This is a genomic window from Actinosynnema sp. NPDC023794, assembly GCF_040639675.1.
Taxonomy (GTDB): Bacteria; Actinomycetota; Actinomycetes; order Mycobacteriales; family Pseudonocardiaceae; genus Actinosynnema; species Actinosynnema luteola.
The window spans coordinates 623,314-678,049 of record NZ_JBFAFR010000002.1; the positions used below are offsets into that span (position 1 = coordinate 623,314).

Here is a 54,736-nt window from a genome sequence, read left to right on the forward strand (position 1 = left end):
GACTCCAGGCCCGACGCGCAGAACCGGTTGAGCTGCACGCCGGCGGGCCGCAGGTCCCACCCGGCCGCCAGCACCGCCGTGCGGGCGATGTCCGCGCCCTGCTCGCCGACCGGCGACACGACGCCGAACACCACGTCGTCCACGGCGGAGGTGTCCAGGTCGTTGCGCCGCGCCAGCGCCGCGAGCACCCCGGAAGCGAGGGTGATCGGCTTGACGCTGTGCAGCGAACCGCGCTTCCCCCTGCCACGCGGTGTGCGCACCGCGTCGAAGATCAAGGCTTCGCTCATGCGAGCCACGGTAGGGAGCACGGCGGCGGTTGCCCATGACCTCCCGAGGTGACTTATTAGCTCACCGGAGTGAGCGGGTAGTCCATGATCTCGCCCTCGCCGGCGAACCCCAGCCGCGCGTACAGCCGCCGGGCCGCCGCGTTGTCCTGGAACACGCGCAACTGCACCCGCGCCCACCCGTGCTCACGCGCCCACGCCAGCACGTCGGCGACCAGCGCCTCGCCGACGCCGCGCCGTCGGAACTCCGGCATGACCCACATGGAGTACAGGTACAACACGTCCGGGTTGACTTCGTGCGGCACACCGGCGACGAGCCCGACCGGCTCCGGGTCCTCGGCGACGACCTTCACCCCGCGCTCCGGCGTCAACAGCTCACGCCACCGCGCCTCGTCGAACGTCCGCTCCAGCGCCAACGTCGAGCCGAACGCCTCGGGATCGCTGCTCAGCGCGGTCAACCGGATGTCGCGCCAGGTCACCCAGTCGTCGGGCCCGAGCCGCCGGAGTCGCATGCCCCCAGTGTCCCGCAAACCCTGACCGATCCGCTCACGATCACCACCCACCGTGGGCGCTGCGGTCATGGCGGCGCGGGCCGGCCGGTGGGACCGTCGAAGGCATGCCAACTCGCCGTTCCGCATGGATGACCGAGGACCTGGACCAGTTGCGCAAGCTGGCCCGCACGTTCTTCGAGAGGGAGGCGGTCCCGAACCAGGAGCGCTGGGCCGCGCAGAAGCAGGTGGACCGGGACTTCTGGACCAAGGCCGGTGAGGTCGGGCTGCTCTGCCTGTCCATCCCGGAGGAGTACGGCGGTGGCGGCGGCACGTTCGCGCACGAGGCCGTGCTGCTGGAGGAGCAGGCCCGGTGCGGCGACACCGCGTGGGGCAACAGCGTGCACAGCGGGATCGTGGCCCACTACATCAACGCCTACGGCACCGAGGAGCAGAAGCTGCGCTGGCTGCCGAAGATGGCCTCCGGCGAGTACGTCGGCGCGATCGCCATGTCCGAGCCCGGCGGCGGCTCCGACCTGCAGAACATCAAGACGCGGGCGCTGCGGCGCGGTGACGAGTACGTGCTGTCGGGCTCGAAGACGTTCATCACCAACGGCGCGCAGGCCGACCTGGTGGTCGTGGTCGCCAAGACCGACCCGAGCCAGGGCGCGACGGGCATCTCGCTGCTGGTCGTGGAGACCGCGCAGGCGCGGGGCTTCCGCCGCGGCCGGGTGCTGGACAAGATCGGGATGCACGGCCAGGACACCGCCGAGCTGTTCTTCGACGACGTCCGAGTGCCCGCGGCGAACCTGCTCGGCACCGGCGAGGGCCAGGGGTTCATCCAGCTGATGCAGCAGCTGCCCCAGGAGCGGCTGATCATCGCGGTGGCGTCGGTCGCGGGCATCGAGGCGGCGGTCGACCTCACGCTGGCCTACGTCAAGGACCGCACGGCGTTCGGCCGGGAGCTGATCAAGTTCCAGAACACCCGGTTCAAGCTCGCCGAGTGCGCCACCGAGGCCCGCGTGACCAGGTCTTTCGTGGACGAGTGCGTGCAGGACCACCTGGCGGGCCGCCTCGACGTGCCCACCGCGGCGATGGCCAAGTGGTGGGCCACCGAACGGCTGTGCCAGGTCGTGGACGAGTGCGTGCAGCTGTTCGGCGGCTACGGCTACATGGCCGAGTACCCGATCGCGCGCGCGTGGGCGGACGCGCGCGTGCAGAAGATCTACGGCGGGACGAACGAGATCATGAAGGAAATCATCGCGAGGTCGCTCTAGTGCCGGGGCCGCTGGAGGGGTTGAAGGTCGTCGAGCTGGCCGGCCTCGCGCCCGCGCCGTTCGGCTGCATGGTGCTGGCCGACCTCGGCGCGTCCGTGGTCCGGGTGGACCGCGTCGGCGGCGCCGCGGAGGTGCCCCTGCTCGGCCGCGGCCGGCGCTCGATCGGCGTGGACGTCCGCCGGCCCGAGGGCGCCGAGCTGGTGCTGCGGCTGGTCGCGGAGTCGGACGTGCTGGTCGAGGGCTTCCGGCCGGGCGTGACCGAACGGCTGGGCATCGGCCCGGCGCAGTGCCTGGCCCGCAACCCGCGGCTGGTCTACGGGCGGGTGACCGGCTGGGGCCAGGACGGGCCGCTGGCCGACCGCGCCGGGCACGACATCAACTACATCGCGGTGGCGGGCGCGCTGGAGCCCATCGGGCGGGCGGGCGCGCCGCCGACCGTGCCGCTCAACGTCGTCGGCGACTTCGGCGGCGGCGGGCTGCTGCTGGCGCTGGGCGTGCTGGCCGCGCTGTACGAGCGGGAGCGGTCCGGGCGCGGGCAGGTGGTGGACGCGGCCATGGTCGACGGCGCGGCGCTGCTGACCACGTTCCTGCACGGCATGTCGTCGGTGGGCGCCTGGCCGGGCGCGCGCGGGACGAACCTGCTGGACGGCGGCGCGCCGTTCTACGACGTGTACGAGGCGGCCGACGGCGGGTTCGTCAGCATCGGGGCGCTGGAGGAGAAGTTCTACGCCGAGCTGCTGGTCGTGCTCGGGCTCGCCGACGCCGGGCTGCCCGGGCGGCACGACCCGGCGAACTGGCCGGAGCTGCGGTCCCGCATCGCCGCGGCGGTGGCGACCCGGACCAGGGACGAGTGGGCCGCGCTCGCGGAGGGCACCGACGCGTGCCTCGCGCCCGTGCTGGCGCCCGGTGAGGCCCCGAAGCACGGGCACAACGCCGAGCGGGGGACGTTCGTCGAGGTGGACGGGGTGGTGCAGCCCGCGCCGGCGCCGCGGTTCGGCCGGACGCCCGCCGCCGCGCCGGGTCCGCCGCCCGCGGTCGGCGAGCACACGGTCGAGGTGCTGGCCGGGCTGGGGCTGGGCGAGGACGAGATCGCCGGGCTGCGGCGGTCCGGCGTGATCGGCTGACGGACCCGGTCGAGCGGGACCCGATCGGGCAAGAAAAAGGCAAGGGAAATCACCTGAAGGGGTACCGGAAATGAGTGGCAGCCGCCAGCGGCCTTTGTCACGCTCGGTGCGTGCGTCGGCGCAATCAGGTGATGGGCTGTGCGGAGGTGGCAGTGTCTGAAGAACCTCGGTGTCCGTGCCAGGGGGTGGGCGAGTGGCCCGTACCTTGGTGATCGGCGGGGCCACCGGTCCCCTTGATCGTCCGTTCGGGTGACACTCGGGTCTCCCCAGGCGTGGTTGCGTGGTGTTCGTGCGACCGGTCGGGGGACGGCGGCGGGTTCGATCGTCATCATCCGGGTGAATGAGGGACCATGGCCGTTGACACGACCGGAGCGGCGCTCGGCCGCACTGCACTGTGAGACGGACGGAGACCGATCAGTGAACGTCAAGAAGGTGGTGACGCTGGCGGCGGTCGCGCTGGTGCTGTTCCTCCTGATCACCCAGCCGAACGAGTCCGCCGAGGCGGTGAGGACCGCGCTCGGGTGGCTCCAGTCCGGCGCCGAGTCGATCATCACCTTCGTCCGCAGCCTGTTCGCCTAGAGGACTCGCGGTAACCCCTCGCACCCCCGCTCAATGCGGTCACGATCGGTGACTATGCGCCCCGACCGTTGCACCGTACGGGTGGAATGAGGGCTATAACGCCCTGGTAACAGGGTTTTAGACAAACCAGGGTCTAGCGGTTGTCGGTACCCGCTAATACGGTGCGTCGCATTGGCTGATCTTCGACCGATGAGGAGGCAGAATGGTCGAGGACTCCGGAGTCGACGAGCTGTTGCGGCAGTGGGCGGCTGAGCGCTCGGACGACGCCGAGCTGCAGGAGGTGAACCGGATCAAGGACGCGTGGCTCGCGGAAGCCCCGCCGTCCGCGCCGGGGATCCCGGTGCAGCGGGCGAATGGCGGTCCCCGCGGCCTGATGAAGGTCGAGTCCGCGGATCCGGCGTACGTGACGGCGATGCGGAAGCGGGCGCCCGAGGTGCCCGAGCCCCTGCTCGCCGCGGCCGCCAGCTACTGGCAGCTGGTGGGCGACCTGTCCGAGGCGGAGCAGTGGTGGGACGCGGGCATCAGCCCGTTGGACCAGCGCGCTCTGGACTACCGGGCGGCCGGGCTCTCGCCCGCCGACCTCGGTCGTCGCCTCGGCCCGATGACGGTGCTCCAGCACCTGCGTCGGGGTAGCGCGGCGGCCTGGTGCGTGGCCAGGTTGCAGAGGCAACGCCGGGACGGCGTGGCCTAGGTCCGACGAGTCGGGGCGGGCTCCTGCGGTCGAGGAGCCCTTGCCTTCGAGGTGCGGGCTCCCGTGCGGGGAGCCCCAGCCTCGTGCGACGCACGAAGTACTCTTGAGGCGTGCGAGGCCTCATCACCCCCCAGCGCCTGGCCATCGCGGCCGTCTGCCTGGCGTCGCTGGTCGTGTGCTGCGGCCTGGCCTACTGGCAGTGGGAGCGGTTCTCCGAGGCCGGCGGCACGTTCCAGAACCTCGGTTACGTGTTCCAGTGGCCGCTGTTCGGCCTCTTCCCCGCGTTCATGGTGTGGCGCATCCGCAGGCTGGACGCCCGCCGCAAGGCCGAGGACGCCGCCGCGGCGACCGGGGCCGCCGACGAGGCCGCGCCGGAGCCGGTGGCCGTGCCGCCGCGGCCGGTCGTTACCGTTGAACCCGTCAGAGCGCCCGTGCGGGACGACGAGGACGAAGAGCTCGCGGCCTACAACCGCATGCTCGCCGAACTCAACGCGCGGGACCAGCGGTGAGCGAAGGTAGGGCGATGAGCGGCGCGTTGACCAGGTTCCGGTTCATGGCTTACGTGGTCGGTGTCGGGCTGCTGCTGCTCGTGGTCGCGATGATCGTCAAGTACGCGGGCGGCGACACGGGCATGATGCAGGTCGTCGGCCCGGTCCACGGCTTCCTGTACGCGGTGTACCTGGTGCTCACCGTCGACCTCGCGCTCAAGTCCCGCTGGTCGATCAAGGGCACGGTGCTGGTGCTGCTCGCGGGCACGATCCCGTTCGTGTCGTTCTACGCCGAGCGCAAGGTGGTCGAGAGCGTCCGGGCCGAGAAGAGCCTGTGACCGGGGTTGACCCCGCCCGCCGTGCGCCCCTAGCGTCTGGCGGTACCAACTGAACACGGCCGTCGATGTCGCGCGGGAGAGTCCCCGAGCGGGGCGCCGAAGGAGCAACTCCTCCCCGGAATCTCTCAGGCACAGGTACCGCGCGACGAAGGCAACTCTGGAAAGCAGGCGCGCCGCGGCGCGCCTCACCCACGGTGCAAGCCACCCCCACCGGGTGGTGAAGCTCTCAGGCTCATGGCAGAGGGGGAGGCTCACTCGACGAGGAGTCTCCGGTGGACCGTGTCATCCTTTCGCTCGTGAATCGCTCGGACGTGCCCGCCCGTCGACCCGACCGGTCGGCCCGTCGGCATGTCCGCACCCAGGGAGGGCCCGCCTGATGGAAAGCCGCCGCACACCCCTGCACGCCGAACACGAGGCGCTGGGCGCCATGTTCACCGACTTCGCGGGCTGGCGGATGCCGCTGCGCTACGACAGCGAGCTGGCCGAGCACCACGCGGTGCGCACGTCGGCGGGCCTGTTCGACCTGACCCACATGGGTGAGATCCTGCTCACCGGCCCGGAGGCGGGCGCCGCGCTCGACCACGCCCTGGTCGGCCACGCGTCCGCGATCGGCGTCGGCCGCGCCCGGTACACGATGATCTGCCAGGCCGACGGCGGCGTCATCGACGACCTGATCGTGTACCGCACGGGTGACACCGAGTACCTCGTCGTCGCCAACGCCTCGAACGCCGCCGTCGTGCACGAGGCCCTGGTCGAGCGGGCCGAGGGCTTCGACGCGGTGGTCGCGGACAAGTCGACCGACTACGCGCTGCTCGCCGTGCAGGGCCCGAAGGCCACCGCCATCCTCGCCGGCCTCACGCCGACCGACCTGGCCGCGGTGAAGTACTACGCGTCGTACCCGACCGAGGTCGCGGGCAAGCCCGTGCTGCTGGCCCGCACCGGCTACACCGGCGAGGACGGCTTCGAGCTGTTCGTCGCGCCGGACGACGCCGCGCACGTGTGGCAGGCCCTGCTGGAGGCGGGCGCGCCGCACGACCTCAAGCCCGCCGGCCTCGGCTGCCGCGACACGCTGCGGCTGGAGGCGGGCATGCCGCTGTACGGCAACGAGCTCGGCCGCGATCGCACGCCGTTCCAGGCGAACCTCGGCCGCGTGGTGAAGCTGGACAAGCCGGGCGACTTCGTCGGCCGCGACGCGCTGGCCGCCGCCGCCGAGCGGGGCGTGGACCAGGTCCTGGTCGGCTTGAAGACCACCTCCCGCCGCGCGCCGCGGCACGGCTACCCCGTGCTGGACGCCTCCGGCGCCCGGATCGGCGAGGTGACCAGCGGCGCGTTGTCGCCGACCCTGGGCTACTCGGTGGCGATGGCCTACGTGGCGGTCGGCAGCACCGAGCCCGGCACCCGGCTGTCGGTGGACGTCCGCGGCAAGCACGAGCCGGTCGAAGTCGTCGCACTGCCCTTCTACAAGCGCACCTCGTAAGGGAGACCCCACACATGTCCGAGCACTTCAACACCTCCCTCGCGGAGTTCGACCCGGAGGTCGCGAACGCCGTCGCCGCCGAGCTGCACCGGCAGCAGAGCACGCTGGAGATGATCGCCTCGGAGAACTTCACGCCGGTGTCGGTGCTGCAGGCGCAGGGGTCGGTGCTGACGAACAAGTACGCCGAGGGCTACCCCGGCCGGCGCTACTACGGCGGTTGCGAGAACGTCGACGTGATCGAGCGGCTGGCGATCGAGCGGGTCAAGGCGCTGTTCGGCGCCGGTTTCGCGAACGTGCAGCCGCACTCGGGCGCGCAGGCCAACGCGTGCGCGATGTTCGCCCTGCTCCAGCCGGGCGACACGATCCTGGGCCTCGACCTCGCGCACGGCGGCCACCTCACCCACGGCATGCGGATCAACTTCTCCGGCAAGCTCTACAACGTGGTGCCCTACCACGTGTCGGAGACCGACGGCCGCGTCGACATGGCCGAGGTGGAGCGGCTGGCGACCGAGCACCGGCCGAAGCTGATCGTGGCCGGCTGGTCGGCGTACCCGCGTCAGCTGGACTTCGCGGAGTTCCGCCGGATCGCCGACTCGGTGGGCGCGTACCTGATGGTGGACATGGCGCACTTCGCCGGCCTGGTGGCGGCGGGCCTGCACCCGAGCCCCGTGCCGCACGCGCACGTCGTGACCACGACCACGCACAAGACGCTCGGCGGCCCGCGCGGCGGCGTGATCCTGACCAACGAGGCCGACCTGGCGAAGAAGATCAACTCGGCGGTGTTCCCCGGTCAGCAGGGCGGCCCGCTGGAGCACGTGATCGCGGGCAAGGCGGTGGCGTTCAAGCACGCCGCGTCGCCCGAGTTCGCCGACCGCCAGCGCCGCACGGTCGAGGGCGCGAAGATCCTCGCCGAGCGGCTGTCGCAGCCCGACGCGGCGGCGGTGGGTGTGAAGGTGCTCACCGGCGGCACGGACGTGCACCTCGTGCTGGTGGACCTGGTGGCGTCCGAGCTGGACGGCAAGCAGGCCGAGGACCGGCTGCACGAGGTGGGCATCACGGTCAACCGCAACGCGGTGCCGAACGACCCGCGCCCGCCGATGGTGACCTCCGGCCTGCGCATCGGCACGCCGGCGCTGGCCACGCGCGGGTTCGGCGCGGCCGACTTCGCCGAGGTGTCGGACGTCATCGCGGCGGCGTTGCAGCCCTCGCCGGACCTGGCGGAGCTGCGGGCGCGCGTCGAGGTGCTGGCGGCCAAGCACCCGCTGTACCCGACCGTGTGAACCACGACACGAAATAGTTCGCGCTTACTGGAGGTTGTCCCGTGCGCAACCCGCGTACGGGACAACCGAAAGAGGCACCATGACCGCGACCCTCGACTCCTTGGCCCTGCCGCGCGACGCGCAGGACCTGCTGTTCCGCGAGGCCCGCACGGCGAACGCGTTCACCGACGAGCCGGTGACCGATGAGCAGCTCCGCGACGTCTACGACCTCGTGAAGTGGGGCCCGACCGCGATGAACAGCCAGCCGCTGCGCGTGCTGCTCGTCCGGGGCGAGGACGCCAAGGCCCGCCTCGCGCCGCACATGGCGGAGGGCAACCGGGCCAAGACCCTGGCCGCGCCGGTGACCGCGGTCCTGGCGGCCGACACCGACTTCCACGAGCACCTGGCCACGACGTTCCCGCACTACCCGGGCGCGAAGGCGGCGTTCGCGGACGACGCGACGCGCACCGAGGCGGCGAAGACGAGCGCGCTGCTCCAGGTCGGCTACTTCATCGTCGGCGTCCGCGCGGCCGGCCTCGCCGCTGGACCGATGAGCGGCTTCGACGCCGAGGGCGTGCGCCGCGAGTTCTTCGCCGGCACGAACCAGCTGCCCCTGGTGATCGTCAACATCGGACACCCGGACCACTCCGGCACGCACCCGCGCAACCCGCGCCTGGACCTCGCCGACGCCGTCCGCACCGTCTGACGCCTCGGCGCACGCCGTGCCGCCGTTCCCGGGGCGTCGTCGAGTCCGCGATGCGACGCCCTGATCCCCCGGCCAACCCCGGGCCGGGGGATCAGGGCGAGACACAGTGGACTAGGCGGCGGGCGGCGTCACCCCCGGCGGCAGGCACTCGACGTTGCGCTTGCCGTTCGGCTGCACGACGAACCACGTGCCGCCCACGCCCTGGCCCTTCCACTGACCGGGCGCCTCGTCCTTCGCGTAGGTGTAGAGCGGCCAGCCGTCGAGCGTCACCTGGTCGGTGCCGTCGGCCCGCTTCACCGTCGACACGAGCGCGGGGTCGACGCCCTGCAGCTGCGGCGTGCCGTTGGACAGCACGGGGGGCCACGTCACGGCGCACTGACCCTCGCAGTTGGACTTGGCCGGGTCCGGCGTGTCCTTGTCGAACCGGTACAGCGTGCGGCCGTCGCCGTCCTGCACGACCTCGCCCATCTTGGGCACGCTCTTGCCGACCAACGTGACCTGCGGGCCGGACGGCGCGGGCGCGGCCTGGCCTTCCGGCGCGTCGGCGGCGGGTTCACCCTCTTCGACAGGCGCCGCCTCTTCGCTGGTCGGAGGGGCCAAGGGCTCCTGAACGTCGCCGTAGTCGCCCTGGGCCGCGGCGCCGACCTGCTCGGTCTGCGCGACCGTCCTGCCCTGCAGGCCGGTGGCGTTGGAAGTCCACATGACCAGCGCGAGCACGGCGGCCATGCCACCCGCGACGGCGATGGCGATGCGGTTTCGTCGGATCACACTCACTCCTCCTTGGTCCGTCAATCGCTCCACCCACGACTACGGCCCGTCCGCCGACGCGGTTCAGCCCGCCTCGACGACGCGGACCAAGACAGGGGTCGCGCACCTCCGCCGCGACCGGTCACCGCCGCATCGCCCCACCGCCGACCGACCGGGGACATAAGGTGTCCGGGTGGGCAACGAGATCTCCTTCCCGCGCCAGCACGCGCGCACCCAGCGGTTCACCCTCGGCGCACCCCGGACGTTCACCGCGTCGCCGGACGGCGCGAAGGTGTACTTCCTCCGCACCGCCACGGCCACGAGCCGGGCGAACGGCCTGTGGGCGTTCGACACCGCGACCCGGTCCGAGACGCTGCTGGCCGACCCCGGCGTCCTGCTGACCGACCCCGAGGACCTGTCCCCGGAGGAACGGGCACGCCGCGAGCGCACCCGCGAGTCGGCCGCCGGGATGGTCGGCTACGCCACCGACAGCGACGCGCGGCAGGCGGTGTTCGCGTTGTCCGGCAGGCTCTTCGTGGTCGAGCTCGCCACCGCCGCCGTCCGCGAGCTGCCGGTCGCCGGCCCGGCGGTCGACCCCCGGCTGGACCCGACCGGCCGCAAGGTCGGTTACGTGGCCGAAGGCGCGCTGCACGTGGTGGACCTGGAGTCCGGCGCGGACCGCGTGGTCGCGTCGCCGGACGGCCCGGACGTCACGTGGGGCCTGGCGGAGTTCATCGCGGCCGAGGAGATGGGCCGTTACCGGGGCTACTGGTTCTCCCCGGACGGCGAGCGCGTGCTGGCGGCCAGGGTGGACAACGCGCCCGTGCCGCGCTGGCACATCGCCGACCCGGCGAACCCGGGCACGCCTGCCGCCGAGATCGCCTACCCGGCCGCCGGCGAGGCCAACGCCGTGGTGGAGCTGGCCGTCCTCGGCGCCGGCCGGACCGACGTGACGTGGGACCGCGACGCGTTCCCGTACGTCAACACGGTGTCGTGGACCCCGCACGGCAAGCCGCTGGTGCAGGTCCAGTCACGCGACCAGCGCCGCGTCCAGGTGCTCGCGGTCGACGTGGAGACCGGCGCCACCGACGTGGTCGCCGACGACACCGACCCGCACTGGCTGGAGATCGTGCCGGGCGCCCCGCGCTGGACCCCGGACGGCGAACTGCTGCGCGTGCTGCCGATCGGCGACGCGAACCGGCTCGTCGTGGGCGACCGGCCGTGGACGCCGGACGGCTTCCAGGTCCGCGCGGTGCTCGACGTGGCCGAGGACGGCGTGCTGGTCACCGCGTCCACCGACGACCCGACCCAGACGCACGTCTTCCTGGTCGCCGCCGACCAGGTCACCCGACTGTCCACCGAGGACGGCGTGCACGGCGCGACGCGCGCGGGCGGCGTGCTGGTGCTGTCCCGTTCGTCGATGGACCACTTCGGGCCCGAGGTCACGGTGTCGACCGGGGGCGGGATCGGCACGTTCGCCGAAACCCCCGTGCTGACACCGGAAGTGCGGCTGCTGACCGTCGGCGAGCGCGACCTGAGGGCGGCGCTGCTGTTCCCGCGCGGCCACGTGCCGGGCACGAAGCTGCCGGTCCTGCTCGACCCGTACGGCGGTCCGCACGCGCAGCGCGTGGTGTCGGCGCGCAACGCCTACCTGGCCTCGCAGTGGCTGGCCGACCAGGGTTTCGCGGTCCTCGTCGTGGACGGTCGCGGCACGCCCGGTCGTGGCCCCGCGTGGGAGCGGGAGATCGCGTTCGACTTCGCCGGCGCCACCCTGGAGGACCAGGTGGACGCGCTGCACGCGGTCGCGAAGGGCGAACCCGACCTCGACCTGACCAGGGTCGGCATCCGGGGCTGGTCCTACGGCGGCTACCTGGCGGCGCTGGCCGTGCTGCGCCGGCCGGACGTGTTCCACGCGGGCATCGCGGGCGCGCCGGTCACCGACTGGCGGCTCTACGACACCCACTACACCGAGCGCTACCTCGGCCACCCGGCCGAGAAGCCGGAGGTGTACGACGCCAACTCGCTCATCGCCGACGCGCCGCAGCTGGCGCGCCCGCTGATGATCGTGCACGGCCTGGCGGACGACAACGTGGTGGCCGCGCACACCCTGCGCCTGTCCTCGGCGCTGCTGGCCGCCGGCCGCCCGCACACCGTGCTGCCGCTGTCCGGCGTGACCCACATGACCCCGCAGGAACAGGTGGCCGAGAACCTGCTCCTGCTCCAGGTCGACTTCCTCCACCGCTCACTGACCCACTAGCGCGAGAGTCCTACGCCCAGCGCGCGAGAGTCCTACGTTCAGCGCACCTGAGTTCGACATTCGGCATACCGGTTGGTCGGTCGAGTGTTGAACTCAGGGCTCGTGAACGTAGGACTCTCGCGGCGTGAACGTAGGACTCTCGGGTCAGGCCAGGGAGTGGCGGACCTGGTAGGGCGGGATCGAGTTGCCCACCAGCGCCAGGTCGTCGATCGACTCCGGCCGGTAGCCGCACTCGGGCAGCCGCTCGACCATCAGCGCGGTCGGGTCGGCCACCTCGTCGGCGCGCCCGAACAGGTACGCCCACTCGTGCTCGTCCGAGCCGTAGTACGCGACCGTGCCGAACACCTCGTTGAACCGCTCCCACATGCGGATCAACGTGGTGTTGCGCCACATCGTCTGGCAGCCCGCCTGCGACACCACGACACCGCCGGGCGTGAGCAGCGCCTTGCACATGGCCAGGAACTCGGCGCCGTACAAGCGGTTGTGCTGCGCCTCCTCCTCGCGCTCGTCCGGCAGGTCCACCAGGACGATGTCGTAGCGCTCCGACGTCGTCCGGATGTACTCGTAGCCGTCGATGTACCTGACGTGGACCGGGCCTTCGCCCTTCTCCGCCAACGCGAGCTCGTCGAGCGTGTACCCGTAGGGCAGGTGCTCGGCGCACAGCCGCACGGCCTGCGCGTCGATGTCGATGTGGTCGACCACCGAAGCGCCGGCGGCCACCGCCATCTGGCACACCACGCCCTCCGACGACCCGATGACCAGCACCCGGTCGACGCGGTCGGCGAGCAGCAGCGCCGGGACCATCAGCGCCTCGTGGTAGGTCAGCTGGCTGAACTCGGTGCTCTGCCGGTCGTCGTCGCAGAACAGCGACAGCCCCTGGGACGTGCGGGCGATCACCAGGTGCTGGAACTCGGTGCGGGTGTCGACCACCACCTCGTCGACGTCCCAGTGCCTGGTCATACCGGCCGCGAGCGGTTCGCGGATCAAGACGCCTTCTCCTCACCGACGAGCGCGGGGACGCGGTGGCCCCGGCTGATCATGTCCGTCCGTGCCGACGCAGCTCCCAGCGCTTCGGCCAGCAACTGCACCGCGAGCGCGGGTTTGGCGCGCGTGCCGCAGGTGAACACGTCCACGAACACGGCCCCGACCTCGGGGTACGTGTGGATGGACGCGTGCGACTCCGACAACAGGGCCAGCACGGTGACCCCTTGCGGCTCGAACTGCTTGGAGACCACCTCCAACACCGTGGCATCAGCCTGGGTGAGCGCTTCACCGAGCGCGTGTCGCAGGAACCGCTCGTCGTCGAGCAGTTCCGGGCTCACGCCTTCGAGCTCGGCGAGCACGTGCTGTCCTGCGAACAAGCCAACCGGCTCGGATTCGCACGGGAGTTCGGACATCAATCACTCCAAACATCTTCAGGAGGGGCGGTGCAGCGGACAGTCGGGGGCGCGCTCATCGCACGCAGTGGGTGGCCAACGGCGGGAAGCCGTTGAACGCCACCGACGAGTAGCTGGCCGTGTAGGCGCCCGCGCCGAGCAGGTCGACGTGGTCGCCCGCGCGCAGTTCCAGCGGCAGCTCGTAGCACGTGTTCTGGTACAGCACGTCGTCCGCGTCGCACGTGGGACCGGCCAGCACGACCGGACCGACGGGCGCCCCGGTCTGCGGCACGCCGTCACGGCTGGTGGCCAACGGGTACGCGATGGCCTCGCCCTCGGTCTCGGCGAGGCCGCCGTAGCGGCCGATGTCGAGGAAGACCCAGCGCCGTTCGTCCGAATAGGACTTCCGGGACACCAGCACCACTTCGGAGCGGATCACACCGGACTCCGCCACGATAGCGCGTCCCGGCTCGATCATCACCTCGGGAGCGAAGGCGCCGAAGTGACGGGCGATCGACGCGGTGATGGCCGCGGCGTACTCGGCCAGCGGCGGCGGCTGCGCCAGGTAGCCCGCGGGCAGGCCGCCGCCCAGGTTGACCGTGGTCGGCGAGAGCCCCTCGGCGCGCAGCTTCCCGATGATGAGGGCGGCGTCGGCGATCGCGCCGTCCCAGCCGTTCGGGTCGAGCTGCTGCGACCCGGCGTGGAAGGCCACGCCGAGCGGAACGAGTCCGAGCTCGGCGGCCAACCGCAGGAGATCCGTCGCCATCTCGGGCGAACAGCCGAACTTCTTGCCGAACGGGTAGGTGGAACCGTTGCTGTCGACCAAGATCCGCAGCAGCACGGACGCGCCCGGCGCGTGCTCGGCCAGCGCGCGCACGTCCTGTTCGCTGTCGGACACGAAGAGTCGCACACCGCGCCCGTAGGCGTAGGCGATGTCGCGCGCCTTCTTGATCGGGTTGCTGTAGGAGACGGCCTCCGGCGCCGCGCCCCGCGCCAGGCACAGGTCGATCTCGGCGGGGCTGGCGACGTCGAAGCTCGAACCCTCGGCGGCCAGCAGCTCGACCACGTCGGGCGTCGGGTTCGCCTTGACCGCGTAGAAGATCCCCACCCGCGGCAGCGCCGCCCGGATCGCCGCGAACCGGTCGCGCACCGTCGGCAGGTCGATGACGAGGCAGGGGGTGTCGGGGCGGTCGTGGTCCAGGAAACGACGAATACGAGCCATTGCCTCGTGAAGCCGTTCGTCGGCAAAGCTCGTCGTCATCTCGCTAGGGGTCCCCCTTCGCGACCGTGATCAGGCACGGTCCGACCGTGTTCGGGCACGGCGGTCCACTCTAGGTGGTGAAGGCGAAAAAAGCGCTATCAGCCGGCGAACTTGTGACGCAGCTCCACGACGGAGATGTCCGGCGCCGCGCCGACGCGCACCGGAGGACCCCAGAACCCGACCCCGTTGCTGGTGTAGACCTGCGTGCCGTCGACGGTCTCCAGCCCGCTGCGCACCGGCTGCTGCAAGCCCACCGCGAGGTGGAACGGGAACATCTGCCCGCCGTGCGTGTGCCCGGACAGCTGCAGGTCCACCCCGTGCTTGGCGGCTTCGCGGACCTGCACGGGCTGGTGCGCCATCAGCACGACCGGCGTGGACGTGTCGCGGCCGTCCAGCGCGCGGGCGTAGTCGGGGCCGTCCTGGACGTTCGCGCCGGTGACGTCGTTGACGCCCGCGAGGTCGAACGACGCGCCGGCCCGCTCGATCCGGAGCCGCTCGTTGCGCAGCGGGTTCACCCCGAGCCGCTCCAGCTCCGCCACCCACGGCTCCACGCCCGAGTAGTACTCGTGGTTGCCGGTGACGAAGAAGCTGCCGTGCGTGCTCACGAGGTCGCGCAGCGGAGCCGCCGCCTCGCCCAGCTCGGCCACCGTGCCGTCGACCAGGTCGCCGACGATGGCGACCAGGTCCACCCGCTGCTCGTTGATCATGCGCACGATCCGCTCGCTGTGCTCGCGGCCGAGCAGCGGCCCGAGGTGGATGTCGCTCACGACCGCGATCCGGTAGCCGGACAGCCGCTGGTCGAGCTTGCCCAGCGTCACCGGCACGCGCTTGACCACGGGGTCGCCCAGCGCCTGCGTGGTCCCGAAGGCGACGACGCCCGCCGTGGCCACGCCGCTCGCGACGGCGAGCGACCGGGCGATGAACAGCCGTCGGCCCGGGTCGGCCGGCTGCCCCCCGAGCGTGGCCTCGGGCGCCTCCACCTCCGCGGTGGGCGCGCCGACCGCGGCCGGCACCTCGTGCTCGCGCATCGCGCGGTTCAGCACCAGCCGGGGGATCTCGAGCACACCCAGGACCAACGCGAAGTAGAACGCGCCCGCCAGCCAGATGAATCCCGGCCACGCCAGGACCACGGCGAACCCCGACCCGCCGCTCCTGGACACCGACAACGCCGTCATCAGCAGCACGTAGAGGAAGAGCACGACCCAGGTGCCGATCCGACGGCCCCGCCCGGGTCGGGTGGTGGCCCGCACGGCACGCGCCCAGATGTAGTAGTGGGCCACGCCCATCACGACCGCGAACAGCACGAAGAACAACAAGGCGGGGCCTCCCAGTGGTGGTGGGTCCAGTTTCCACGAATCTCGGGGCGGGCATGCAACCCCGCTGCCACCCGCGAGCGTGATTACCTCGTACCGCAGCACGGGGGAGGACAGATGAGTGATCGGGACACCGCGTTCGCCGAGTACTTCGCGGCGCGGTCCGAGGCCATGCGCGGCACGGCGTACCTGCTGTGCGGCGATTGGCACCGTGCGGAGGACCTGGTCCAAGCCACGTTCGCCAAGCTCTACGTGGCGTGGCGGCGGATCAACCGGCACGAGGCACTCGACGCGTACACCCGGCAGACCCTCGTCCGGACGTTCGTGTCCGAACTGCGCCGGGGCTGGTTCCGCAAGGAACGGGTGAGCGAGACGACCGTCGACGCGGCGGCCGTCTCGCGCGGCTCGGCGGAGGACCGGCTGGTGCTGCTGGCGGCACTGGCCCAGGTGCCGCCCAGGCAACGCGCCGTGCTCGTGCTGCGGTACTGGGAAGACCTGTCGGTCGAGGAGACCGCCAGGGCGTTGGACTGCTCCGAAGGAACGGTGAAGAGCCAGGCCGCGCGGGGGCTGCAGACGCTGCGCGGCCTGATCACCCCTCAGCAGGGAGAAAAGGTGCGATGAACGAGCACGAGCTGAAGAGCGCGTTGCAGGAAGTGATGGTGGCGAGCAGCCCGCCGCCGCCCATGAGCCCGGAGGCCGCGCTGGACCGCGGTCGACGTGCCCAGCGCCGCAGGCAGGCCACCTGGGGAGGCGCGGTCGCGGGTCTCGCGGTGGTGGCCATCGCGGTCGGCGCCGTGCTGCTGCCGACCCTGACCGGCGACGGTGGCGGCGTCGTCCAGGTGGCGGGAGGGCAGCCGTCGGAGTCCGGACCGCGGGTCACCCCGACCGACCGGCCGCCGTCGGAGCCGCCGTCGGCGACCGTGCTGCCGCCCAGCGGGTCGCCGCCGCCGGCGAGCGGGACCGAGACGCAGTGGCCGGACGGGCAGGGCGACCGGACCGCGACCAGCGGACCGCGCGCGGACAAGGGCGCCCGGGTGCTGAACGACCTGGCGTCGTCGTTGCCGCCCGGCGTGAAGGCCGAGGACCGGACCCGGATCGGCTTCGCCGACTACGGGCCGATGACCCGGCACCAGGCGCAGTTCGTCGAGTACGTCGGCGACCTGCAGGTCTGGGAGTACTGGGCGCACACGCCGGTCGTGATCACGGGTGAGGGGGGTGTGGGCGAGCTGAGCCTCGAGGTCGAGACCAAGGGCAACACGCGGCTCGGCGACCTCAGCGGGTGCGAGGCGGCGACCAAGTACCCGTACCCGGTCGAGGGCGGCACGTGCGAGCTGGTCGACGTCGGCGGCAAGAAGGTCGGCGTCGTGACCGGGGCCGTCGCCGACGGCGACCGCAACACGATGGACGCCGCGGCGTTCTACCGGCACCCGGACGGCACGCTGGTGACGGTCGCGTACTCGAGCGAGTACCGGGAGTCCGGTCACCCGGCGCTGTCCCGGCCGGCGTTGACCGGTGCGCAGCTCGCGGCGATCGCCGCGGACCCGAAGTTCCACCTGGACTGAGCCACCGCCGGGGACGGGAGGCCGGGCGGCACGCGCGCCCGGCCTCTTCGGCGTCCCGGGGTCGTTCCCCGGAGTCTTCCCCCTCCCTCGTCCGTGGGTACTCCACCCGGGTGTTCGTGCAGGTACCGTGCTGTTTGCCATGCGGACGCTGCTCATCGACAACCACGACTCGTTCACGTTCAACCTCTTCCAGTACCTGGCTGAGGTGAACGGGCGCGAACCGGTCGTCATCACCAACGACGACCCGCGGTTCCGGCTGTCCGACCTGGGCCGGTTCGACAACGTGGTGATCTCGCCCGGACCGGGCCGGCCGCAGCGCGCCGCCGACTTCGGCCTGTGCCGCGCGGTGGTCGAGCACGCCGACATCCCCCTTCTGGGTGTCTGCCTGGGGCATCAGGGGCTGTGCCTCGCGCACGGCGCGTCCGTGGGCTTGGTCACGCCGCGGCACGGAGTGGTGGACCACGTGCGGCACACCGGGGTGGACGTGTTCGCCGGCCTGCCGTCGCCGCTGCCCGTCGTGCGCTACCACTCGCTGGCCGTGTCGGACCTGCCGCCGTCGCTGGAGCCGATCGCCTGGGCGTCGTCCGACGACGTGCTGATGGGCGTGCGGCACCGGTCGCGGCCCGCCTGGGGCGTGCAGTTCCACCCCGAGTCGGTGTGCACGTCGCACGGCCACCAGCTGCTGGCCAACTTCCGCGACCTGACCGACGCCGCCGCCGTTGTGCCCGTGCTCCCCACGCCTCCCGTTCGTCCCCGTGAGGCGGCCCGTGAGGTGCTCGTGCGGCGGGTGGACGTGCACCCTTCGCCCGAGGACGTCTACGCGGCCCTGTACGGGACGTCGCACGACGCGTTCTGGCTGGACAGCAGCCTCACCGGGGAGCGGGGCCGGTTCTCCGTGATGGGTGACGCGTCCGGGCCGCTGGCGCGCGTGGCGACGTACGACGTGTGGACCGGCGAGGTGACGGTGGACGGGGTGACGCGGCCCGGGCCGTTCTTCGACTGGCTGGAGGCCGACCTGGCGGCGTGGCGGGTGGCGCCGCCGGACGTGCCGTTCGAGTTCGCGCTCGGCTGGGTGGGCTACCTCGGGTACGAGCTGAAGGCGGAATGCGGCGGTGCGGCGGCGCACCGTTCGGAGCAGCCCGACGCGGCATTCGTGTTCGCCGACCGGGCGCTGGTTTTCGACCACGAATCCCGGTGCGTCTACCTGTTGGCGTTGTCCGACGAGGACGGGTGGTTGGGCCGAACGGCCGATTTCCTGCGTCGGTTCACCGCGCCGCCGGCGCCCGCGCCGCGCCCGGCCCGTGCCGACTCGGTGCAGCCGCGACACGGCCGTTCGCACTACTTGAAGCTGGTGGCGGCTTGTCAGGAGGCCATCACGGCGGGCGAGACCTACGAGGTGTGCTTGACGAACACGGTGACGTGGCGCGGGCCGGTCGACCCGTGGGACGCCTACCGGTTCCTGCGTGCGGAAAGCCCCGCGCCGTTCGGGGCGTTGCTCCGTTTCGGTGCGCTCTCCGTGCTCAGCACTTCACCCGAGCGGTTCATCCGAGTCGACCGACAGGGTGTCGTCGAATCCGAGCCAATCAAGGGCACGCGCCCCCGCGGGGCGACCGCCGCCGAGGACGAGGCTTTGCGCAGGGCCTTGGCTGCCAGCGCGAAGGACCGCGCCGAGAACCTCATGATCGTGGACTTGGTCCGCAATGATCTGGGCCATTGCGCGGAAGTCGGCAGCGTCGAGGTGCCCAGGATCTTCGAGGTGGAGAGCTACGCGACAGTGCACCAGCTCGTCAGCACCGTTCGGGCTCGTCTGCGTTCCGGTAGTTCCGCCGCACGGGTGGTTAGGGCGGCGTTCCCCGGTGGGTCCATGACGGGCGCGCCCAAGATCCGGACAATGCAGATCATCGACGGGCTGGAAGCCGGGCCCAGGGGTGTCTACTCCGGGGCGCTCGGTTACTTCTCACTCTCCGGAACGGCCGACTTCAGCATCGTCATCAGGACGCTCGTGGTGGACCGCGACAAGGTGAGTTTCGGGGTGGGGGGCGCGGTCATCGCGCTGTCCGACCCCGCGGAGGAATTCGAGGAGACCGCGGTCAAGGCGACGGCCCTGCTCAGCCTGGCCGGGGTGCAGTTCCCGGGCCGCGCTTCCCTGCCCTGAGGTCCTCTGACCTGCTGTTTTCCCCTGCGGTAGGTGTAGTCCACCGCAGGGGAAAACGACGTGGCTCAGGAAGCGTGGGCTTCCTGGAACTGCACGACCAGACCCTGGGGAATGCGGCCCCGGTCGGAGATCTGGTGGCCCTGCGCGCGAGCCCAGTCCCGAATGGCCTGGGCCTGCGCCTTGTCACCAGCCTTTACGGTGCTCTTGCCGGTGCCCTTGCGCTGCTTGCGGCCACCTGCGCGGCGCGCCTTGGCGACGAAGTCGGCCAGGGACTCGCGGAGCTTGTCCGCATTGTCCTTGGAGAGGTCGATGGAGTACTCCACACCGTCCAGCGCGAAGGTCACGGTCTCGGCGGCTTCGCTGCCGTCGAGGTCGTCGATGAGTTGGACGACGGTCTGCTGTGCCACTGTTCCTCCGTGTGTGCTCGCATAGCGCGTGCTGCCCTCGACTTGTTCTGCGCCACACGCTTAGGTCGACACCATAGTGCACGAGAGGAATATCGCCTAACCTTTCGCGGTGAAAATGTGAGTGATGCCCCCGGACGGGTCATTTCGCGACACAAACCGCACGGAGCCGAAATGTGCGGCCCGCGAGCGGTCACCCCGTGGTGCCGGTCACACCCGGTCGAGTGGCCTATCCTGGACCCTGATACCCGCCCAGGGTAGGGAAGGTCGGGAGCGATGCTCGGTTACACGGCGGACAAGGACGCGTACCTCAAGCGATTGCGACGCATCGAGGGGCAGGTCCGCGGCCTCCAGCGGATGGTCGAGAACGACGAGTACTGCATCGACGTGCTGACCCAGATCTCCGCCGCGACGAAGGCGTTGCAGGCGGTCTCCTTGGGTCTGCTCGACGAGCACCTGAAGCACTGCGTGGCGCAGGCCGTGGCCGAGGGGGGCGAGGTGGCTGAGGAGAAGATCGCCGAAGCCTCCGCCGCGATCACCCGCCTGGTCCGCTCCTGACCGGCGAGCGCCCGGCCGCCACCCCGGACGGCGGCCGGGCGACCTGATCGAGTACAGTGCTCCCGCCGGCCCCCGTAGCCCAATCGGCAGAGGCAGCGGACTCAAAATCCGTCCAGTGTGCGTTCGAGTCGCACCGGGGGCACAAGGCCTGACCAGGCCGAACAACCGAAGATGTTGATCAGAAGTTGATCAGTGGGTGCGGCCCTGGGTGCGAGTAGCCTAGGGCTGTCAGTGCTGCACGCGTTCCGGAGGGTCGCCGGCGCGGTGAGTCCGAGCAGCGGGGGACACGCTGCGGGTCAAGGTCTATGCCGGACTCGACCCCGTCACAGGTAAGCGGTCTACCTTCGGGAGACCATCCAGGGCACAGACAAGGCAGCGTGGAAGCGCGCCGAGAAGAAGCGCAACGAACTTGTCGTGTCGTCCAGGTGGACAAGCAGCGCTCGACGCCTTCGGCGGTTCGGCTCGACCACGCCATCGACCGGTGGCTCGCGACGAACGAACTTGAGGACAGCACGCGCAAGACCTACGTCGGGTACATCGAGCGGACCATCAAGCCGGCGCTCGGGACGATCGCGGTCAACAAGCTGGGTGCGCTGGAGTTGGAGAGCTTCTACACGGAGGTTCGCCGGTGCCGCGTCCGCTGCGACCGCAAGCCGTTCATCGAGAAGCACAACGCCGAAGGCGACCACGACTGCGTGGCGGAGAAGTGCAAGCCCCACGCCTGCAAGGGCATGGCCGCGTCCACCGTGCGCCAGATCCACTCGATCATCAGCGGCACCATGAACGCGGCGGCGCGATGGGGCTGGATTACGCTCAACCCCGCCAAGCTCGCGCGTCGCCCGAAGCAGAAGCCGCCGGAGCCGGACCCGCCTACCTCCGCTGAGGCCGCGCGGTTGGTCGAAGAGGCGTTCCGGATGGATGACGACTGGGGCACCCTCGTGTGGCTGGTCATGACGACGGGGATGCGTCGCGGGGAGTCGTGTGGGCTCCCCTTCAACCGCGTGGATCTAGACGCTGAAGTCATCGACTTGCGCCGGAACTGGGTCGGTGGCAAGGAGAAGGACACCAAGACCCATCAGAACCGCCGGATCGCGCTGGACTCGGAAACGGTCGCGCTGCTCCGCGAGCACCGTGAGCGCGTGGCCGAACGGGTCCGGTCGGTAGGCGGCGAGTTCGCCGAAGACCTGTTCGTCTTCAGCGGTACCCGCTCGCTCGACCACACGGAGCCGTACTCGCCGAACGCCGTGACGCAGCGGTACAAGGACATGGCAACCAGGCTGGAGATCGACACCCACCTGCACGCACTACGGCACTACTCGGCCACGGAGTTGCTGACCGCCGGCGTGGACCTCCGCACCGTCGCCGGACGCCTCGGGTATGGCGGGGGAGGCGCGACCACATTGCGCGTCTACGCCGCGTGGGTCGCAGCGTCGGACCGCAAGGCAGCCGTGGCTGCGGACTTCGGCGGCGGCGTCGGCCGGTGACCGACTGTCGGGCAACTGGACACCGTCTACGTAGACGCCACAGGCCACTACCGCGTCCCGCCGGACGGCGCTGCGGCCTGGATTCGCCGCTGGTTGGGATCGCGATGACAGTCGATCATGCCCTGGATAAGCCCGCGCGGCATCCGCCGCGATGGGGCCGTCTTAGCGGAATCTTTACGCCGGATGGCCGTGTTTTCGCGTCGGGAGGGCCGGTCGGCGGGGTTCACTCCGTGGTGTGAGTGGTCAGACCATTTCGGGTTGGGTAACGCGATCAGGCCCGTGCTGGCATCCACGCGGCGAGCGGCGCCGAGCGGATCATCGCACCCTGCGGCACGCATGACCGGCTGACCGGCTGAGGATCCCGGACGGTGCCGGCGATCCGCGGTTCGTGCTCGTGAGCCGATCCACGTCGTTCGCCGGCCCGGTGTGCGCGTGGTGCGCTCGCCGGTGTCGCCCGCCCAACCCGTGACGTTCCCTGACCTGCATCCCGACGACCTGATCGCCAACAGGAGACCTGGTATGACCGACACGCCGCCGTTCGCGGTCCCGGCCCGGGTGGACAGCCCGGTTCGGCCGGCCGCACCCTCCTCCCGATTGGGGCGTTGGCTGCTGGAGCACCGGGTGCAGCCGGTCGGGCCGGCGGGTTCCGGGCAGCACGCCAGGCCGACGGCGTGGTGGAAGGTCATGTGCCTGACCGGGGTGGACTACTTCTCCACTTTGTCCTACTTGCCCGGTATCGCGGCGTTGGCGGCGGGTGCGATCTCGCCGTTGGCGACGTTGCTGATCGTGGCGTTGACGTTGTTCGGGATGTTGCCGATGTACCGCCGGGTGGCGCGGGAGAGTCCGCACGGTCAGGGGTCGGTGGCGATGTTGGAGGACCTGCTGCCGTTCTGGCGGGGCAAGCTTTTCGTGTTGGTGTTGCTGGGGTTCGTGGCGACGTCGTGGATCATCACGATCACGCTGTCGGCCGCCGACGCGTCGGTGCACGCGTTGGAGAACCCGCGGGCGCCGGAGTTCTTGCACGGCCAAGAGGTCCTGGTCACGGTGGTGTTGTTGCTGGTCCTGGGCGGGGTGTTTCTGCTCGGGTTCAGCGAGGCGGTGGGTGTGGCGATCCCGTTGGTCGCGGTGTTCCTGCTGCTCAACGCGGTGGTCGTGGTGGCTGGTGTGGCGGAGGTGGTGTCCGAACCGATTGCGCTGGACCGGTGGCTGGACGCGCTGACCTCCGGTGGCGGGGGACTGGCCGGGGTGGTCGGTCCGGCGGTACTGGCGTTTCCGTTGCTGGTGCTGGGCCTGTCCGGGTTCGAGACCGGTGTGAGCATGATGCCTTTGGTGGCGGCCGATGGCCGTACGGAGGCCGAGCGGCTGGAAAGCCGCATCCGCAACACCCGCAAGCTGCTTACCGCCGCCGCGGTCATCATGTCGGTCTACCTGATCGCGACCAGTTTCGTGACCACGGTCCTGGTGCCGGTGGAGCAGTTCCAGCCCGGCGGCGAGGCCAACGGCCGCGCCTTGGCCTACCTCGCCCACGAGCTGCTCGGCGAGTGGGTCGGCACGGCCTACGACATCAGCAGCATCCTGATCCTGTGGTTCGCGGGCGCGTCCGCGATGGCCGGTCTGATCAACATCGTGCCGCGTTACCTGCCGTCCTACGGCATGGCGCCGGAGTGGGCACGGGCGGTGCGGCCGGTCGTGCTCGTCTACACGGCCGTCTGCATTCTGATCACGGTCGTCTTCCGCGCCGACGTCAACGCCCAGGCGGGCGCGTACGCCACCGGCATCCTGGCCATGATGGTGTCGGCGTCGGTCGCGGTGACGATCTCCGCCGTGCGCCGTCGGCAGCGGCGTGCGGCGATCTCGTTCACGGTCCTCACCCTGATCATGCTGTACGCGTTGGTGGAGAACGTGATCGAGAAGCCCGACGGCATCACGATCTCGTTCTTCTTCATCCTCGGCATCATCGCCGTCTCCCTGGTGTCCAGGGTCAGCCGGACCACCGAGTTGCGCGTGGACCACATCGAGTTCGACGACGAGGCCCGCCGGTTTGTCACCGACTCGATCGCCCACGACGGCGCGCTCACCCTGATCGCCAACCGTCGCCAGGCCGGGGACGCCGCGGAGTACGCGGAGAAGGAGGTCGAGCAGCGCGGCGCGAACCCGGTGCCCGGCTTGGCCGACGTGCTGTTCCTGGAGATCGACGTGGTGGACCCGTCGGCCTTCAGCGACGTGCTCAAGGTCCGCGGCGTGCGGGTCGACGGACACCGGATCCTGCGAGCCGAGAGCCCCGCGGCGCCCAACGCGATCGCCGCGATCCTGCTGACCCTGCGCGACACCACCGACGTCCTCCCGCACTGCCACTTCGCCTGGAGCGAGGGCAACCCGCTGGGGCACCTGTTCCGCTACCTGCTCCTCGGCCGCGGCGACACGGCCCCGGTGGTCCGGGAGATCATCCGCACCAACGAACCCGACCCAGGTCGGCGTCCCGGCATCCATGTCGGCGGCTGACTTCGTGCTCGACCGACGGTTCACCGACGTGGGGGACGGTGCGAGCCCGCAGCGGCCGCGCGTGGCTGACATACGCCAACGGCCGCCGCAGACCGAACATTCCACGCTGGCCGCTGCCGGCGGCCACGGGCGGTCGTCGTTATCGACCCCGGTGCGATGGCGGTCGGCCAGGTAAGCGCCGATTGCCCGGTCGAGCGCGTCGCCATCGATGCGTTCGAGTACGCGGCCGATCGTGGCCCGGAACGGGGAGGTGTCAGCGGAGCAGGTGGCGGCGGAGTCCGATGGCCTCCAGAATCTCGGTGCCAGCTCGGGGCTGCCCATTCGGCGAGTTCGTCGATGCTCTTGGCGCCGGAGACGGTCGCGCAGGCGCAGACGAGCAGGATCGCGGTCAGGGAGTGCCAGCGGCCCCACCGTGGGCGGGGATCGGGCACCGAGTCGAGGTAGGGGCGCAGGTCGGCGATCCTACCGTCGGTGTCAGTCGTCGATGGCCTGGTAGAGAGTGGTCCAGAAGTCGTGCATGACCCGCGCCGAGTCGGGGGTGGACATGCCAACTTGGGTGCAGAGGATGCCGACGAGATCGTTGGCGGGGTCGGCGTAGGCGGTGATGCCGGCGCCGCCGTCCCAGCCGAACTGGCCGAGGGGGGCGTAGTCGGTGCGGTGGACGCGCACGGTCATGCCGAAGCCCCAGCCGCCGTGCTGCCCGGTGCCGTAGGAGAGGTGGGCGATGCTGTTCGCCCAGGCGTCGCGGGCGGCCTGTTGCCCCGGGGTGAGGCGGTTGGTGGTCATCAGCTCGACGGCGGGTTTGGAGAGGATGCGCTCGCCGCCGTGCTTCCCGCCGTCCAGCAGCATCCGGAAGTAGGCGTGGTAGTCGTCGACGGTGGAGTCGAGTCCGCCGCCGCCTGAAGCAAATGCGGGGGGTTTGCTGTGGTGTCCGCCTTCGGCCGGGTCCTCCACGAGGAATTCGCCGGTCTCGGGGTGCGGGGCGTACAGGGGCGGGAGGCGGTCGATCTTCTCGCCTGGCACATGGAAGCCGGTGTCGCGCATGCCGAGCGGCTCGAGGACCCGCTCGCGCAGGAACTCCTCGAACGGCCGGCCGGTGACGCGGGTGACCAGGACGCCGAGGAGGTCGTCGCCGAGGTTGTACAGCCACCGCTCGCCGGGCTGGTACATCAGCGGCAGGGTGGCGAGGCGGCGCAGCCACTCGTCCGGATCGGGTTCGGGCAGGAGCCACCCGTCTGCCTGACCGTAGACGCCGCGCTCGAAGAACGCGGCCATCATCGGGGCGGTCCGGGCGGTCATGTCCAGGCCGAGACCGAGAGTGGAGGTGAGCACGTCGCGGACGTTGATCGGCCGGAACGCCGGCACGGTCTCGTCCAGCGGGCCGTCCGGCGCCTTGAGGACCTGGCGGTCGGCCAGTTCGGGGAGCCACTGGTCGATCGGGTCGTCCAGGCGGAGCCGGCACTCGTCGAGCAGGACCATCGCCGCGGAGGCCGCGACCGGTTTGGTGGTGGAGGCCATACGGAAAATCGTGTCGCGGCGCATGGGGGTGCCGCCGTCATGGCGCATCGTCCCGATCGCCTCGACGTGGGTCTGGCCGCCGCGGCCGACTAGGGCGACGAGGCCGGGGATCTTCCCGGAGTCGACGTGCCGGGCCAGGCCGTCGTGCAGTTTGGTCAGTCCCGATGCGGTGAAGCCGTTGCCGTTCATGGTGGGTCTCCTTGCTTTGCGTGGTGGTCTGAGCGGTCAATGGAGTCAGAGGCTGCGAGCGGTGATGTCGCCGTGGCCGGTGGTCGCCCGGATGGTCAGGGCAGCCGCGGCGCCTTCGGTGTTCTTCAGCGCGTTGGTGATGCGGCCGTGGCCGGTGCCTGCGTCGAGGGTGGCGGAGACGCCGGGGGCGGCGGCGACGGTCACGTTCCCCGTCTGGGTGCTGAGCACGAGCGTGCCCGAGTCAGCCTCGGCGACATCGACATCGACATCGCCGTGCTGCGTGCTGATCTCGCCGGAGCCTGTGAGGCGGCCGACCGTGACGTCGCCGCCGAGGGCCAGGCGGAGGCTCGCGGCCTCGTCGATCTTGACCGCGCCGTAGACACCATCGCAGTCGACCTTCCCGAAGCGCCCGACACCCCGGAATTCGGCGCCGCCGGACTTCACTTCGATGTCCGAGCCGGACGGCACCTGAACGGTCACCTCGACGGTGCCGGAGAGGCCGAGGATCTGGTTGCCCTGCAATGTGGTCTTGACGTGCAGGACGCCGTCCTTGAACTCGACCGCGGTCTGCTCGGCGGCCTTCACGTCTCGGCTCTCGGACGCCTTGGCGGGCAGGACCTCGACGGTGGTGTCGGCCCGGTCCGCGGCGATGACCTGGATGCGCCCGGCGGGGACCTCGATGACGGCGGCGATCGGGGCGGCGGTGTCGAACTTCTGCATGGCGTGCTCCTCGTGCACTCTCTGTTTCCGACACGAGAAACGCTACGTTGCGTTCCCTCTTCTGCCGACAAGAAATTCGCGACAGTTCCATAAAACACCAGGTCAAGGGCGTGGCTATATTGCGACGGATGTAAATCTAACGCAACGATGGGGGCTGTTCGTTGCGTTAGACAGAAATCGAACGCTACGATGGCGGTACCGGTGAAGCGCGGAGGGAGACACGGTGTCGGGGAGCAGGCTGACCCAGCAGGAGCGGCAGCAGATCGCGCGCGGGCTGGCCGACGACCTCCCGTACGCGGAGATCGCACGTCGCCTGGATCGTCCTACCTCGACGGTCGCCCGCGAGGTGATGCGCAACGGCGGCCCCGGCGGCTACCGCGCAGATCTGGCCCACCTCGCCACCGGGCGCCGTGCTCGCCAACCCAAGCGCACCACGCCCAGGCGGCAGGCGGCCGGGGCTCCGGACTTCGGCAGGGACGATGCGGCCGTGCGCGAGTACGAGGAGACGTTCACCAGTCTCCTGATGCACCAAGGCATGCCCAAGATGACGGCTCGGGTACTGACGTGCCTCTTCATCGCGGACTCGGGCAGCGTCACTGCCGCCGAACTCGTCCAGCGCCTCGGGATCAGCCCGGCGACCGTCTCCAAGTCGGTCGCGTCCCTCGAGAGCGAGGGCCTGATCGCCCGAGTGCGCGACGAGCGCCGCCGCGAACGCTACTTCGTCGACGGCGACGTATGGTACGAGTCCACACTCGCCAGCGCCCGCGGCATGGTCCAGGTCGCCGAGGTCGCGCGGCAGGGCGTCACCGTCCTCGGTCGCGACACCCCGGCCGGCAACCGCCTGGAGAACATGGCCCGCTTCGGCGACCACATCAGCGAGAGCATCCTCCGCGCCGCAGAACAGGTCCGCGAGCTCCTCCACACCAAACCCGCAACGACCACCGAGGACAACACCTCCGACGACTGATCAGGCGTCGGACATGTCAGCACTCGCCAAACCGGAATCGAGCACCTACCGGACCCATCGGGAACTTGAACAAGCCCTGGGCGAACGCGACTTCGGCGATACTGCAGAAGGTCACCGGGTCCGTCTTGCCCAAGAGGAACCCTCGGCCACGTAGCGCGCTGGGCGGATGCGTCAAGTCCGCCCTGCGCATCGTCAGCAAGAAACCGCTGATCAGCACTGTTCTTAACCTCTGGCACTCTCGCCGCCGCGAGTATCAAGTTGATCAAGCATCTTCGTACTTCGGGGACGGTTCCGCCGCGAGAGGGGATCGACACTGCCCGATCACCTCGTGGCTGAGGTTGCGGGACGTTGCTCCGCCTGGACCTCCAGTGGCGGACGCCCTGCGCTCGCGGACGCAGCGAACACCAACACCGCTGGGGCCCACGCCCGAGCAGCCTGACCTACCCGGCCAACGTATGTGGTCACAGCACCAGGCCACGCACTAGGCCCGATATCGGTGACTTAGACCGCGTCTCACGTGGCCGGTTTCGTGAGTCGTTTGAAGCAGGTCAGCGCTGCGGCGAGAGTGAGGAGACCGCAGTAGTTGTCAGCGCGGCGTTCATAACGGACGGTCAGGCGGCGGTAGCCGGTCAGCCACGAGATGGTGCGTTCGACGACCCAGCGGTGGCGGCCGAGCCGCTCGGAGGAGTCGATGCCCTTGCGTGCGATGCGTGGAATGATGCCACGGTGGCGTAACCATCGGCGGAGGTCGTCGATGTCGTACGCCTTGTCCGCGTGGAGCTTCGCCGGGCGGAAGCGGCGTGGGCCGCGCCGGGAGCGGATGCGCGGGATGGCCATGAGCATTGGCTTGAGCGCCTGGCTGTCGTGCAGGTTCGCGGCCGAGACCCCGACGGCCAACGGCAGGCCGGCGCGGTCGGACACGATGTGTATCTTCGAGCCCGACTTGCCACGGTCGACCGGGTTCGGACCGGTCATGTCGCCCCCTTTTTCGCCCGGACCGAGGCGGCGTCCAGGATCGCCCGCGACCAGTCGACCTCCCCGCGCGAGCCGAGTTCGTCCAGCACGGCCTGGTGCAGGCGACGCCACAACGCGGCCTTGGTCCACTCGGTGAACCGGCGATGCGCCGTGGGCACCGTGACGCCGAACGACGGCGGCAGTTCCCTCCACCCGCACCCGCTGGTCAGCACGTAGACGATCGCGGTGAACACCGCCCGATCGTCCACCGGCGCCGTTCCACCACCCTGCGGACGGGCCGTGAACCTCGGGACCAACGGCTCCACCAACGCCCACAGCTCATCGGGCACCAACCGCAACGACAACCGATCAACCACGGACGAAGATCATGGCACAACGCTTACCGCCACGTGAGACGTGGTCTTAGAGTGGTTGCGCTGCTTGTTGGCGGAGACGGCGCGGTAGTGCGACGCCGCCACGCATGCGCTGAGTAAACCGAGACACCGCCTGGCCGTCTTCTCCGGTCGCCCGGAACTGCCCCCACAAGGCCACTTAACCACTGGACGCTACTGGTTCCTGCCATTTGTCACAACGTCAAGTCCGGCGGGCCCGCGCCTTCCTCGTGCTGGGTCAGGGTGCGGCCAACGGAGGGGTCCATGATGCCGGTGGCTTGCGACCAGACACAACGCCACGTGCCGGTGGCATTGGTGTAGACGTCGGTGTGCCAGGCATCGTGCCGCGGGATGTCCGCGCCGTCGACGGTGAGTTCGATAACGCACCGGTAGCGGAGGACGACGACGTCGGTGCCGACGATGGCGTCCACGTCGCCGGTCAGCCCCAGTTCCCGGTATGCGACCCGCCCGGTGGTGAGGAGATCCAGGTATTCGGCCTTCGTCCACACGGTGCCGGTCGGGTTGCACAACCGGTACTCCGCGGCGTGCAAGCGGTCGTAGGTGCCGCGATCGACGTCGAGGAGACATTGGATCCGATCCTGCTCAGCCTTGATCACTCGGCTGGCCACATCGTCGGTCATACCCGCTCCTATTCACTCATTCGGTTCTGGTCGGCGACACGTGCGCCTACAACCAGGTCTGAAGGCGTAGAGGTGGTCTCTCGCTGACGCCATCTGTGCCGGTGCCGAGCCCCTGAGCATGGCCGTCGGCTACACGGTATCGGTGGGCCAGGAGTACGTCACGGCTCGCTGCTCACCGACGAGTGGGTAGGTGAACTGGTCTCCTTTGTAGAGGTTCTGCACCTCCGACGAATGGAAGACACCCACGACGCCACGTGCGCGCCCGACCAGGAACGCGCGCTCCGCACGTTCGACGACATCGTGGGTTGGTTCACGCACGAAGGGGCGTGTCGACCACGTGTCCCCTGCTCCAGCCCGGTGCGAAAGCTCCGGACGTGTTCGTCAACGACGTTCGGCTGCGTACACCCTGATCGGTTTCTCCGCTTACTCAAGCCAGCTTCCGGGGGTCCGTGACAAGGAACTGCGGGCCAACCATGAGTCTCGCGGCGGTGATCTGCCGGCCCGGGCGGCGAACGTTGAGCTGCCCGATGTCCGGCCGTACACATGCGAAGGCTGGGACCACGACGTTCCTGCTGGACTTCCTCGCCCGCCTTACCTGGCTGGTGTGGGCGTTCTTCGCCCGCGACGTCGCCCGTTGCGCGATCGACGTTGCCCGCGACACCAGGTTGCCGGATCTCACGGCGGCCGGACCGGTGCATCGAACCGGGGCCGTGCTCGTCGGCGCGGTCCTGATCTCCCTTTCCGGACAACGCGTTGGCCTGCCCTCGATGCCTGTGTCCGCCGCCGGCACCGGCAATGCCGACGTGGTCGCGGCGGCTCCAGCCCGCAACCAATCGCACCCCCGAACGACCCACCCGCGTACCGTCCGGACCTGCCGCCGACCAGGCCCGGCCGGACACGGTCACCGCCCTCACACACCCGACGGGCGACGAACCGCAAGACCCTGCCGACCCTGATCGCCACGTCCCGCTCGTGCCGTTGCGGATCAGCATGCTCGGACCGCCCCGAGTGTGGTGGCGCCCCGCACCAGTCTCAGACGACGCCGAACACGAGATCACCTCGGCCTTCCAACCCCGCCTGCGCAAGTTGCTGGTGTTCCTCGGGCTCCACCCCGACGGTGCCGGCCGCGAGGCGCTGATCGCCGCCCTGTGGGCCACCAGCCCGCCGGAGCGGACCACCAACGCCATGAACACCGGCCTCAGTCGCCCACGCCGCGCCCTGACCACCGCCACCGGCGGCGCCCTGTCCGACGTCGTGCTGGTCGGCGAAGGCCGCTTCCGCCTGGACCCCGACCTGGTGGAGGTCGACTACTGGTCCTTCGGCGCCGCCGTCACCGCCCGCCGCACCGCCGCCACCGACCACCAGCGGATCGAGGCTCACCGGCGCATCGTCGACAGCTACCTCGGTCCGCTGGCCGACGGGATGAGCACCGACTGGATCGAAACCGCTAGGGAGGCCATCCGCCGCGACGCCATCGACGCCGTGGCCGCACTGGCCGGCGCCCTGGTCGAGCACGCCCCGCAGCAGACGCTGGACCTGCTGGAGATCGCGCGGACCTTCGACCCGCACAACGAGTTGATCTACCGCGACATCATGCGGCTGCAGGAACGCCTCGGACAGCTCGACGCCATCCCGCGCACGCTGACCCTGCTGGCCACGAGGCTGGCCGAAGTCGATGATCGGCCACTCCGCAGGCGATCAGCCTGGCCGAGCGGCTGCGCCACCGCCACGACACCATCGCCGATGTTCCTCACTTGTCAGCGACCGACCGACGCGGCACAACAGGGCAGGTCGATGGATCCGACGAGTGCTGCACCGACCGGAAACGTCCGAGGCCCTATGGGTTGCCGGTGTCGTGGACACCACGGCCGTACTCGGGACGAGTTTCACCATCGTCACCTTCGCGAGTTGTCAGCTGGAGGACGAGCCGTCAGCCGACGCGGACCGACTGCTCGCACCGGTGGTGAACTCCGACGACGTCGACTGGACGCCGCTGCACCGCCCAGGCGCGTCAACGAACACCTGACCTCGGAGCGCTTGCCGCGCGGGCAGATCCGGGGAGAAGGGAAGCCATCGGAGAGTTCCTTCTACGGGGCGCGGGAGCCGTCGAGTGGTGGCAAATGGACGCGGCTGCTCATCCCACGGCGATGCCGCGGGCCTTGAGGGTGTCCTCGGCGCCAGGGGCGGCCATCATGGCCTCGTCGCCACCGTGGATCACACGGAGGTTGGGTAGCAGGGCGAGGTCGTCCAGTGAGGTGACGTCGAAGAGATCGTCCTCTCCGTCCCAGAACGGCGAGCACTGGTGGTAGATCTCCAAGCCGCCGTCAGTGGTCAGTTCCTCCACGGCGGCCAGTTGGTCGGGGGTGATCTCCAAGTCGGTGAAGTACTGGCGGGCTTCCCCGAGGACGGTGTACAGCAGGTTCTGTTCGTACAGGTACTTCCACAGGTCGCCGGTGGCGCCCTTGGCGTGGAGAACGTCGGCGATCCGGAAACGGGGCTGGATCACCTCGTCCTGGTACATGAGCTTGTCGATGACCAGCAGCTTGAAGTTGAAGTCGCGGAACATGCCCCACTACTACCAGGCCGCTCCGACAATCCGGGCAGTCAACACACACCTTCTGATCGGCGGATCGTGCACTCCGACGCCCGCCCCAGCGGACAAGTCGAGCTGACCGCCGACCGGGCGGCGCCGCTCTGCGGACTCCGTCTGGCCGGCTCGGCCTCGCTCAACGACGACAACTCGACCGGATGACTGAGAGCCGCCTACGACTTGTCGGTAGTGAGCGACGTTCGGCGCTGCATTGCGAGGGTGATTCGTGCTCGGATTACAAGCGGGTGCGTCGTCGTGTGAATACCCTTGAACCGGGCGGATGGTGCCGGTTGAGCGGATGGCGAATCCGTGTGCTTCCTGTCGGAGCCGGACCGGGGGCACGTCTTCCACACCTCACATCGGCCCCTGACCAGTGCGCTTCCGGTCCGGGGCCGATCTTGTTCGTGGTGCTCCGCGTTCGTCTGGTGCAGGCCTGGGTGCGTGTTGGCGTCGACCCACCCCGCCCGTTCGCGTGGCCGCACGGTCTTCACGTTGAGCGAGCTTCCGCGGCTTCCGGTGGACCGGGCGTCGTCCACCGTGACCTCGCCGATCCACCTGAACCGGTCCGCACCGGGGCGACGGTTCAACCTCGCCAACCGGTCGCAACGGGCGCGCGTCTACGAGATCGTGCTCCGAGAGGGCGAGGCCCGAGCCGCTTGGTCGTCGGTTGTTCGCCGTGCCGTCGCCGAGGTCGCTTGATGTCGGAAGCGGGTTCTCCCGAAGGCTTGACCGACTTCCAGGTCGAGGTGGCTCGTGCGTTCTTCGGCCTGCCGGAGTGCGAGGGGTTCCTCCTTCTCGAGGGTCTGTGGCGGAAGTGGACGATGACGATGAAGTCCTGTCGGGCGATCGCCTGACAGGACCGGGCGGTCCTGCTCATTAGCGTGCTGGGCGGCAGTCGGGGTTGCCGGCTGACGGAGGCGATGAGGGGGATGGCATGAGGTTTTCGCGCGCTGCGGCCTCGTGGGTCGGTGTTCTGGTCGTGGCGTTGCTCGCCATGTCCGTGACGCCTGCAAGTGCGGGCACCAAGTGGTCCAGGTCGAACCAGTGGGGGTACGCGTCGGGCGAGTTCAGCATGACGGAGGTGTCCGGGAAGGTGACGGACACCAACGCCGACGGGCTCTGCGCGATGGTGGAGATCAGGTGGTACAAGGGCGGCGTGCTCAGGGACCACGACTGGTCGCCCCTGGCCTGCCCGAAGGGTGACAGCGACACGTTCACCAAGAAGCCGGGGGACGACCCCTACTTCACGGCCGACTCGGTGGTGATCGACCTCATCCCGGCGTGATGTCCACTTCGGACTGACGGGTTCGCGGACCGAGCGGCTTCGAGGGCTGGGGCACGGGTGGTGGCCGGTGCCCCGGCCGCGAACCTCACGGTGGCTCCGGCAGGTCCGTGGACGCGAGCTCGGCGGGGTCGGACACGATCGCGATCCCGGCGATCCGGCCGTCCACGACGGTGAAGGCCATGACCGCGAGCGGGGTGCCGTCGTCGCGCCAGGACACCACGCCCGGACGGCCGTTGACGAGCACGGCCAGCCCGTGCCCGGCCGCGCCGGCGGCCAGCCGTGCGCCGGTGGCCACCTTGGTGGCGCCGAGGACGACGACCTGGCCGTCGGGGGTGTCGGCGGTGAGCCGCACGTCGGGGTCGAGCACGCGCAGCAGCCCTTCGAAGTCGCCGTCGCGAGCCGCCGCCAGGAAGGCCTGCACGACCTCCCGCTGCTCCCGCCCGGGGACCTCCGGCCGCCCGGTCGCCCGCACCTTCCGCCGGGCGCGGCTGGCGAGCATCTTGGTGGCGTCGGTCGACTTGCCGAGGATCCGGCCGATCTCGTCGAACGGCACCGCGAACAGGTCGTGCAGCACGAACGCCAGCCGCTCGCCCGGCCGCAGCGACTCCAGCACGACGAGCAGCGCGAGCCCGACCGAGTCGGCGAGCGCCACGTCGTCCTCCGGCGCGGCGCCGTCGTCGACGGTCACCACCAGCTCGGGCAGGCGGCTGTCGTAGGACGCCTCGGGACGGGTCTGGCGCGCACGCAGGACGTCCAGGCTGAGCCGGCCGACCACCGTGGTCAGCCAGCCCGCCAGGTTCCCGATGGCCGCCGCGTCCTGGCGGGACAGTCGCAGCCACGCCTCCTGCACCACGTCCTCCGCGTCGGCGTGCGACCCGAGCACGCGGTGCGCGATCGCGCGCAGCCGGTCCCGCTGCACCTCGAACGCCTCGGCCACCGGGTTCCCCCGGCCCGCGTCGGTCACCTGCCGGCGCCGCGGGGCTGCTGGCGGAGCGAGATCCGGTTGCCGTCCGGATCCACCGCCTCCACGCGAACGCCGAACGGGTAGTCCACCGGCTCGGGCTCGACGAACGTCACGCCACGCCGGCGGAACACCTCGAAGTCCTTCCTCAGGTCGTCCGACTCGAGGATGAGCGGACCGGGCGCGGCGCCCGGCTCGGCCGGGTGTCCGGCGGCCGGCGCGTGCGGCCAGAGGATGATCTTGACCGCACTGCCGGGCGCGCCCACGGTGAGGAAGCGCCCGTCCGGCCCGGGGTAGTCGACGTGCTTCTCCAAACCGAGCCCTTCCGTGTAGAACTCCAGCGCGCGGTCCTGGTCGGTGACGTAGACCGTCACGTACATGATGTTCGTCAGCATCCTGCTCTCCACTCCACTCCACTCAGATCGGACGACCGGTGGGCGCACTCGGTCGTCGCCGGTATGACGAGAGCCGGCGGGCAGAGGTAACAGAACCGGACCCGCTCGTTGTCGATCCTGGTACGCTCGCGGCGATGGTTACCTACGTGAACGGATCGGAGGTTCTCTTCGCACAAGGTGAGTGCTGATGCGCCCCTTGACCGCGAACGAGAACGACCGCCTCTTCTTCTGGGCGCACGTGCGCGAGTTCGCCGTGCCGCCGCCGATGATCGAGTCAGCGACCGCCCGCCGGCTGGTGGGCGACTGGGCCGGAGCCTGCTCCGCCGCGCGCGTCGACGTGGACCTGAACCTGCGAGCCGTGGGTCGCGCCCACGGCCGGCTCCTCGCGGCACAGGTCCGCGCCGACCTCCGCCAACTGGCTCCCGACCTGCTGCGCTGGCACTTCCCGAGGATCGCGCCGGACGGCCTGTTGCGGCCCGGCCTCACCGTGTCCCTGGCGCGGTACCCCTCGACGGCCGACGGCGAGGTGCACCTGGTGGCGCGCACACCGCCGTCGTGGGCCGACGCCGGCCAGCGGATCAGCCTCGCGCTGTGGGTGCCGTCCCGGCCGAGGGACGGGGCCGGCCTGCACCCCCACCCCCGCCCCGACCGGCGGTTCCGCCTGGACCTGCACCGCCACCTGTGGGACGTGCGCAGGGCCGGTGAGCTGGGGGAGCGGTCCGGGAGCACGATCGGTGACGGGGTGACGGCGGAGTTGAGCGGCTTCGCCGTCGACCGGTGGCCGGCGGAGGCTGCGTTGCTGCTGCGCGCGGAGGGACGTGCGGACGGCCTCGTCACCGTGCGGCTCGACAGCCGACGCCGGCTGGTGCTGGCCCCGGCAGGGATCACGGTGGCGCCGCCGAGAGGTCGCAGCCGCGCGTGGCCGGTCCTGCCGGACGCCGCGACCCGGGTGCTCCCCGACCTGGAACTGCTCCGCGCGGGGTTGATCGACGTCGACCGGCTGCACCCGCTCGTCGCGTCGGCGCTCGTGCCGGATCACCGGCCGGCCGGCGCGTCACCGAGCCCGGACGGCCCGGGGCACGCGCGCCTGGTCGACTGCCGTGGCGCCACGCACCGCATCGGCGTGGTGGACGGCGTCCTCGTCCCGCTGGACCACGACCCCGACGAGATCCGCCGCGAGGAGCTGCTGGTCGCGTTCGGCGGCCCTCCGTTGCCGTGCCTGCGGGTGATCGACGACGCGCACCGGCGGCCGGAGTCCCTTGTGGACGTTCGCGCCCGGCTGGACCACGGGGACACCGAAGGCGCCCTCGCGACCGTTGAACGACTGCTCGGACCCGACGTGCTGCTCCGCAGCGGGGCGTTGCGCGACGAGTTGGAGGCGGCGGCGCGTGGTCGGGTGGCGCACGGGCTGTTCCGGGCCGGGCTCGCCGGGTCCGGACCGGGGCCGGCCGCCCGGGACACCCGCCGCCGTGACGTCCGGTCGCACCCGCGCCACGCGATCAGCCGCTGACCTCACACCTCGCTCGACCCACCGGCCGACCTCACGGCCCCCCGACTCGACCCCAAAGGTGACCGGAACATGCGCACTTTCGCCGAAGCGGCCCACGTCCGACCGATGGACGCCGCCGCCGACCTGCTCGCCCTGCTCCAGGACACGACCACCGAGCCGCGTCCCGACCTCCAGCTGGAAGCCCTGACCCTGGCCGTGTCCGCCGACCTGCCGGTGCTGCTGTGGGGCGAGCCGGGCATCGGCAAGACCGCGGCCCTCACCCAGCTCGCCGACACCCTCGAACTGCCGCTGACCACGGTGATCGCCAGCGTGCACGAGCCGTCCGACTTCTCCGGCCTGCCGGTGGTCGGCGACGACCCGGCCGTGCAAGGGGTCCCGATGGCCCCGCCCGACTGGGCCGTGCGCCTGGTCCGGGCCGGCCGGGGGCTGTTGTTCCTCGACGAGCTGTCCACCGCGCCACCCGCGGTCCAGGCCGCGCTGCTGCGCGTGGTGCTCGAACGCCGGATCGGCGCGCTGCGGCTACCGCCCGGTGTCCGGATCGTGGCCGCCGCCAACCCGCGCTCGTCCGCGGCCGACGGCTGGGAGCTCAGCCCACCGCTGGCCAACCGGTTCGTCCACCTGCGGTGGAGCTACGACCACGAGGTCGTGGTGCGCGGGCTGGGCGGGACGTGGCCGGAAGCGGCGCTGCCGAGGCTGGACCCGGCACGGCTGACCGACGCCGTGGCGTTCGCCCGTCGGGCGGTGTGCGAGCTCCTGGCCGCACGTCCCGGGTTGGTGCACCAGCTGCCGAAGAACGAGGCGAACCGCGGCGGTCCGTGGCCCTCACCGCGCAGTTGGGAGATGACGCTGCGGCTGATCGCCTTCGCCACGGCCGCGGACGCCTCCCGGGAGGTGCTGTCGATGCTGGTGCGGTCCACCGTGGGCGACGGTCCGGGCCTGGAGCTGCTGGCAAGTCTGGACCGGATGGACCTGCCGGATCCCGAGGCGCTGCTCGCGGACCCGGCGGCGGCCGTGCTGCCCGAGCGCGGCGACCTGCGCCAGACGGTTCTCGACGGCGTGGTGGAGGCGGTGCGCCGGCGGCCGGAGCGGTCCCGTTGGGACGCCGCGTGGTCGTTGCTGGTGCTGGCCCTGGAATCCGGCGCGCCGGACCTGGTGGTCGTGCCGGCGTCCACGCTCGCCGCGCTGCGCCGCGACGACTGGCAGGTGCCGGCGGCGATCGAGCGGCTGGCCGGCGTGGTGTCGCTGTCGCGGCGGGCGGACGCGGTCGGCGCGGGTGTCCGCCGATGACGCCGGGGACCCTGGACGAGGAGAAGCTCTTCGCCGCCCGGTTGCACGCGGTCCGGAGCCGGCCGTACCTGGCGACGGCGTTGTTCGCGCTGCACGTGGTGGAATCACGGCGGGTGCCCACGATGGCGGTGGACCGGCACTGGCGCTGCTACGTCTCGCCGGCGTTCGTGGACCGCACCCCGTTGGAGGAGCTGGCCGGGGTCTGGGTGCACGAGGTCTCGCACCTGCTGCGCGACCACCACGGGCGCGGCGACCGGTTCGCGGCCGAGCACGGGCTGACCGGACCGGGGGAGCGGCTGCGGATGAACATCGCCGCGGACTTCGAGATCAACGACGACGTGTACGGCGAGGGGTTGGAGCGGCCGGCGGACGTCGTCCTGCCGGCCCTGCTCCGGTTGCCCGAGGGGCAGTTGATGGAGGAGTACCTGCGCTACTTCCGGCTCGGGCCGCACACCGACGGGATCGGCTGGCTGGACTGCGGCAGCGGCGCCGACGGGCTGGAGCGGGAGTGGGACGTGGGGCCGGACGGCGCGCACGGGCTCGGCGAGCAGGAACAGGACGCCGTCCGGTTCCGGGTGGCCCAAGGCATCGCCGCCCGCCCGGGCACCGCGCCGAAGGGCTGGCGGCGGTGGGCGCAGGAGGCGTTCCACCCGCCGCGGCCGTGGCGCGACCTCCTGGGAGCGGCGGTCCGGTCGGCGGTGTCGGGGGCCGGTGCGGGTGAGGACTACACCTACGGTCGGCCCTCGCGCCGGTCGGCCGGTCTGCCCGGGGTCGTGCTGCCGAGCCTGCGGCGCCGCCCGCCTCGCGTCTGCGTGGTCGTCGACACCTCCGCGTCGGTGAGCGACGACGAGCTGGGCAGCGCGATCGTCGAGATCGCCGCGATCGTCCGCGCGGTGGGCGGTCGGCGCGACCTCGTCTCGGTGCTGTCCTGCGACGCCGCCGCCCACGTCACGCGCCCGCTGTGCAGTGCCGAGGGGATCCCGCTGGTGGGCGGTGGCGGCACCGACCTGCGCGCCGGCTTCGCCAAGGCGTTGCGGGGCAGTCCCCGCCCCGACGTCATCGTCGCCCTGACCGACGGGCAGACGCCCTGGCCCGACGCGCGGCCACCGTGCCGGACGGTCGTGGGCCTGTTCCCCCGACCGCCCCGGTCGGGCGAGGACGATCCCGACTACGTGCCGGACTCGCCTCCCGCGTGGGCGCGGGTGGTCGACATCGGCTGATCCCCACCGGCCGGAGCGCCGTGCCCCGCCGCGGGGTGACGGAAGCCACCTACCGGATCGGTCGGCTTACCGACCGGATCGGTCGGTAAGTGCGTACCGTGGAGGCATGGCACGCGCGCTGACCGAAGACCAGTTGCTGGACCGCGTGGCCGGTCTGTTCGCCCGGCACGGGTTCGACCACACGTCGTTGAAGGACCTGGCCGACGCGGTCGGGTTGTCGAAGGCCGGCCTGCTGCACCACTACCCGAGCAAGCAGGCGCTGTTCGAGGCCGCGCGGGACGTCGGGCGCACGCACAGCGGGGAGTTGTTCGCGCAGGCCGCGCAGGCGCCGGTCGGTCCGGCGCGGGACCGGCGGGCCGTGGAGCTGCTGGTCGACTTCGCCCTGGACCGGCCCGGCCTGATCGCGCTGGAGTCCCGCGCGATCAGCCTGCTGGGCGCCGAGGACGTGGAGGGCGACCTGGACGCCCTGTCCCAGCACGTGTTCGCCGTGTTCGGCGTCGAGCAGGGCACGGGCGACACGGCGCGGCTGGTCCGCGTGATCGGCATGCTCAGCGCCCTGGCCGTGCTCAGCCTGGCCGCCAACCACGCGGGCGAGAAGACCGCGTGGCGGCCCCACATCATCGCCACCTGCCTCGACGCGCTCGGGCACCGCGACCCATCCCACCCGGAGGCCTGACTCCCATGGCACGTCTGCTCTACCGACTCGGCTTCGGCGCGCACCGGCGCCGCCTGGTCGTCGTCCTGCTGTGGCTGCTCGTGCTCGGCGGCACGGCGTTCGGCGCGGTCACGCTGGCCGGCCCGACCTCCGGCTCCTTCTCCATCCCGGGGCAGGAGTCGACCACCGCCCTGGACAAGATCTCCGACGAGTTCGGCACCGGCGGCGGCGCGACCGCGCGGGTGGTCGTGCGGGCTCCGGACGGGCAGCGGGTCACCTCGCCCGAGAACGCCGCGAAGCTCGCCGGGCTGGTGCGGGAGCTGTCCGCGCTGCCCGGCGTGACGTCCGCGAGCAACCCGCTCGACCCGCGTGCGCCGACCGTGAACGCGGGCCAGGACGTCGCCTACAGCACGGTCACCTACGAGGCCCAGGCCGGCGACGTGACCGAGGAGCAGCGCACCGCGCTCTTCGACGCCACGCGTGACGTGACCGGGCTGACCGTGGAGGCCACCGGTGAGGCCACGCAGGCACCGCCGCACGTGGGCGGTCCCGCGGAGGTCATCGGCGTGGTCATCGCGCTGCTGGTGCTGGCCGTCACCTACGGCTCGCTCGTGCTGGCCGGCATGAACCTGCTGACCGCCGCCGTCGGCGTCGGCATCGGCGCGCTCGGCGTCACCATCGCCACCGGCTTCATGGACCTGCAGTCCACCACCCCGATCCTGGCCGCGATGCTCGGCCTGGCGGTCGGCATCGACTACGCCCTGTTCATCATCAACCGCTACCGGCACGAGCTGCGCCGGGGCCGGGACGTGGGCGACGCGATCGGCACGGCCGTCGGCACCGCGGGCTCCGCCGTCGTGACCGCCGGCCTGACCGTGGTCATCGCGCTGGCGGGCCTGGCCGTGGTCGGCATCCCGTTCCTGACCCAGATGGGCGTCGCCGCCGCACTGACGATCGTGGTCGCGGTCCTCGTCGCCGTCACCCTGGTGCCCGCCGTGCTCGGCTACCTCGGCCGCCGCGTGCTGCCGCGCAAGGAGCGCGACGCGCCTGTCGCGGACGCCGAGCCGCACGAGCGCGGCTTCTTCCGCGGCTGGATCGGCGCGGTCGCCCGCAACCGGGTGGCGGCGCTGCTGCTGGCGGTCCTGGGCCTGGGCGCGGTCGCCGTGCCCGTGCTGTCGATGGAGACGACCCTGGTCGCGGCCCCGGCCGCCGAGTCGAGCCAGGCCCGCGCGGAACGGCTGCTCGCCGACGGCTTCGGCGAGGGCTTCAACGGCCCGCTGGTCGTGCTGTTCGAGGGCGACGACGCCGCCGCCACCGCCTCGGCCGCCGTCGCGACCATCCAGGGCGCGGGCGACATCGCGCTGGTCACGCCGCCGACGCCGAACGCCGGCGGCACCGCCGCGATGCTCACCGTGATCCCGAAGTCCGGCCCGGCCACGCAGGCCACCGAGCAGCTGGTCACCGACCTGCGCGAACGGCTGGCCGACGTGGACGGCGCGACCACCTACGTCACCGGCGCCACCGCGGTGAGCGTGGACGTGGCCGTCGCCCTGGACGAGGCCATGCCGGTCTACCTGGCGCTGGTCGTCGGCCTCGCGCTGGTGCTGCTGGTGCTCGTGTTCCGGTCGATCCTGGTGCCGCTGGTCGGCGTGCTGGGCTTCCTGCTCACCATCGGCGCCTCCCTCGGCGCGACGGTCGCGGTGTTCCAGTGGGGCTGGCTGGCCGACGCGGTCAACCTCGACGGCACCGGACCGCTGCTCAGCCTCACCCCGATCCTGATGGTGGGCATCCTGTTCGGCCTGGCGATGGACTACCAGATCTTCCTGGTGTCCCGGATGCACGAGGCGCACCACCACGGCAAGCCGCCGCTGGCCGCGATCGACACCGGCTTCCGCCAGGCCGCGCCCGTGGTCGTGGCCGCCGCGCTGATCATGTTCTCGGTGTTCGCCGGCTTCGTGCCCGCCGGCGAGGGCCCGATGAAGTCCATCGCGTTCGCCCTGGCCATCGGCATCCTGTTCGACGCGTTCGTGGTCCGGATGGTCCTCGTGCCCGCCGCGCTGGCCCTGCTGGGCGAGAAGGCGTGGTGGCTGCCGAAGTGGCTGCGCCGCCTGCCGACCCTCGACGTGGAGGGCGCCGCGCTGGAGGCGGACCGCAAGGAACTGGTCGACGCCACCAGGTGACCGCGACGGGTCCGGCGCCGAGCACTGGCGCCGGACCCGTCCTGGTTCACACCGACTTCGCGAGCCACTCGTCGAACGTGGTCGGCGCGAGCCGGACGCGCTCGCCCGGCAGCAGCGCGTTCCCGGCCATCTCCGGGCCGAACACGCCCGACCACGTCGGCACCAGGCGCACGTCACGCCCACGGGCCTGGTGCGTGCGCCGGGCCATGTCGACCAGGTCCTGCGTCTCGGGGCCGGCGACGTCCGCGTAACGCCCCTGCGGCTCGCCGACGGCGATCTCGGCGAGGACGTCGGCCACGTCCTGCGGCGCGATCGGCTGCACGAGCAGCGGCGCGATGGTGGCGACGCCGTCCCGCTCGGTCCAGCCCGCGACCATCTCGGCGAAGTCGTGGAACTGCGTGGCGGGCACGATCGTCCACGGCACGGGACTCGCCTCGACCAGGCGTTCCTGCTCGCGCTTGCCCGCGTAGTGCACGTTGCCCTCGATGTCCGCGATGCCGACGATCGACAGCAGCACGTGGTGCCGGACGCCGGCGCGCGCCTCGGCCGCGAGGAGGTTCCGGGTCATCCCGCCGAACAGGCGCACGGTCTCGGCGCGGTCCGCCGACGGCACGTTCACCGCGTCCACCACCGCGTCGACGCCGGTCAGCGCCGCGTCGAGCCCGTCGCCGGTCGTCAGGTCCACACCGTCCGACCGGCTGATGCGCACGACGTCGTGCCCGTCGCGTTCGAGGTTGGCGAGGGTGAGGGAGCCGATGTTGCCGGTCGCGCCGGCGACTGCGATCCGCATGACGAACCTTTCCGCTGCTGGGCTGTGCCGTGAATCTATCTCGGACTAAACAGATCCGCAATGTCTTGGATAGACTGGCCCGTGTGAAGCTGCCTGTGAGCACGGAGTGGGTACTGCACTGCGCGACGACCATGGCGCAACTCGAACCGGGGACCACCGCGTCGGCGGCCCAGCTCGCGGCGTACTACGACCTGCCCGCGCCCTACCTCGCCAAGCAGTTGCAGGGGCTGGTCAAGGCGGGTGTGCTGAGCGCGACGACCGGCCCGCGCGGCGGCTTCCGGCTCGCCAGGCCCGCCTCGGAGATCACGTTGCTGCACGTGGTGGAGGCCGTCGACGGCGCGTCGTCGCCGTACGAGTGCCAGGAGATCCGGCAGCGCGGCCGGGGCGCGTTGCCCGCCGAGGACTGCCGGAACGCGTGCGTGCTCGCCGCGAAGATGGCCGCCGCGCACGACGCGTGGCGGCGCACGCTCGCCGCGGAGTCGTTGGCCGACGTCATCGCCGCGTTGCCGCCGACGGCCGTCGCCCGCACCCGGTCGCTCATGGCGGCGACGGGCGCCGCACTCCGCCGAACGCCGTGACGCGCCCCTGAGGCCCTGCGGCACGAACCCGATTCGGCCAAACGTCTGCGCGACCACTGCGCCTGCCGCTATAGCTGTACCCCTGGAAACGGCCGACGCGCCGGCGCCGTCCGACGGCGTGGTGTCGAGTGGACTGGTGGGACGGACATGAGTGGGTTCGGTGCGGCGCCCGAGGAGTTGCGGCGGGCGGCCGGGCAGATCGGCGACGTCGGCGACAGGACCGCGGGCATCCTCTGGTGCGGACCGAGCGGCGAGTACGGGCACGCCGGGGTGGCCGGCGCGTGGGAGCTGTTCATCGAAGAGATGCGCGCCTACGTGGAGCGGCTGCGCCAGGAGGCCGACGAGCACGCCATCGGGCTGCGCGCGGCGGCATCGTCCTATGTGGACGTCGACGACGCGCGCGCGGACGTGTTCGGCCGGCTCAACCCGGAAGGGCCGGTGTCCTGATGGCGGCACGACTCGGCGAGACCACCGACCCCAAGGCGCTCGTCCCCGGCGAACCCGAGCTGATCACCGGCGACCTGCGGCAGCTCGTGGGCACGTTGCGGCTGGTCGTGGCCATCGGCGAGGACCTCGGCCGGATCGATCCCGGCGGCTGGAGCGGCGGCGCGAGCGGCGCGTTCCGGTCGGCCTTCCAGGCGGAACCTCCCCGGTGGCTCCGGGCGGGCGAGGACCTCGGCGGCGGCGGGCAGCTGCTGGCCGACTACGGCGACGCGCTGGTCGAGGGCCAGCGCGAGGCGCAACGCGCCGTCGAGCTGCACCTGGCGGCACAGGCCGCGACCCGGCTGGCCGCCGCCGAGCACGCCGCGGCGGCGCTCTCCGGCACGCCGACCGCGCCGTTGCAGGACCCCGGCCAGGCGGGCGCGGCGGAGGCGCAGAAGGTGCTCGACGACGCCCGCAAGGGCCTGTCCGGCATCGGCGACGTGGTCGCGAAGGCGCTCGGCTGGGAGTCCGACGGCAAGGGCGGCTACAAGAAGTCGTTCGGCAAGGAGAAGTACGGCGCGGCGCACCGCGAGACCGACGAGGAGGGCGAGGACACCGGCGGCTGGCAGTACGGCGTCAACGGGCGCTCGTACGAGGGCAAGTCCGGCAGCGAGTCCAAGCGCCTGCTCACCGACGCGCTCGGCGAGATCGCCGAGAAGATCGGCATCGACCTGCACGAGCGCGAGTGGGGCGACGACAAGCACGTCGACGTCGGGCACGGCGAGAAGGACGGTGACTTCCACGCGGGCCCGGTCACCGGCCAGGGCCGGATCGGCGGCTCGGTGCTCGGCGCGGACGCGGGGTACACCGCCACCGCGAGCTACGCGGGCGTGTCGGTCGGCGCGCACGCGGGCGCGTACCTGGCCAGCGGGTACGCCGACGGCGAGATCAAGCTCGGGCAGCACGCGAGCGTCTCGGGCAGCGCCGAGGGCACGATCGGCGCCGCCGCGGAGGCCAAGGGCTCGATCGGGATCCTCGGCGCGAAGGGCAACGCGGAGGCCTTCGCGGGCGCGAAGGTGTCCGGCGAGGCGGGCGCCGAGGTCGCGGGCATCGGCGCGGGCGTGAACGGCGAGGCGTGGGCCGGGATCGGCGGGCACGCGAGCGGGCAGTTCGGCGTGGGCGAGGACGGCAAGTTCCACATCGGAGGGTCGGTGGGACTCGCGTTCGGCGTGGGTGGCAAGGTCGGTTTCGACGTCACCGTCGACCCGGTCGAGGTCGTGGAGACGGTGGTCGACGTCGCGGACGACGTCGGCGAGGTCGCCAAGGACGTCGGCCGCGGCGTGGAGAACGCCGGCCGCGCGATCGGCCGCCTGTTCGGCCGATGAGCTATCCCAGGAGGACACCAGGCATGGCCACCACCCTTCCGGTGCCGATCGAGTTCTCGCTGCCCGACGGGTGGCTCTCGGCGCCCCCCGACGAGGTCGGCGCGTCGGAGGCGGCGTTCGTCGCGCTGCACCCCGGCTCCATCGCGGGGTTCACCGCGAACATCACCATCAGCGGCGAGGTCCGGGCCGACGACGCGACGCTGGCGCAGATCGCCGACCAGGCCGCGGCACGGCTGCGACGCGACATCGGCGCGGTGGAGGTGGGACGGCGCAACGAGCTGGAGTCCGCCTACACGCAGGTGCTGCGGCTGACCGCGCCCGTCGGCGACCGTCCGGTGGACCTGGTGCAGTTGCAGGTGTTCCTGGCCATGGCGGACGTGCGCGACGAGCGCAGGCGCGCGGTGCTGCAGATCGCGCTCAGCGCGACGCCCGGGCAGTTCGAGGACCTCGTCGGCGACTTCCAGGCGTTCCTCAAGACCATCCGACCGGACGAGGGGGCATCCCGGTGACCGAGTCCGCCGACATCCTGCTGCGGCGCATCGAGGCCATCGACACCGCCGCGGCCGACAACCGGCTGCGCGCGGAGTCGTTCCAGCGCATGGCGGAGGGGCTGCGCGACGTGGTCGGCACGGCGACGTCCGACGACGGCGTGGTGACCGCGGTCGCCGGGGCGGACGGCGCGGTCAAGTCGATCGCCTTCAGCCCGGCCGTGCGCACGACGGACCCGGCGGCGCTGTCGTCCGCCACCCTGCGCGTGATCGCGCTGGCCCGCGCGGACGCGGCGCGCAAGCAGGCCGAGGTGGTCCGCTCGGCGCTGGGCGACACCACGCTGCTGGACCGGGTGCTCGCCGAGGACCGGCGGGTGTTCGGCGACGAGCCGCCGCAGGAGTTCGCCGCCACCGCGCCACCCCGCGTGGTCCGGAGGGTCGCGCCGGTGGAGGACGAGGAGCCGGAGCCCGCCTACCGGAGCCGCGACGCCTGGTGAGTCAGGAGCCGCAGACGCAACCCCGGTGGTGGTTCTCGCTGACGGTCGCGGTGCAGAAGCGCATCGCGATCCGGTCGTGGGACTCCCACGGGTGCGGGCACACGGCGCACTGAAGGGTTTCGGCGGCGTCGGTCTCGGTGACGTCGGTCGACTCGGTGGTCGGCATGACGTGGTTCATCGGATCTGTCCTGTCCGCACCCGCGGAGCGCGTCGATCTCCGGGCGGTGCGAGATGGGTCGGGACACCGGCAACTCATGACTGATGCTCGAACGGTTCCCGCCTGCACCCGAAGGTACACGCTGAGCCGGCATCAGCCGTCGGCCGGAGCCCTCTCCGAGGCGAGCACGTCGCGGGCCAGTGCGGCGAACCGGTCGTCCACGTCCGGCAGGGCCAGCACCAGCTCGCACAGCGACGCCAGCACGGTGACCTCACGGGTCCGCCGCGCCTCGGCGGCGGCGAGCATCCGGCGCACGACCAGCTCTTGGACGTCCGCACGGGCCGCGGGCTCCACCCACGCCGTCGCCACGAGCCCCAGCCCGGCCGCCTCCGACACCCAGTCCTCGGGCCCGTTGAGCAGGTCGGCCAGGATCTCGCGGCGGCGCGAGGACGGCCACGGCTCGTCCGCGCGGTGGTGCGCCAGGCCGAGGCACGCCCACGCCTGCACGCCCCGCACCCACAGCTGCGGCGCGTGCCTGGCCAGGGCGCGGCCCATCTCGTCGGCCGGCGGCACGGGCGGGTGGACCAGCACGCCGAGCAGGTCGCGCGGGTCGAGCGCGGACAGCACGACAGCCCGGTCGTAGGCGGCGGGCAGGGACGGCCAGTGGAACGCCGCGACGCCCCGGACCGCCTCGGCGGCCTCCGGTGACGGCGGCGGCACGGCCGGGCGCGCCACCAGGCCGTCGTAGGCCCACGCGGTGTGCCGGACCTCGCCGACCGGCCGCCTGAGGTCGGGTTCCGGCGCGTCCTCGGGCGTCACGGTGGCCAGTGGGAACGCCGACCGCAGCGCGAGCAGCGCGCTCGGCGGCTCGATCGCGGACAGCGTCACGTCCAGCGTGGCGTCCGGCGCGGGCTCGTGGTCCTCCAGCACCTCGCGCAGCAGGTTGACCACGGCCTCGGTCGGGTCGGGCACGCGGCCCAGCCACGGGCGGCCCCACGCGCGTCGGGCGAGCACGTCGGCGGCGTAGCCGTGGTCGGGCCGGTCGCGCAGGTGGTCGGCGAGTGCGACGAGGTGCCGCACGTCGTCGTCCACCACGTGCCGCAGGCCGAGGGCGGTGGCGAGGGCCTTCGGGTGCTCGGGGTTCGCCTCGACCGCGCGTTGCGCCCACGCCAGCCCCTCGGCCGGGCGGCCCATCGCCTCCAGCAGGTCGGCGATGTCGAGGAACAGGTCGTGGTCCTCGGGCGTGCGGGCCGCTTCACGCTGCCAGGCGGCGAGCGCCTCGTCGCGGCGGCCGGCGGTGCGCAGCGCGTACCCCTTGACCACCGCCGCCTGGTGGGTCGGCTCGACGTCGAACGACCGCTGCGCCCACGTGACGGCCTCGTCGAACGCGCCCAGCCTGCGGGCCAGCGTCGAACCGCACCACAGCAGCATCGCGTGCTCGGGGTGGCGGGCGACGCAGCCGCGCAGCAGGGCCAGCGCGGGCAGCAGCGGCGGGCGCTCGTCGGGCTCGACCGGGTCGGCCAGGGGTTGGGCGAACCGGGCGACGGCGATGGCGGCGGCGTTGGGGTCGAGCAGGTCGGGCAGGTCGGGGCGCTGCAGCCAGGCGACGTCGAGCCACGGCCGGTGCGGCTCGTGCGCCGCGACGGCGAACAGCTCCTGGACGGCCTGGTCCCAGTGGCCCGCCATGGCGCACACGTGGGCGTGCGCGGCGACCGTGCCGATGAACGTCCGCTCCGGCTCGGGCTCGAAGCGCCGCAACGCGTGCTCCGGCCCGCCCGCGCGGGCGGCGAGTTCGGCGAGCGCCTCGTGCGCGTCCGGCAGCCGGGGGTCGGCCGCCAACGCGTCCGCGAGGTGGCGCGCGGCGTGGTCCAGGTCGCCGTCGGCCATGATCAGACGGGCGACCGCGACTTCGCCCTCGGCGTCGAGCCGTTCGTCCGCGCAGTGCTCGGATCCGTCGTGTGCCATGGCCCCTCCAGGTCGGGGCCGAATCGTAACCGAGCGGATCAGCGGGACGGGCGTGCGGCCGGCGGGACCGTGGTCACCCGGCTCCATTGTGGAGCGATGGATTTCCTTCGGTGGGCCGGAAATCGCGCCGGACGGGCGATCCGTGCGTGCGGTGACGTGGTCGGCGCCGCCCGTGCTCTCGCGCGACCGGTGCGGAAAACCCGGCGCCCCTCGGCCCAGGACTGGACCGAGGGGCGCCGGGTTTCGAGTCTCCGCCGGCGTCACCGCTGGTAGGAGCTAGTCGAACGGGCTGCGAAGTGATCAGATGGCGCGGACGCCGACGGCCTGCGGGCCCTTGGGGCCCTGGTTGACGTCGAACTCGACGCGCTGGTTCTCCTCGAGGCTGCGGTAGCCGTTGCCCTCGATCTCGGAGTAGTGGACGAACACGTCCGGGCCGCCCTCCTGCGCGAGGAAGCCGAAGCCCTTCTCCGAGTTGAACCACTTCACGGTTCCCTGAGTCATGATCTCTCCTTGGCAGTGCTGGCTGCGGCGCCCCGGTCGGGGCTCCGGGTCGGATTCCAGACGACGACTTCTCCAGCTTGTCCTGCAAGGCAAAGGAAGAACTTCGTCCGCAACATCATTCCCGCGAGACTTCGATGGAAACACGGACACAAAATTGACGACCACCCCGTGCAACCACGGGAGGGCCCGGTTAGTTCCCCGGACCCTCCCGGAGTGGCCCAAGTCACCCGTTCGAGGGCGCGGCCCGGGAAGCCGCTGTGCGGGACCACGTGGGAAGTCCGAAGTAGACGGCCTGGCGCGCGGACGCATCCGTGCACTGTGGACAGACGAGCGCCGGGCGGGGCCCGCCGATCGGCGGTGTCGTCGGAACCCGGCGTCATGGTGGTGCTCCCGTTCCGGGTTCGTCGCGGGCGGGCTCCACCGCCGTCCGGGGGTGCGTCCGACACGCCCGCGCCAATCCTGTGGCGGTGACCGCACCGCGACGTGTACCGTGGTCTCATCGGGGTGTTTCTTCATCTTCTCGAACCCCGAACACCCTCGCGCCGTGCGGGGATCTCCGGACCGGCATCGCCGACCGTGAGCACGCATCGGACGCGGAGAAAGTCGGAAACCCATGTCATCCACGTACCACGACCTGTTCAGCCACCCGGACACGGACCGGCCCGAGGACACCAGCGGCCCGCGCCGCGACGAGCAGCGCGCCTACACCAACCTGTTCCGCGAGCCGGCCGACGTGCCGCCGCAGGGCACCGGCAACAGCGCCTGACCAGGGCACTCCACCCGCGGCACGCCGCGGGAACCCCCGGTGTCGTCCGCACACCGGGGGTTCGCCGTCGGGGGCGTCAGGCCGCGCTCACTCCGCGCGCCACAGCGCGGGCACGTTCGGCGGTTCCCAGCCCGGCTGGGCGAGGTGCCCCTGCAAGCACACGTACCCCACGCCGTTGTAGGTGACGGTCGCGCCGATCGCGTAGTTCGTGCCCGCCGCCCACGTGCCGCCGCCCGGCGACGACGGCGTCGTGGTCGAGGTCGAGGTCGGCCGCGTGGTGGTGCTCTGCGGCACGTTCAGCACGAAGTCGAACTTCGCCTCACGGCCGCCGCCGGCGGTGCGCACCTCCATCAGCAGCCGCGGGTCGAAGATGCTGTCGGTGTTGTTGCGCGGTTCGCCCGGGAAGTACAGCTGGGTGGTGAGCACCGGCCGGCCGGGCGCCTGCAGCTTCACGTGGATGTGCCGGGTGCGGCCGGGGTAGAGGCCGGGCACGATCGTGGTCAGCGTGAACGTGCCGTCGGGGTTGGTGAACTGGTGGCCGCGGAACCGGTAGCCGGCGTTGTCGTACACGCCGTTGACGTCGGCCTGCCAGAAGTCCATCAGCACGTTGCCCAGCGGCAGGCACGCCAGGCCGAACACGTAGCCGGTGACGGTGAGCCTGGTGCCGGGCGTGCCCGCGTCGACCAGCGACGCGCGGCGCGGCGAGTTCGGCTTGAAGTACGGTCCCTCCGTCTGCGGCGGTGTCGGGTCGTCGCCGTCGTCGCACGCGGGCGTCAGCTCCACCTGCTCGCCGCTCGCGCCGACCGTGCGGGCCAGCGCGGGCACGCCCATCATCGCCACCGGCAGCGCGACCCCCGCGGCCACCGCGGCGCGCAGCACCGTCTTGCGGCTGAGGTGGCGTGCGTCCGACTCGTCGGCCGGGGGTTGCCCGGTCGTGCCGCGGTCGCCGTCCGTGGATGCGTCCATACCTGCTCCTCGTGGGGGCGTTCGGTTCGGGATCGACCACGAACCTACGGACGCCGCTCACCCGCGGACGATGGACTGACGCCGCTGTTCGTGGTGATCCTCGCGGTCTCCGTTGCCTCCCGCGCTCACTGTGAACGACCCGCCGCGCGGCGGAACGCGCCGGGGCTCGCGCCCGTCTCCCGGCGGAAGAAGCGGCAGAAGTAGGCGGGATCGTCGAAGCCGACCCGGTTCGCCACCTGCCGCACGCTCAGCCCGGTCTTGGCGAGCAGCCGTTGCGCCTCCTGCGTCCGCGCCTGGCGGACCAGCTGCGACGGCGTCCGCCCGGTCGCGGCCTTCACCGCCTCGGTCAGGTAGCCGGGGGTCACGCCGATCCGCTCCGCGTACGCCCGCACGGACCACAGCCGGTGGTCCGTGCGGCCGGACAGCCGGACGAACTCCTCCGCCACCGCGCCGGGCCGGGCGGGCGGCGGCGCGGCCGGTGTCGCCGTCAGCCGGGCCGCGCGCACGACGAGCACGTGCAGCAACGCCCTCAGCACCGTGTCCACGCCCGCTTCGCCGTGCCGGTACTCCTCGTGCAGCTCGGCGATGAGCCGGCCGATCCGGGTGTGCGCCGGCTCGTCCAGCGTCAGCCAGGGCCGTTCGCTCAGCCGGCGCAGCACGTCGCGGTCGGCGGGGTGGTCGAGCAGGAAGTCGTCGGTGAACAGCAGCACCGAGCCCTGCAGGTCGTGCGCGTCGTCCCAGTGGTGCACCTGGCCGGGCGCGATCACGCACAGGTGCGGCGGGCGCAGCTCCCAGCGGGCCAGGTCGACGACGTGCGTGCCGGTGCCGCCGGTGACGTGCACGATCTCGTGGAACGTGTGCCGGTGCGGGAACGGCGCGCGCGACATCGGCCCGATCGTGTCGAACGTGCCGACCGCGAACGGCAGCGCGCCGGGCGCCGGCACCTCCAGCCGGTGCAGGGGCAGCTCGCCGTCGCCCGGCGTTCGGCAGGGCGTTCCCGGCAACACGGTGGTGCCGCGCATAGTCCCGATCCCCTCTCCGCTGAAGGTCCAGACCAATTCTCACCTTCGACCACGATGGCACGACCGGGCGCGCGGGGGAACGCCGTCCTCCTCGGGCGGGATGCGGTAACGCCTGCTGCTGTCAGCCGGACCGGGCTGGGTTGTCTGTGCCGGTGAACTCGGCGAGCCGTTCGAACAGCGTGCACGCCGCCTGGAGGTGCTCGGGCTCTTCGGTGAAGTGCGCAGCGTGGAGGTAGGGGTAGAAGACGACCGCCGTGCTGTCGGGCAGGCTGAAGCGGGTCAGCGGGTGGTGCTCGATGCCGGGGAACGCGCCTGCTTCGTGCCGGAGCGCACGCACGACCACGTCGTGACGGTCGACGGTGGTGCTCTCCAGGACGTAGGCGGTGCAGCGGTCGGCGCCGAGACGTTCGAGGGCGGGGTGGATGCCGAGCGGTGCGAAGATGTCGATCCGCTCCGAGGCGCGGCACAGGATGTTGACCATGCTCGTGGCCAGGGAACCCCACGCGCACAGCACTGTCGGATCGGGCGTCGGCTCGTCCGTGAGCCCTTTTTCCAGCCGCTGCACGACGTCGGGGGATCGGCCGCTGCGCGCTGCCAGTTCCGCGACCGTCAGGCCGGCGGCTTCACGGACGCGACGCAGCTCGATCCCGAGCACGCGACCGCGCAGTGACGGTGTGGGCGTCCTGGGAGGCGGCTGGTCACCGTGGCTGATCATGTTCACCCTCCGGGTCGAGCGGTGCAGGGCACGGACCGGGGTTGTGCGCCACCATCACGGCCGATCTCGGTGAGCACCCTGTCGGGCTGCGGCGGTGCGTGTTGTCCGCCGCCTCACAAGGCCAGGGGAACACGGGGATGCCTTCCTGCTCCCGCCACGTCCGGTCGCAGTCGCGACACGTGGGCCAGCAGCCGTCGGGGCAGCGTGGGGGCGGGTCGCGCGGCACCGTGACGGCCACTCCGCACAACGTCCGGCCTTCGTCCTTGGCCGCCATTGAGTCCGGGATCGCGTGACGACGTCCCTGGTACGGCAGCCACCGGAACGGTCGGGCGCCCATCAGGACCGACCGGGAGGGGAGTAGTTCAGGGGCTCGCCGTCACTGCTTGCTGATCGGCCGTGGCCGAGGTGAGGAGTGACAGCGAGGGGATCGGTAGCCGTGGTGGTCGTCACCAAGAGCCTCCTCGTTACGCTTGGTCCTGTGCGGGTCACGTGAAGCAACACCAGGGTCGGTCGCAAGTTGCGGGTTTGCAAGCTCTTCGCCAGCAAGTTGCTGGTTTTCGACCCGATCGGGTTACTGCTGCCGTCAAGTGCTGGCCGTACGGTGCTGTTCGAGGTAGTTCGGTGAGGAAGGGTCGGCGTGGCCACGGAGAACATCCCGCCCAACGTGCGCAAGCGGCTGGCGGCCAGGCTCAAGGAATTGCGCGGTGACCGCCGCCAAGAGGACGTCGTCCGCGCGCTCCAGGCGATCCCGGGCAGCGGCAAGTGGTCGGTCACCAAGCTCAGCCGGATGGAGAACGATCAAGCACGGGTGCAACCCGATGTGGTCGAAGACCTCCTGGCCATCTACGGGCACGACGACCCCGAGGAACTCGCGAGGCTCAAGCTGTGGGCGAGAGCCGCCCGTGACAAGGGCTATTGGCAGAAGCGACGACGCGGGCTGCCCGAGAACTTGATGGACTTCGTCGAGTACGAGGAGCGCGCTACCGTGCAGCGCGTCTGGGAGCCACTGCTCGTGCCCGCTCTCTGCCAGTCCGAGGGCTACGCCCGAGCCGTGATCGTCGGCATCGAGCCGAGTGTCGAGCCCGATGAACTGGAACGGCGTGTCACCGCGCGCATGGCCAGGCAGGCAGTACTGACGAAAGACGACCCGCAAGAGCTCTGGGTGTTGCTCGATGAGCGTGTGCTCCGGGCGCGGATCGGTTCGATCGACGTGCGGACAGGACAGCTTCGACGCCTCGTCCGACTGGCGTCGTGGAGCAACGTGACGCTCCAGGTGGTGGGGGCCGACGCCGGCGCGCATCCTGGCCTGTCCGGTTGGTTCTCGATCTTCGAGTTCCCTGACGACACGGCGGACATCGGCTACACGGACGGCCCTGGTGGGAGCCTGTATCTCGAAGACTCCGATGACGTGCGGCGCTGTACGCTGATGTTCGGGCACCTGCTCGGGATCGCCCTCACCCCGGCCGATTCGATCACTTTGATCAACAACGTGATCGAAGACCTGGAGCGTGAGCCGCAGTGACGGAAGATGGGAGTGGGCTCGGCATGACTGGACCCGACTTCTCCGCAGCCAGATGGCGCAAGAGCAGCCGAAGCGGCAGCAGCAACGGCGGCGGCGGGACGAACTGCGTCGAGGTGGCCTACGTCGAGGGCTCGGTCGGATGCCGGGACTCGAAGCGCCCTGACGTCGGCATCGCGTTCCGTGCCGGCGCTTTCAGCACGTTCGTCGCCGCAGCGAAGCGCGGTAGCTTCGAGCGGTAGCTCGTACGCGCGGTCAGTCTCAACCCTGTTGGCGGCGTCCCACCCTCAGTACTCCTTGGTGGCCCTCACCGCGATCCCGTGCGGCGCCAGGCCCGGTTGCGCGGGACCCGGTCCGCTGAGTCCCGGGCCGGTCGCCGTGCTCTCCGAGCCGCCGAGCAGGACGCCGGTGAGCGACGCGCGTTCGTCGGCCATGGCCCGCGCCACGTCGGCGAGCTCGTCGCCCACCACCGGCACGCCGCCCGCGCCGTCCGCCCGCACCGCGCCCAGGACGGCCCGCCGCAGCAGCTCCTTGATGAACGACGCCGTGACGCCCTCGGTCGCCTCCACCACCGGCCCCAGGTCGGCCCGCAGGTCGACACCGCGCCCGTACAGCTCGACGAGCCGGCGGCGGCCGTCGGCGTCGGGTCGTGGCACCTCGATGGCCAGGTCGACGCGCCCCGGCCGGTCGGCGAGCGCGCGTTCCAGCTCGTCGGCCCGGTTCGTGGTGAGCACGAACGTGACGTCCGCGTCCGCGCCGACCCCGTCCATCGCGTCGAGCAGCGTGAACAGCAGCGGGTTCGTGGGGCCGGCCGCGAAACCGCGGTCCATGGCCACCAGGTCGACGTCCTCCACCACGACCATCGACGGCTGCAACCGCCGCGCCAGCGCCGCCGCCTGCCCGATCAGCCGCATCGCCTGGCCGGTCAGCAGGATCACCGTGCAGTCGGACAGCCGGCTCATCAGGTAGCGGACGGTGTGCGTCTTGCCGGTGCCGGGCGGTCCGTGCAGCAGCAGCCCGCGCTTGAGGTGCTGTCCCGCCGCGAGCAGCCGCTCGGCGTGCTCGGCGATCCCGACCACGTGCTCCTCGATCCGGTCCAGGAGACCGTCCGGCAGCACGACGTCGTCGGCGCCCAGGGCGGGCCGGGGGAGGAACGTCAGCAGCTCGTTG

General features: G+C 71.4%; 57 protein-coding genes, 1 tRNA gene and 1 riboswitch (2 of these 59 running past the window's edge). Of the genes, 33 read left to right on the forward strand and 25 right to left on the reverse strand.

Annotated elements, in window-relative coordinates; genetic code table 11:
- Together AB0H12_RS07500 and AB0H12_RS07505 are read right to left on the reverse strand one after the other, a co-directional pair.
- Window positions 1-287, reverse strand: partial view of an acetyl-CoA C-acetyltransferase gene (locus AB0H12_RS07500; protein WP_499621535.1) — the 5' end (the start) only. It extends 916 nt beyond the left edge of the window; the window shows 287 of its 1,203 coding nt (coding positions 1-287); it begins with the start codon at window positions 285-287; the stop codon falls past the left edge of the window.
- A gap of 56 nt (window positions 288-343) precedes the next feature.
- Complete coding sequence (locus AB0H12_RS07505) at window positions 344-796, reverse strand: GNAT family N-acetyltransferase (protein WP_499621537.1); 453 nt, start codon at window positions 794-796, stop codon at window positions 344-346.
- A gap of 104 nt (window positions 797-900) precedes the next feature.
- Here AB0H12_RS07505 and AB0H12_RS07510 point away from each other — a divergent pair, with 104 nt between their 5' ends.
- The 9 genes from AB0H12_RS07510 to AB0H12_RS07550 all read left to right on the forward strand — a co-directional run bounded on the left by AB0H12_RS07510 (window position 901) and on the right by AB0H12_RS07550 (window position 8,711).
- On the forward strand, window positions 901-2,049 hold the full coding sequence (locus AB0H12_RS07510; RefSeq protein ID WP_499621539.1) for an acyl-CoA dehydrogenase family protein: 1,149 nt from the start codon (window positions 901-903) through the stop codon (window positions 2,047-2,049).
- Window positions 2,049-3,173 carry a CaiB/BaiF CoA transferase family protein gene (locus AB0H12_RS07515; RefSeq protein ID WP_499621540.1) on the forward strand — a complete coding sequence of 375 codons (1,125 nt, stop codon included), beginning with the start codon at window positions 2,049-2,051 and terminating at the stop codon, window positions 3,171-3,173. Before AB0H12_RS07510 ends, AB0H12_RS07515 begins: the two co-directional genes overlap by 1 nt.
- Before the next feature lie 417 nt (window positions 3,174-3,590).
- The gene (locus AB0H12_RS07520; RefSeq protein ID WP_181319924.1) at window positions 3,591-3,752 is read left to right on the forward strand and encodes a hypothetical protein; all 162 of its coding nucleotides are present in this window, start codon (window positions 3,591-3,593) and stop codon (window positions 3,750-3,752) included.
- Between the two features lie 202 nt (window positions 3,753-3,954).
- Entirely contained in the window at window positions 3,955-4,443 is a 489-nt protein-coding gene (locus AB0H12_RS07525; RefSeq protein WP_499621542.1) for a helix-turn-helix transcriptional regulator, read from the forward strand.
- Between the two features lie 110 nt (window positions 4,444-4,553).
- On the forward strand, window positions 4,554-4,952 hold the full coding sequence (locus tag AB0H12_RS07530; RefSeq protein WP_499621544.1) for a hypothetical protein: 399 nt from the start codon (window positions 4,554-4,556) through the stop codon (window positions 4,950-4,952).
- Between the two features lie 14 nt (window positions 4,953-4,966).
- The gene (locus AB0H12_RS07535; RefSeq protein ID WP_499621545.1) at window positions 4,967-5,269 is read left to right on the forward strand and encodes a DUF3817 domain-containing protein; all 303 of its coding nucleotides are present in this window, start codon (window positions 4,967-4,969) and stop codon (window positions 5,267-5,269) included.
- A gap of 63 nt (window positions 5,270-5,332) precedes the next feature.
- A riboswitch (glycine riboswitch) is annotated at window positions 5,333-5,420 on the forward strand.
- Between the two features lie 225 nt (window positions 5,421-5,645).
- Complete coding sequence (gene gcvT, locus AB0H12_RS07540; RefSeq protein ID WP_499621546.1) at window positions 5,646-6,746, forward strand: glycine cleavage system aminomethyltransferase GcvT; 1,101 nt, start codon at window positions 5,646-5,648, stop codon at window positions 6,744-6,746.
- A 14-nt stretch (window positions 6,747-6,760) separates the two neighbouring features.
- Entirely contained in the window at window positions 6,761-8,026 is a 1,266-nt protein-coding gene (gene glyA, locus AB0H12_RS07545; protein ID WP_499621547.1) for a serine hydroxymethyltransferase, read from the forward strand.
- 79 nt (window positions 8,027-8,105) lie between these two features.
- The gene (locus tag AB0H12_RS07550; RefSeq protein ID WP_499621548.1) at window positions 8,106-8,711 is read left to right on the forward strand and encodes a malonic semialdehyde reductase; all 606 of its coding nucleotides are present in this window, start codon (window positions 8,106-8,108) and stop codon (window positions 8,709-8,711) included.
- Between the two features lie 111 nt (window positions 8,712-8,822).
- Here the strand turns inward: AB0H12_RS07550 and AB0H12_RS07555 are convergent, their stop codons facing one another.
- The gene (locus AB0H12_RS07555; protein WP_499621550.1) at window positions 8,823-9,479 is read right to left on the reverse strand and encodes a hypothetical protein; all 657 of its coding nucleotides are present in this window, start codon (window positions 9,477-9,479) and stop codon (window positions 8,823-8,825) included.
- Between the two features lie 172 nt (window positions 9,480-9,651).
- Here AB0H12_RS07555 and AB0H12_RS07560 point away from each other — a divergent pair, with 172 nt between their 5' ends.
- Window positions 9,652-11,715 carry a S9 family peptidase gene (locus tag AB0H12_RS07560; protein ID WP_499621551.1) on the forward strand — a complete coding sequence of 688 codons (2,064 nt, stop codon included), beginning with the start codon at window positions 9,652-9,654 and terminating at the stop codon, window positions 11,713-11,715.
- 144 nt (window positions 11,716-11,859) lie between these two features.
- Here AB0H12_RS07560 and AB0H12_RS07565 read toward each other — a convergent pair whose 3' ends face one another.
- From AB0H12_RS07565 to AB0H12_RS07580, 4 genes are all read right to left on the reverse strand, one after another.
- On the reverse strand, window positions 11,860-12,702 hold the full coding sequence (locus AB0H12_RS07565) for a spermidine synthase (RefSeq protein WP_499621552.1): 843 nt from the start codon (window positions 12,700-12,702) through the stop codon (window positions 11,860-11,862).
- Window positions 12,699-13,112, reverse strand: a complete 414-nt coding sequence (speD, locus tag AB0H12_RS07570) for an adenosylmethionine decarboxylase (protein WP_123746219.1) — start codon at window positions 13,110-13,112, stop codon at window positions 12,699-12,701. Before speD ends, AB0H12_RS07565 begins: the two co-directional genes overlap by 4 nt.
- A 55-nt stretch (window positions 13,113-13,167) precedes the next feature.
- Window positions 13,168-14,352 (reverse strand): type III PLP-dependent enzyme, encoded by a 1,185-nt coding sequence (locus AB0H12_RS07575; RefSeq protein WP_499621553.1) that lies wholly within the window; start codon window positions 14,350-14,352, stop codon window positions 13,168-13,170.
- Window positions 14,353-14,450: 98 nt separating this feature from the next.
- Window positions 14,451-15,668: a metallophosphoesterase gene (locus AB0H12_RS07580; RefSeq protein WP_499621555.1), complete on the reverse strand. Its 1,218-nt coding sequence runs from the start codon at window positions 15,666-15,668 to the stop codon at window positions 14,451-14,453.
- A gap of 114 nt (window positions 15,669-15,782) precedes the next feature.
- Between AB0H12_RS07580 and AB0H12_RS07585 the strand changes: the two genes are divergently transcribed.
- The 3 genes from AB0H12_RS07585 (at window position 15,783) to pabB (ending at window position 19,382) form a co-directional block, all read left to right on the forward strand.
- Window positions 15,783-16,286 carry a SigE family RNA polymerase sigma factor gene (locus tag AB0H12_RS07585; protein WP_499621557.1) on the forward strand — a complete coding sequence of 168 codons (504 nt, stop codon included), beginning with the start codon at window positions 15,783-15,785 and terminating at the stop codon, window positions 16,284-16,286.
- Complete coding sequence (locus AB0H12_RS07590; protein ID WP_499621559.1) at window positions 16,283-17,227, forward strand: hypothetical protein; 945 nt, start codon at window positions 16,283-16,285, stop codon at window positions 17,225-17,227. Before AB0H12_RS07585 ends, AB0H12_RS07590 begins: the two co-directional genes overlap by 4 nt.
- 139 nt (window positions 17,228-17,366) lie before the next feature.
- A complete protein-coding gene (gene pabB, locus AB0H12_RS07595; protein ID WP_499621561.1) occupies window positions 17,367-19,382 on the forward strand; it encodes an aminodeoxychorismate synthase component I in 2,016 nt (671 codons plus the stop codon).
- A 65-nt stretch (window positions 19,383-19,447) separates the two neighbouring features.
- Here the strand turns inward: pabB and AB0H12_RS07600 are convergent, their stop codons facing one another.
- Window positions 19,448-19,789, reverse strand: coding sequence for a histone-like nucleoid-structuring protein Lsr2 (locus AB0H12_RS07600; RefSeq protein WP_015104119.1), 342 nt, complete (start codon window positions 19,787-19,789; stop codon window positions 19,448-19,450).
- Between the two features lie 273 nt (window positions 19,790-20,062).
- On the opposite strand from AB0H12_RS07600, the gene AB0H12_RS07605 reads away from it, so the two are divergent.
- The 4 genes from AB0H12_RS07605 (at window position 20,063) to AB0H12_RS07620 (ending at window position 24,330) form a co-directional block, all read left to right on the forward strand.
- Window positions 20,063-20,344 (forward strand): metal-sensitive transcriptional regulator, encoded by a 282-nt coding sequence (locus AB0H12_RS07605; protein ID WP_053722042.1) that lies wholly within the window; start codon window positions 20,063-20,065, stop codon window positions 20,342-20,344.
- A gap of 68 nt (window positions 20,345-20,412) precedes the next feature.
- Window positions 20,413-20,486 (forward strand) — tRNA-Leu (locus tag AB0H12_RS07610).
- Window positions 20,487-20,649: 163 nt separating this feature from the next.
- The gene (locus tag AB0H12_RS07615) at window positions 20,650-21,828 is read left to right on the forward strand and encodes a site-specific integrase (RefSeq protein ID WP_499621563.1); all 1,179 of its coding nucleotides are present in this window, start codon (window positions 20,650-20,652) and stop codon (window positions 21,826-21,828) included.
- 519 nt (window positions 21,829-22,347) lie between these two features.
- Window positions 22,348-24,330: an amino acid transporter gene (locus tag AB0H12_RS07620; RefSeq protein ID WP_499621564.1), complete on the forward strand. Its 1,983-nt coding sequence runs from the start codon at window positions 22,348-22,350 to the stop codon at window positions 24,328-24,330.
- Window positions 24,331-24,350: 20 nt separating this feature from the next.
- Here AB0H12_RS07620 and AB0H12_RS07625 read toward each other — a convergent pair whose 3' ends face one another.
- From AB0H12_RS07625 to AB0H12_RS07635, 3 genes are read right to left on the reverse strand one after another with little or no spacing between them, the layout of a single operon-like run.
- On the reverse strand, window positions 24,351-24,761 hold the full coding sequence (locus tag AB0H12_RS07625; protein WP_499621566.1) for a transposase family protein: 411 nt from the start codon (window positions 24,759-24,761) through the stop codon (window positions 24,351-24,353).
- Between the two features lie 43 nt (window positions 24,762-24,804).
- Window positions 24,805-26,037 (reverse strand): serine hydrolase domain-containing protein, encoded by a 1,233-nt coding sequence (locus tag AB0H12_RS07630; protein WP_499621567.1) that lies wholly within the window; start codon window positions 26,035-26,037, stop codon window positions 24,805-24,807.
- A 45-nt stretch (window positions 26,038-26,082) separates the two neighbouring features.
- A complete protein-coding gene (locus tag AB0H12_RS07635) occupies window positions 26,083-26,757 on the reverse strand; it encodes a DUF4097 family beta strand repeat-containing protein (RefSeq protein WP_499621568.1) in 675 nt (224 codons plus the stop codon).
- 223 nt (window positions 26,758-26,980) lie between these two features.
- On the opposite strand from AB0H12_RS07635, the gene AB0H12_RS07640 reads away from it, so the two are divergent.
- Entirely contained in the window at window positions 26,981-27,724 is a 744-nt protein-coding gene (locus tag AB0H12_RS07640) for a helix-turn-helix domain-containing protein (RefSeq protein WP_499621570.1), read from the forward strand.
- Between the two features lie 513 nt (window positions 27,725-28,237).
- Here the strand turns inward: AB0H12_RS07640 and AB0H12_RS07645 are convergent.
- Together AB0H12_RS07645 and AB0H12_RS07650 are read right to left on the reverse strand one after the other, a co-directional pair.
- Window positions 28,238-29,055 (reverse strand): IS5 family transposase gene (locus tag AB0H12_RS07645; protein WP_499621571.1). Its coding sequence is split into 2 segments (ribosomal slippage): window positions 28,238-28,713 and window positions 28,713-29,055, totalling 819 coding nucleotides; the frame shifts between segments, so codons are not numbered across the junction.
- Between the two features lie 209 nt (window positions 29,056-29,264).
- Window positions 29,265-29,711, reverse strand: a complete 447-nt coding sequence (locus tag AB0H12_RS07650; RefSeq protein WP_499621572.1) for a nuclear transport factor 2 family protein — start codon at window positions 29,709-29,711, stop codon at window positions 29,265-29,267.
- Between the two features lie 972 nt (window positions 29,712-30,683).
- Here AB0H12_RS07650 and AB0H12_RS07655 point away from each other — a divergent pair.
- Window positions 30,684-31,874 carry an AfsR/SARP family transcriptional regulator gene (locus AB0H12_RS07655; protein ID WP_499621573.1) on the forward strand — a complete coding sequence of 397 codons (1,191 nt, stop codon included), beginning with the start codon at window positions 30,684-30,686 and terminating at the stop codon, window positions 31,872-31,874.
- On the opposite strand, the gene AB0H12_RS07660 is transcribed toward AB0H12_RS07655, so the two are convergent.
- A complete protein-coding gene (locus tag AB0H12_RS07660) occupies window positions 31,846-32,277 on the reverse strand; it encodes a DUF6892 domain-containing protein (protein ID WP_499621574.1) in 432 nt (143 codons plus the stop codon). The two genes, AB0H12_RS07655 and AB0H12_RS07660, sit on opposite strands and share 29 nt — an antisense overlap.
- A 958-nt stretch (window positions 32,278-33,235) precedes the next feature.
- Between AB0H12_RS07660 and AB0H12_RS07665 the strand changes: the two genes are divergently transcribed.
- The gene (locus AB0H12_RS07665; protein WP_499621575.1) at window positions 33,236-33,586 is read left to right on the forward strand and encodes a hypothetical protein; all 351 of its coding nucleotides are present in this window, start codon (window positions 33,236-33,238) and stop codon (window positions 33,584-33,586) included.
- An 85-nt stretch (window positions 33,587-33,671) separates the two neighbouring features.
- Here the strand turns inward: AB0H12_RS07665 and AB0H12_RS07670 are convergent, their stop codons facing one another.
- Window positions 33,672-34,550, reverse strand: coding sequence for a sigma-70 family RNA polymerase sigma factor (locus tag AB0H12_RS07670; protein WP_499621576.1), 879 nt, complete (start codon window positions 34,548-34,550; stop codon window positions 33,672-33,674).
- Window positions 34,547-34,942, reverse strand: coding sequence for a VOC family protein (locus AB0H12_RS07675; protein WP_499621578.1), 396 nt, complete (start codon window positions 34,940-34,942; stop codon window positions 34,547-34,549). Before AB0H12_RS07675 ends, AB0H12_RS07670 begins: the two co-directional genes overlap by 4 nt.
- Window positions 34,943-35,129: 187 nt before the next feature.
- Between AB0H12_RS07675 and AB0H12_RS07680 the strand changes: the two genes are divergently transcribed.
- The 5 genes from AB0H12_RS07680 (at window position 35,130) to AB0H12_RS07700 (ending at window position 41,794) form a co-directional block, all read left to right on the forward strand.
- The gene (locus AB0H12_RS07680) at window positions 35,130-36,452 is read left to right on the forward strand and encodes a hypothetical protein (RefSeq protein WP_499621580.1); all 1,323 of its coding nucleotides are present in this window, start codon (window positions 35,130-35,132) and stop codon (window positions 36,450-36,452) included.
- A 69-nt stretch (window positions 36,453-36,521) separates the two neighbouring features.
- Window positions 36,522-37,739 carry an AAA family ATPase gene (locus AB0H12_RS07685; protein ID WP_499621582.1) on the forward strand — a complete coding sequence of 406 codons (1,218 nt, stop codon included), beginning with the start codon at window positions 36,522-36,524 and terminating at the stop codon, window positions 37,737-37,739.
- Entirely contained in the window at window positions 37,736-38,959 is a 1,224-nt protein-coding gene (locus AB0H12_RS07690; RefSeq protein ID WP_499621583.1) for a vWA domain-containing protein, read from the forward strand. Before AB0H12_RS07685 ends, AB0H12_RS07690 begins: the two co-directional genes overlap by 4 nt.
- A 106-nt stretch (window positions 38,960-39,065) precedes the next feature.
- Window positions 39,066-39,635, forward strand: a complete 570-nt coding sequence (locus AB0H12_RS07695) for a TetR/AcrR family transcriptional regulator (RefSeq protein WP_499621584.1) — start codon at window positions 39,066-39,068, stop codon at window positions 39,633-39,635.
- Window positions 39,636-39,640: 5 nt separating this feature from the next.
- Complete coding sequence (locus AB0H12_RS07700) at window positions 39,641-41,794, forward strand: MMPL family transporter (RefSeq protein ID WP_499621585.1); 2,154 nt, start codon at window positions 39,641-39,643, stop codon at window positions 41,792-41,794.
- 46 nt (window positions 41,795-41,840) lie between these two features.
- Here the strand turns inward: AB0H12_RS07700 and AB0H12_RS07705 are convergent, their stop codons facing one another.
- On the reverse strand, window positions 41,841-42,584 hold the full coding sequence (locus AB0H12_RS07705; RefSeq protein ID WP_499621586.1) for an SDR family oxidoreductase: 744 nt from the start codon (window positions 42,582-42,584) through the stop codon (window positions 41,841-41,843).
- 83 nt (window positions 42,585-42,667) lie between these two features.
- Between AB0H12_RS07705 and AB0H12_RS07710 the strand changes: the two genes are divergently transcribed.
- The 5 genes from AB0H12_RS07710 (at window position 42,668) to AB0H12_RS07730 (ending at window position 45,955) form a co-directional block, all read left to right on the forward strand.
- Window positions 42,668-43,162 (forward strand): RrF2 family transcriptional regulator, encoded by a 495-nt coding sequence (locus tag AB0H12_RS07710; RefSeq protein ID WP_499621587.1) that lies wholly within the window; start codon window positions 42,668-42,670, stop codon window positions 43,160-43,162.
- Window positions 43,163-43,309: 147 nt separating this feature from the next.
- On the forward strand, window positions 43,310-43,609 hold the full coding sequence (locus AB0H12_RS07715; protein WP_499621588.1) for a hypothetical protein: 300 nt from the start codon (window positions 43,310-43,312) through the stop codon (window positions 43,607-43,609).
- Complete coding sequence (locus AB0H12_RS07720; RefSeq protein ID WP_499621589.1) at window positions 43,609-44,970, forward strand: putative T7SS-secreted protein; 1,362 nt, start codon at window positions 43,609-43,611, stop codon at window positions 44,968-44,970. Before AB0H12_RS07715 ends, AB0H12_RS07720 begins: the two co-directional genes overlap by 1 nt.
- 23 nt (window positions 44,971-44,993) lie before the next feature.
- Complete coding sequence (locus AB0H12_RS07725; protein ID WP_499621590.1) at window positions 44,994-45,479, forward strand: hypothetical protein; 486 nt, start codon at window positions 44,994-44,996, stop codon at window positions 45,477-45,479.
- Window positions 45,476-45,955 (forward strand): YbaB/EbfC family nucleoid-associated protein, encoded by a 480-nt coding sequence (locus AB0H12_RS07730; protein WP_499621592.1) that lies wholly within the window; start codon window positions 45,476-45,478, stop codon window positions 45,953-45,955. Before AB0H12_RS07725 ends, AB0H12_RS07730 begins: the two co-directional genes overlap by 4 nt.
- Window position 45,956: 1 nt before the next feature.
- Here AB0H12_RS07730 and AB0H12_RS07735 read toward each other — a convergent pair whose 3' ends face one another.
- The 3 genes from AB0H12_RS07735 to AB0H12_RS07745 form a co-directional block, all read right to left on the reverse strand.
- Window positions 45,957-46,133 carry an RGCVC family protein gene (locus AB0H12_RS07735; protein ID WP_499621593.1) on the reverse strand — a complete coding sequence of 59 codons (177 nt, stop codon included), beginning with the start codon at window positions 46,131-46,133 and terminating at the stop codon, window positions 45,957-45,959.
- Between the two features lie 132 nt (window positions 46,134-46,265).
- The gene (locus AB0H12_RS07740; protein ID WP_499621594.1) at window positions 46,266-48,077 is read right to left on the reverse strand and encodes a hypothetical protein; all 1,812 of its coding nucleotides are present in this window, start codon (window positions 48,075-48,077) and stop codon (window positions 46,266-46,268) included.
- 300 nt (window positions 48,078-48,377) lie between these two features.
- Window positions 48,378-48,578 (reverse strand): cold-shock protein, encoded by a 201-nt coding sequence (locus AB0H12_RS07745; protein ID WP_230566948.1) that lies wholly within the window; start codon window positions 48,576-48,578, stop codon window positions 48,378-48,380.
- Window positions 48,579-49,191: 613 nt separating this feature from the next.
- On the opposite strand from AB0H12_RS07745, the gene AB0H12_RS07750 reads away from it, so the two are divergent.
- Window positions 49,192-49,344, forward strand: a complete 153-nt coding sequence (locus AB0H12_RS07750) for a hypothetical protein (RefSeq protein ID WP_499621596.1) — start codon at window positions 49,192-49,194, stop codon at window positions 49,342-49,344.
- Window positions 49,345-49,431: 87 nt separating this feature from the next.
- On the opposite strand, the gene AB0H12_RS07755 is transcribed toward AB0H12_RS07750, so the two are convergent.
- The 4 genes from AB0H12_RS07755 to AB0H12_RS07770 form a co-directional block, all read right to left on the reverse strand.
- Window positions 49,432-50,310 (reverse strand): dioxygenase family protein, encoded by an 879-nt coding sequence (locus AB0H12_RS07755; protein ID WP_499621597.1) that lies wholly within the window; start codon window positions 50,308-50,310, stop codon window positions 49,432-49,434.
- 125 nt (window positions 50,311-50,435) lie between these two features.
- Window positions 50,436-51,332 (reverse strand): helix-turn-helix transcriptional regulator, encoded by an 897-nt coding sequence (locus AB0H12_RS07760; RefSeq protein WP_499621599.1) that lies wholly within the window; start codon window positions 51,330-51,332, stop codon window positions 50,436-50,438.
- 121 nt (window positions 51,333-51,453) lie between these two features.
- A complete protein-coding gene (locus AB0H12_RS07765; protein ID WP_499621600.1) occupies window positions 51,454-52,047 on the reverse strand; it encodes a helix-turn-helix domain-containing protein in 594 nt (197 codons plus the stop codon).
- Entirely contained in the window at window positions 52,031-52,384 is a 354-nt protein-coding gene (locus AB0H12_RS07770; RefSeq protein ID WP_499621601.1) for an HC3 family zinc finger protein, read from the reverse strand. The genes AB0H12_RS07765 and AB0H12_RS07770 overlap by 17 nt, the downstream gene beginning before the upstream one ends.
- Before the next feature lie 300 nt (window positions 52,385-52,684).
- On the opposite strand from AB0H12_RS07770, the gene AB0H12_RS07775 reads away from it, so the two are divergent.
- Entirely contained in the window at window positions 52,685-53,569 is an 885-nt protein-coding gene (locus AB0H12_RS07775) for a helix-turn-helix domain-containing protein (protein WP_499621602.1), read from the forward strand.
- 23 nt (window positions 53,570-53,592) lie between these two features.
- Window positions 53,593-53,808 carry a DUF397 domain-containing protein gene (locus tag AB0H12_RS07780; RefSeq protein WP_499621603.1) on the forward strand — a complete coding sequence of 72 codons (216 nt, stop codon included), beginning with the start codon at window positions 53,593-53,595 and terminating at the stop codon, window positions 53,806-53,808.
- Between the two features lie 45 nt (window positions 53,809-53,853).
- Here AB0H12_RS07780 and AB0H12_RS07785 read toward each other — a convergent pair whose 3' ends face one another.
- Window positions 53,854-54,736 carry the 3' portion of an AAA family ATPase gene (locus tag AB0H12_RS07785; RefSeq protein WP_499621604.1) on the reverse strand. 608 nt of this gene lie beyond the right edge of the window, so only the last 883 of its 1,491 coding nucleotides appear in the window; the start codon falls outside the window, past its right edge; the stop codon is at window positions 53,854-53,856.

What these genes read in the sequence shown, in the direction of transcription:
- AB0H12_RS07505 (WP_499621537.1), bottom strand. Translation starts at nt 796, where the DNA reads ATGCGACTCCGGCGGCTCGGGCCCGACGACTGGGTGACCTGGCGCGAC.
- AB0H12_RS07510 (WP_499621539.1), top strand. Translation starts at nt 901, where the DNA reads ATGCCAACTCGCCGTTCCGCATGGATGACCGAGGACCTGGACCAGTTG.
- AB0H12_RS07525 (WP_499621542.1), top strand. Translation starts at nt 3,955, where the DNA reads ATGGTCGAGGACTCCGGAGTCGACGAGCTGTTGCGGCAGTGGGCGGCT.
- AB0H12_RS07535 (WP_499621545.1), top strand. Translation starts at nt 4,967, where the DNA reads ATGAGCGGCGCGTTGACCAGGTTCCGGTTCATGGCTTACGTGGTCGGT.
- gcvT (WP_499621546.1), top strand. Translation starts at nt 5,646, where the DNA reads ATGGAAAGCCGCCGCACACCCCTGCACGCCGAACACGAGGCGCTGGGC.
- glyA (WP_499621547.1), top strand. Translation starts at nt 6,761, where the DNA reads ATGTCCGAGCACTTCAACACCTCCCTCGCGGAGTTCGACCCGGAGGTC.
- AB0H12_RS07550 (WP_499621548.1), top strand. Translation starts at nt 8,106, where the DNA reads ATGACCGCGACCCTCGACTCCTTGGCCCTGCCGCGCGACGCGCAGGAC.
- speD (WP_123746219.1), bottom strand. Translation starts at nt 13,112, where the DNA reads ATGTCCGAACTCCCGTGCGAATCCGAGCCGGTTGGCTTGTTCGCAGGA.
- AB0H12_RS07575 (WP_499621553.1), bottom strand. Translation starts at nt 14,352, where the DNA reads ATGACGACGAGCTTTGCCGACGAACGGCTTCACGAGGCAATGGCTCGT.
- AB0H12_RS07585 (WP_499621557.1), top strand. Translation starts at nt 15,783, where the DNA reads ATGAGTGATCGGGACACCGCGTTCGCCGAGTACTTCGCGGCGCGGTCC.
- AB0H12_RS07590 (WP_499621559.1), top strand. Translation starts at nt 16,283, where the DNA reads ATGAACGAGCACGAGCTGAAGAGCGCGTTGCAGGAAGTGATGGTGGCG.
- pabB (WP_499621561.1), top strand. Translation starts at nt 17,367, where the DNA reads ATGCGGACGCTGCTCATCGACAACCACGACTCGTTCACGTTCAACCTC.
- AB0H12_RS07605 (WP_053722042.1), top strand. Translation starts at nt 20,063, where the DNA reads ATGCTCGGTTACACGGCGGACAAGGACGCGTACCTCAAGCGATTGCGA.
- AB0H12_RS07615 (WP_499621563.1), top strand. Translation starts at nt 20,650, where the DNA reads ATGCCGGACTCGACCCCGTCACAGGTAAGCGGTCTACCTTCGGGAGAC.
- AB0H12_RS07620 (WP_499621564.1), top strand. Translation starts at nt 22,348, where the DNA reads ATGACCGACACGCCGCCGTTCGCGGTCCCGGCCCGGGTGGACAGCCCG.
- AB0H12_RS07630 (WP_499621567.1), bottom strand. Translation starts at nt 26,037, where the DNA reads ATGAACGGCAACGGCTTCACCGCATCGGGACTGACCAAACTGCACGAC.
- AB0H12_RS07635 (WP_499621568.1), bottom strand. Translation starts at nt 26,757, where the DNA reads ATGCAGAAGTTCGACACCGCCGCCCCGATCGCCGCCGTCATCGAGGTC.
- AB0H12_RS07650 (WP_499621572.1), bottom strand. Translation starts at nt 29,711, where the DNA reads ATGACCGACGATGTGGCCAGCCGAGTGATCAAGGCTGAGCAGGATCGG.
- AB0H12_RS07660 (WP_499621574.1), bottom strand. Translation starts at nt 32,277, where the DNA reads ATGTTCCGCGACTTCAACTTCAAGCTGCTGGTCATCGACAAGCTCATG.
- AB0H12_RS07665 (WP_499621575.1), top strand. Translation starts at nt 33,236, where the DNA reads ATGAGGTTTTCGCGCGCTGCGGCCTCGTGGGTCGGTGTTCTGGTCGTG.
- AB0H12_RS07675 (WP_499621578.1), bottom strand. Translation starts at nt 34,942, where the DNA reads ATGCTGACGAACATCATGTACGTGACGGTCTACGTCACCGACCAGGAC.
- AB0H12_RS07680 (WP_499621580.1), top strand. Translation starts at nt 35,130, where the DNA reads ATGCGCCCCTTGACCGCGAACGAGAACGACCGCCTCTTCTTCTGGGCG.
- AB0H12_RS07685 (WP_499621582.1), top strand. Translation starts at nt 36,522, where the DNA reads ATGCGCACTTTCGCCGAAGCGGCCCACGTCCGACCGATGGACGCCGCC.
- AB0H12_RS07690 (WP_499621583.1), top strand. Translation starts at nt 37,736, where the DNA reads ATGACGCCGGGGACCCTGGACGAGGAGAAGCTCTTCGCCGCCCGGTTG.
- AB0H12_RS07695 (WP_499621584.1), top strand. Translation starts at nt 39,066, where the DNA reads ATGGCACGCGCGCTGACCGAAGACCAGTTGCTGGACCGCGTGGCCGGT.
- AB0H12_RS07700 (WP_499621585.1), top strand. Translation starts at nt 39,641, where the DNA reads ATGGCACGTCTGCTCTACCGACTCGGCTTCGGCGCGCACCGGCGCCGC.
- AB0H12_RS07705 (WP_499621586.1), bottom strand. Translation starts at nt 42,584, where the DNA reads ATGCGGATCGCAGTCGCCGGCGCGACCGGCAACATCGGCTCCCTCACC.
- AB0H12_RS07715 (WP_499621588.1), top strand. Translation starts at nt 43,310, where the DNA reads ATGAGTGGGTTCGGTGCGGCGCCCGAGGAGTTGCGGCGGGCGGCCGGG.
- AB0H12_RS07720 (WP_499621589.1), top strand. Translation starts at nt 43,609, where the DNA reads ATGGCGGCACGACTCGGCGAGACCACCGACCCCAAGGCGCTCGTCCCC.
- AB0H12_RS07725 (WP_499621590.1), top strand. Translation starts at nt 44,994, where the DNA reads ATGGCCACCACCCTTCCGGTGCCGATCGAGTTCTCGCTGCCCGACGGG.
- AB0H12_RS07735 (WP_499621593.1), bottom strand. Translation starts at nt 46,133, where the DNA reads ATGAACCACGTCATGCCGACCACCGAGTCGACCGACGTCACCGAGACC.
- AB0H12_RS07740 (WP_499621594.1), bottom strand. Translation starts at nt 48,077, where the DNA reads ATGGCACACGACGGATCCGAGCACTGCGCGGACGAACGGCTCGACGCC.
- AB0H12_RS07745 (WP_230566948.1), bottom strand. Translation starts at nt 48,578, where the DNA reads ATGACTCAGGGAACCGTGAAGTGGTTCAACTCGGAGAAGGGCTTCGGC.
- AB0H12_RS07750 (WP_499621596.1), top strand. Translation starts at nt 49,192, where the DNA reads ATGTCATCCACGTACCACGACCTGTTCAGCCACCCGGACACGGACCGG.
- AB0H12_RS07755 (WP_499621597.1), bottom strand. Translation starts at nt 50,310, where the DNA reads ATGGACGCATCCACGGACGGCGACCGCGGCACGACCGGGCAACCCCCG.
- AB0H12_RS07760 (WP_499621599.1), bottom strand. Translation starts at nt 51,332, where the DNA reads ATGCGCGGCACCACCGTGTTGCCGGGAACGCCCTGCCGAACGCCGGGC.
- AB0H12_RS07765 (WP_499621600.1), bottom strand. Translation starts at nt 52,047, where the DNA reads ATGATCAGCCACGGTGACCAGCCGCCTCCCAGGACGCCCACACCGTCA.
- AB0H12_RS07770 (WP_499621601.1), bottom strand. Translation starts at nt 52,384, where the DNA reads ATGGGCGCCCGACCGTTCCGGTGGCTGCCGTACCAGGGACGTCGTCAC.
- AB0H12_RS07780 (WP_499621603.1), top strand. Translation starts at nt 53,593, where the DNA reads ATGACTGGACCCGACTTCTCCGCAGCCAGATGGCGCAAGAGCAGCCGA.